Genomic DNA, 55,720 nt, shown 5'->3' with positions numbered 1-55,720 from the left:
TCGCAGTCGGGCGGCGCGTCGTACAGCCGCAGCAACGCGCGCCGTCTGCCCTCGAGCGGCTCGATCCCCTCCAGCACGGCCAGGCAGTCACGGGCGAGCCGGAACGCGAGGTCCCGGTCCGGCACCTCGATCAGCCAGTCGATCGGCGGCCGCCAGAGGTTGGTCGAGGTGTTCCACCAGGTGTTCGAGGTGGTGAGCCGGGCCGGGTCACTGAGGTGCCGGCGGAGCAGGCGGTCGGTCAACTGGCAGTGGGAGCCCCCGCGGATCGCGCTCACGCCGGGCAGGAAGCCGATGATCTGGTACAGGTCCGCGGCGACCAGTGAGGCGGGCAGTGTCAGCAGCTTGTGATCGTCGGTCGTCAGGTCCGCGCAGCGCGGATCGGCCAGCAGCGCGTCGATCCGATCGGAGATCTCCGCGAAGAGCCCGTCGGGCACCCGCCACGGGCCGTAGGCGTAGACGTCAAGGACCGGCTCGTCCGTGAGCAGCAGCTCCAGATGCTCCGGCAGCCCCACCGCGTTCCCCCCATCACCCGTACGAATCGGACATCAGCCTACGGCGAGTGGATCATCGGTGGGGTCGATGTCGGATGCCGGGTGCAGGATGGCCCCATGTGCAGAAGCATCAAGACGCTGCGGCCACCCGCCATCGAAGAGGTCACCGACGACGACATCCGGGCGGCGGCGCTGCAGTACGTCCGCAAGGTGTCGGGTTTCCGGCGCCCGGCAGCGCACAACCAGGCCGTCTTCGACCGGGCGGTCGAAGAGGTGACCCGGGCGACCGCCGCCCTGCTGGCCGACCTCGAGGTCCGGGGCAGCCGGTCGGGCAGCTGACCTGGCCCTTCGCGGTCCCCAGGGAATTCTGTCAGGACTCGTGCGGTCGGGCGATACGCAGCCGCCGCTCGGTCATGATCACGTTACCTGACCGCAAATCGCCGGAAACGGAGAACTGGCTATATTTAGGAGGGTTATGGACTGACCAGAAATCAGGTATCAAACGTGCATGTACTGCTCGTGGGTCCCGCTTCCTCCGGACAGCTGTATCCCCAGGCCGCGCGGCGGCTGGGGATGCGCGTCACCGTCATCACGACCGGTCGCGACGTCTACGCGCTGCCGGACGACGTCCGGGAGTTCATCGACGACATCCGGTTCGTCGGCACGCTGTCCCCGGCCGAGCTCCGGGCCACGTCCCGGCAGGTCCACCGGGAACGCCCGGTCCACGCCGTGGTGGCCGGGGACGAGTTCACCGTCCCGGCCACGGCCACGATCGCGGCGGATCTCGGAGTCGACGGCATCGACCCGGCCGACGCCCAGGTGGTCCGCGACAAGTCGGCCATGCGGGCGCGGCTGCACGCGGCCGGGGTGCGGGCACCGGCCTTCGTCGTCGCCTCCTCCCCGGCGGAGGCCGCCGACGCGGGCGAGACGGTCGGATTCCCCTGTGTCATCAAGCCGTCCGGGATGGTGGGCACCATCGGCGTCCGGCGGGCCGACAGCCGGGAGGATCTGATCGACGGCTATCGGCGGATCGCGGACGAGACGCTGCCGGTGGCCGGGCGGCTCCCCGACTCGACCGTCGTCGTCGAGCAGTACCTCCGCGGCCAGGAGTTCTCCGCGGAGGGATACGTCCGGCAGGGACAGGCCACCATCCTCGCCATCACCGAGAAGTGCCTCGGGCCGGAGCCGTACTTCCAGCAGCAGGGCCACATCGTCCGTCCCGCGCAGGACGTGCCGGGCCACGAGGCCGTGGCCGACCACCTGGAGCAGGTCACCAAGGCCCTCGGCCTCACGACGGGCGCGTTCCACGCCGAGTACCGGGTCACCGACGAGGGGCCGACCCTCATCGAGATCGGGGCTCGCATGGCCGGGGACCACATCGCCGAGATGGTGGAGACCGTCACCGGCCTGTCCCTCGCGCAGGCGTCGCTCGCCGCGGCGGCCGGTGTGCCGTGCCCCGCTCCGGCGACCCCCACGGCGGCTGTAGCCGGCATCCACTTCGTCACCGAACCGCGCCTCGCCGGAGGCAGCCACACCGGGCTTCGCGGCTGGGAGGAGGCGCTGCGCCTGCCGGGGGTGCACGACGCGCGGATCGCCATCCCCGCCGGGCGGCCCATCCCCGATCGCCAGGACATGCGGTCGCGGATCGGCCACCTGATGTTCACCGCCGCCACCTACGACGACGCCGTACGACTGCGGCGGACGCTCGCCGATCGGATCAGCGTTGTCGGCTGAGCCCGGCGGAACGATGACGGCCTCGGACGTGCACGTCCCGGCGCCGGCCGACGGGACCGAGGGGGCCGGGGCGTCGCCACGGGCGCTGTACGGATCCATCATCGTGCGCGCCGCGAACCGCCTCGCCACGGAGACGCTCTCCTACGCGATCCCCTTGCTGATCTTCGACGCCACCCACAGCATGGCCTGGTCCGGGCTGGTGCTGGCCCTCGAATGGACGCCGCGCCTGATCGGCATTCCGATCGCGGGCCCGCTGGTGGACCGCTTCGGATCGCGCGCCTGCCTCCTCACCGCGGAGGCCGCCCGGACCGCCCTGCTGACCTGCGCGCTCGTCGGCCTCCTCGCCGGTTCGACCGCCTGGGCCCTTCTCGTCGTCGTCGCCTTCGCCGCCGGTACCTTCGGCCAGGCCTCCTACATCGCCGTCGAAAAGCTCGGCGTGGAGATCAACGGCTCGAAGTCGCTGGCGTGGACGCAATCCGCGCAGGCCGGGATCGACCAGACGGCGCTCATCGCGGGCCCGTTCGTCGCCGGAGCCCTCGTGGGTCTCGGCGACGTCTGGGTGCTGACGGGCGTGCTGGCGCTGGTGTTGATCAGCATGGCGCTGTGCCGTGGGCTTCCCGAGCGGCCGCCGGGCGAGCGGGTCCGGCGTTCGGCGTGGGCCGAGCTGACCGCCGGCCTGCGCGGGGTGGCGCGCCACCGGGCGCTGATCCCCATCGTCGCCGCCACCGCGGCCTTCAACCTCCTCGCCGCGACGATCCTCGGGATGACACCGGCGATCGTGGAGGACCGCTTCGGCCGGCCGGCCTCGTACGCCGGCGCCGTCTGGACGCTGGGGGCCGCGGCGTCCCTGGTCGTGATCGTGATCATGACCAGGGTCGCCTCCCGGACGGGGATCCGGAAGATCGGGCTCGTCAGCGGCCTGATCGCGTGCGCGGCGGCCGCGGGCGCCGGGTCGGCGTCCGGCTACGCCGCTTACCTCACGTGGGCGTGCCTGTTCCTGGCGGCCGAAGGAGCGTTCGCCTGTTTCCTGCGGATAGCCCGGGCCCGGGTCATTCCGGTGGAGGAGTTCGGCGTCACCGTCTCGGCGGTCGTCCTCCTCATCCTGATCCCCTATCCCGTGGCCGGGGTCCTCGTCGCGGTGACCCCACTGCGGAACGCGCCCGAAGTCCTCGCTCTCTGCGCCGTCGGCTGCCTCGCGGTCACCGTCCTCAGCTTCTCCCGGCTGCGCCGCCACTCTCTGTGAGGCGGACGGCCGCTCGGCTCAGCCGTAGAGGCGCTTGGCGTAATCCGGGCCGTAGTAACGCTCGAGCTCCTCGAACGTCTCCTCGGTGTGCTGGACGTCCTTGATGAGCCGCGCGTGCGACGGGAGGACGTCCGGGTCCCAGGTCTCGGGCTTCCACAGCGCCGAGCGGAGGAGCGCCTTGGGACAGTGGAAGAAGATCTGCTCGATCTCCACGACGAGAGCCAGCTGGGGCCGGTGGCCCTTGACGACCATCTCGTCGAAGAAGGGGGCCTCGCGCACCACCCGGGCGCGGCCGTTGATGCGCAGCGTCTCGCGCCGGCCGGGGATGATGTAGACGAGGCCGGCGTGCGGGTTGGCCAGGACGTTGCGGAACCCGTCCACGCGCCGGTTCCCGGGCCGGTCCGGGATGGCGATCGTCACATCGTCGATGACGTGGGTGAAGCCGGGCGGGTCGCCCTTCGGGGAGACGTCGCAGGCTCCGGTCGCGTCGGCGGTCGCGATGAGACAGAAGGGCGAGGCCGCCAGCCACTCCCGGTCCCGCTGGTGCAGCCGGACGCGCTCCTTGGACACCGCGCGCGGCATCGGCTCGCCGAGCAGCTCCCGCAGTTCCTCCTCGGAGGTGACCTCCGTGAACGCCATCAGATCCGCCATACCGCCTCCCCTGAACGATCAAGAGGACTCTCAGCCTAGACCCGGCCACTCGCCCGGTCCATGCGCTTTTTCGCCGGTCGGAACCACTGCCGTGTCCGGCGGGCGGCGCGACAACGGCGCCGGATGCCTGCACAATGCTTCCCGAAGCTCAGTGAGAGGTCGGGTCAGAGATCGTGTCGACGACGATTCACCAGAAGATCGCCGAAGAGCTCGGCGTGCGCGAGCGGCAGGTTCAGGTCGCCGTCGAGCTGCTCGACGGCGGTGCCACCGTGCCGTTCATCGCTCGGTACCGAAAGGAGGCGACCGGCACGCTCGACGACGAACAGTTGCGCACGCTCGAAGAGCGGCTGCGCTACCTGCGGGAGCTGGACGAGCGGCGCGCGGCGATCCTGGAGTCGATCGAGTCGCAGGGCAAGCTCGACGACGCCCTCCGCGTGCAGATCATGGCCGCCGAGACCAAGGCCCGGCTCGAGGACATCTACCTCCCCTACAAGCCGAAGCGGCGGACGAAGGCGCAGATCGCCCGTGAGGCGGGGCTCGAGCCGCTCGCCGACGCGCTGCTCGCCGATCCGAGCCTCGACCCGCAGGCGGAGGCGGCGTCGTACACCAACGCGGACCTCGACGTCGCCGCGGCGCTGGACGGCGCCCGCGCGATCCTCGTCGAGCGGTTCGCCGAGGACGCCGACCTCATCGGCGACCTGCGCGAGCGCGTCTGGTCGCGCGGCCGCATGGTCGCGAAGGTACGCCAGGGCAAGGAGGAGGCCGGCGCGAAGTTCTCCGACTACTTCGACTTCGCCGAGCCGCTGTCGGAGCTGCCCTCGCACCGGGTCCTGGCGCTGCTCCGTGGAGAGAAGGAGGACGTCCTCGACCTCACGATGGAGCCCGACGCCGAGGAGCCCGACCCCGCGCGGCCGAACCCGTACGAGCTGGCCATCGCGCACCGTTTCGAGGTTCCGACGAGCGCCCGGTGGCTGATGGACACCGTCCGCTGGGCCTGGCGGACCCGCATCCTCGTCCACCTCGACCTGGATCTGCGACTGCGGCTGCGTCAGGAGGCCGAGGACGAGGCGGTCCGGGTGTTCGCCACGAACCTGCGCGACCTGCTGCTGGCCGCGCCCGCCGGCAGCCGTACGACGATGGGCCTGGACCCGGGGTTCCGTACGGGGGTGAAGGTCGCGGTCGTCGACAACACCGGCAAGGTGGTCGCGACCGACACCATCTACCCGCACAAGCCGCACGGCCGCTGGAAGGACGCCCTCGACAGCCTGGGACGCCTCGTCGCGAAGCACAACGTCGACCTGGTCGCGATCGGCAACGGCACCGCCTCCCGCGAGACCGACCAGCTCGCGGCCGACCTGATCAAGCAGCACCCCAAGGTCACCAAGATCGTGGTCTCCGAGGCGGGCGCGTCGGTCTACTCGGCCTCGCCGTACGCCTCGCGCGAGCTGCCCGACCTGGACGTCTCGCTGCGCGGCGCGGTCTCGATCGCCCGCAGGCTCCAGGACCCGCTCGCCGAGCTCGTCAAGATCGACCCCAAGTCGATCGGCGTGGGCCAGTACCAGCACGACGTCTCCGAGGTGAAGCTGTCCCGGTCGCTCGACGCGGTCGTCGAGGACTGTGTGAACGCCGTCGGCGTCGACGTCAACACCGCGTCGGTCCCGCTGCTGACCCGCGTGTCGGGCATCGGCTCCGGGCTCGCCGAGAACATCGTGACCCACCGCGACGCCAACGGCCCGTTCCGCACCCGTGACGCGCTCAAGAGCGTCCCCCGGCTCGGCCCGAAGGCGTTCGAGCAGTGCGCGGGCTTCCTGCGCATCCAGGACGGCGACGACCCGCTGGACAGCTCCGCCGTGCACCCGGAGGCGTACCCGGTCGTGCGGCGCATCCTGAGCAGGAGCGGCGGCGACCTCAAGTCGCTGATCGGCAACAGCACCGCCCTGCGATCGCTGAGGCCGCAGGACTTCGTCGACGACACGTTCGGCCTGCCGACGGTCACCGACATCCTCAAGGAGCTGGACAAACCGGGCCGCGACCCGCGCCCGGCATTCAAGACGGCGACGTTCAAGGAGGGCGTCGACAAGGTCGCCGACCTCCAGCCCGGCATGATCCTCGAGGGCGTCGTCACGAACGTCGCGGCCTTCGGGGCGTTCGTCGACATCGGCGTCCACCAGGACGGTCTCGTCCACGTGTCCGCGATGTCCCGGACGTTCGTCAAGGACCCGCGCGACGTGGTCAAGTCCGGCGACGTCGTACGCGTGAAGGTCCTCGACATCGACATCCCGCGCAACCGGATCTCGCTCACCCTCCGCCTCGAGGACGACGCCGAGCGCCGCCCGCAGGGCGGCGGTCGCCGGGAGGGCGGAAACCGCGAGGGCGGAAACCGGCAGGGCGGCCGCCGCGAGGGCGGTGACCGCACGGGCGGCCGGCAGCGCCGCGACCGCGGTGGCTCCGGCGGAGGCGGTGGAGGCGGCGGCGCGATGGCCGACGCGTTGCGCCGCGCGGGCCTCGACAAGGGCCTGAACGGCCGCTGAGCCGGCCCCCAAGCCAAGATCCCTGGCGGTCACCGCGCTCTTGCAGCGGTGACCGCCAGGGGTCACAACGCACTCACGCTCGGCGTTCGTCACCAGGCGAGAAGGCCCCAGTACACCGCCCACGGGATGAAGATCGCTCCTGCCGTCACCACCATGGCGACGCGAACCCGGCCGCCGGCCGCCGGCGTACGCCGGTTCCGCCAGGCGGAGACGGCGGTGACGACCGTGGCGACGGCGACGATGACGGCGAGGAGCTGGAGGACCAGCCAGGAGAGCGGGCGACCGGTGAGGACCGGGTCGCCCAGCCGCCCGCTGGTCGCGAAGACCGCGAGCGTGAACAGGAGGGTTCCGGCGACGGTCACCAGACCCGTCGCCGCGAGCAGGCGGGCCGGCCGGCGGGCCGGGACCGCCGCGGTGCGTCCGAGGATCCGGCGCACGATCCCGGTGACCGGGTATCCGGCGAACGCCAGCAGAAAGAACGCGATCGCGGCCCATTGAAGGCCGTTGGCCTCGTACCAGGCGCCGTTCGACGGGGCACGGCTGGTGAGCGCCTGCCGTGGGGGTGCGGCGGCGCTGGACAGCGGCGGGTGACCGGCGGCGACCTGGTGGATCCACGCCGTCATCGTGTCCGCGTAGCCGGGCGCGAGGGCGCCCAGCGGGTGACCGCCCAGCAGCGGGCCGCCGAGATTCTCGAACCCGTCGCTCGTACGGTGGCCGTTGTGGCCGGCGCCGGCGACGAACCGGATGGTCACGTGGTCGTTCCCCGCGCGGGCGAGGACGCGTTGGAAGATCTGCGCGCTCTCCCGTGGCGGCACTTGGGTGTCATGCTCGCCCCACAGCGCGAGCACCGGCTGCCGCAGGCGCTGGAGCACGGGCACCGGGTCGTACCCACCCGCCGGGAACAGGCCCGCCCCGTCGACGAGGTGCGCCGCCGGCCCCATGATCGTGTCGAGGAGTGATCCGGAGACGTGGTCATGCCGCAGATGCACGGCGAGGTACCAGGTCTGCGTGCGAAGCGGCGTATAGCCGGGGCCGCCGATCGTGATCAGGAACGCGACGTCCGAGGACCGTGACGCGGCCAGCGGCAATACCCAGCCGCCCTCACTGAACCCCCACAACCCGACCTTCGCCGGGTCGACGCCGGGACTGGCCTGGAGCGTCCGTACGCCGGCGAGCGCGTCGGCGGCCAGGAGGGAGAAGTCGCGGTGCATCTTGGAATAGCCGATGGTCCGCTTGTCGTAGACGAGCGTGGCGACCCCGCCACGGGCGAACGCCTCGGCCTCCTGCGCGTACTCCTGCCGGGGCCCTGGACCCGAGCCGCCCACCAGGACGATGCCCGGAACGCGGCTCGTGGTCCTGCTCGGCGCGATGACCGTCCCGTGCAGGACCAGGCCGTCGCCGCCGCGAAAGGAGACGTCGGTGCGGGTCAGACCGTCGCGGGCGGCGCGCGATGCGGCGGCGTACGCGGCGTGGGTCGGCGTCACCGGCGACGGCGCGAGCGCGAGCAACGACGGCACCAGCAGGCCGATCGCCCACCCGACCGCGCGGGCGCGGCGGGATTTGAATGAGAGCAGCATGACGTGCTCTCCTTTCTCTGGGATTCGTGTACGCGAAGACACGCCCACGTGGGCGTGGTGACACGGAGTCCGCACACCGGGTCGCCGAGTTGCCGCTCGGCGACCCGGGTCATTCCGCGGAGCCCGCCTCGGGTTCGGTGGCGGCCGCCTCGGGGATGCCGAGCAGCCGGAGATGCACCGCGCGTGCGCCGGGGGGCGTCTCCTCCGCCGGCCGGGAGAAGCGGTAGACCAGCGCGATGTACTCCTCGAAGAACTCCTTCACCTCATCGAGCGTGAGACGAACGGTGGCGCGGGAGAACAGGAACGCGTCCGCCCACTCGCCCAGCGCCTCATGGTCGTCCGCGAAGCGCGAGAACAACTCGACGAACTCCGCGACGTTGTGCCGCACCATCTCCGAGAGCGCCACGCGCATCTCCGGCGTCTGGCGGCTGTAGGGCGGGAACCGGCGGTCGCCGGGCACGGCACGCCACCAGCGTTCCCTTCCCTTGGACAGCTCGGGAACCTCCTCGATGAACCCGTGCTTGGCGAGCTGCCTGAGGTGGTAACTGGTCGCCCCGGTGCTCTCGCCTAGCGCCTGGGCGAGGGTCGTGGAGTTCACCGGCCCGTCACGCAGGCACTGCTCGATCTTTCGCCGCAGCGGGTGCGCGAGCAGCCGGAGCGCCGCCACGTCGCTGATCTCCTGAGCCGAAGGACGATCTGCCACCCTCAGATCATAAACAGTTGCAAAGACCCTTTGCAAAGGTTCTTTGCAACCCAAACCCAAGATCACGGACAGTCACCGCGTTCTATGAGCAGTGACTACCAGCGATCACCCATTGAGGCGCTTCCAGAGGCCGGTCAGGTGCGCGTCCAGGACGTCGGTGGCGTTCTCCGCGGTGAGGTGACCGATCAGCACGTGGGTGGTGAGGCCGTCCGCGAGGGCGAGCAGGGCACGGGCCTCGCGATGCGGGTCGACCGGCGCACTGCCGCCGTCGCCGGGCGGGTCGCTCTCGCCGGCCTCCGCGATGAGGCGGGCGAACAGATCCTGGAGGGCCGTGTAACTGATCCTCAGGGTGGTCGCGAGCGGTGCGCTCACGGCGGCCTGGGCGACGAACGCCAGCCACACCCGCGCCTCGGCGCGGTGGTCCCTGTGCAGTAGCGCGATCTCGGTCGCCGCGTGCCCCAGGGCGGTCGCGGCCGACTGCGCCGGGCTGCTGTTCAGGCGGGTCCGCACGCGTTCGGTGATCCGCTCGCCGATGTGGCCGACCGCGAACCGGAGCATCTCCTCCTTGTTGCGGAAGCAGCGCTGAACGGCGCCCATGGAGACCTGCGCCCGGTCGGCGACGTCGCGCAGGGTCACACCCTCCAGTCCGAGTTCGTCCGCGAGGCCGCAGACGGCCTCGGCGATGCGACGTCGCCGGCTCTCGTGATCCACCTGCCTGGGCATCCGGCCATCCCTTTTCCGATGCGCTCGTATCGGTTCCAGGCTACAGTTCCGATGCGAGCGCATCGGAACGTGGAGAGGAACGGAAGAGCCGTGCAGGACGCCGTATGGAAGATGACAGCCGCCGAGCAGGCGGCGGCGGTTCGCGACGGGGACGTGTCGGCGGTCGAACTGATCGACGGTCACCTGGCGCGCATCGCCGAGATCAACCCGCGCGTCAACGCGGTGACGCAGCTCCTGGCCGAGCGTGCCCGCGAGGCCGCGACGCGGGTCGACCGGCGGCGCGCCGCGGGTGAAGAGGTGGGTCCCCTGGCGGGCGTGCCGTTCACGGTGAAGGAGACCACCGCCATCGAGGGCGTGCCGACCACGTTCGGAACGCCGCGTTTCCGGGATCTGATCGCACCCGCCGACGCGCCTCCCGTGGCGCGGCTGCGCGCGGCCGGAGCCATCCCGATCGGGCACAGCAACGTACCCACCATGATCCTCGCGGGGATGCACACCCGCAGCGAACTGTTCGGCGACACTGTCAACCCGTGGGACCCCGGCCGCACCCCGGGAGGCTCGAGCGGGGGCGACGGGGTGGCCGTCGCCACCGGAATGGCCGCCCTCGGCCTCGGCAACGACTCCGGTGGATCGGTGCGTATTCCGGCCTCCTTCTGCGGCGTGGCAGCGCTGAAGCCGACCACCGGGCGATTCCCGGCCGACCACCGCGTCATCGGCCCGGACGACCCCGGACCGGCCTCCCAGATGCTGGTCACCGACGGGCCCCTGGCCCGCAGGATCATCGACCTGCGGCTGGCGTACGAGGTCCTGGCCGGGACCGATCCGCGGGACCCCCGAGCCGTGCCCGCGCCTCTTTACGGTGAGCCCCTTCGGGCGCCGATCAAGGTCGCGGTCGTCGCCGATCCCGGCGGGCACGGCGTGCACCCCACGGTCCGCGGGGCCGTCACGGCCGCCGCCGACGCGCTGCGGGACGCCGGATACGACGTACGGGAGGTGACGGACGTACCGCGCCTGGACGAGGCGCTCGAGGCGTACGGCCGGATCACCGTGACCGAGTTCGCCCCCACCTGGCCGTCGGTGCGGACCCTGCTCGGCGAAGGCGGAGACCGCTACATCGAGATGGCGATGGAGCGGACTCCGCCCGCGAGTGCCGCGGAATTGGTGAAACTGATGGGTTCCTGGCTGAACATCCGCCGGTCCTGGTTCGAATTCCTCCACGAGTACCCGCTGGTGGTCGGGCCGGTGTTCACCGAGCCGCCCGTCGAGCCGGGCCTGGAGTCACGCGACCGGGCAGGACGCGATCGGGTCGGGGCGGGTATGCGCCTGTGCACGGTGACCAGCTTCGTGGGCGTGCCCGGGGTCGCCGTACCGACCGGAGTGACCGACGGGCTCCCGTCGGGCGTGCAGATCGTCGGCCGGGCGTTCCGTGAGGACCTGTGCCTGGCCGCCGCCCAGGAGATCGAGGACCGCCTCGGAGTGCTCACGCCGATCGACCCGCGACCATGAGCCCGTGCGCGCGCCGCCAAGCCAAGATCCCTGGCGGCCACTGAGTTCTATCCGCGGCGATCGCCAGTGATCACTGCGCTCCTCATGCGGGAAGCCTCGGCACGCCGGTGAGCCCCACGACCTATCCGTGATCATGCCGACGATCCATCGCCGGTGCGCCCCCGTGGCCGCTGTGGGTCAGCGGTCGGTGAAGTCCTGGGGGACCATGACGCGCAGGGCGTTGGGGCGGACGTGGATGCGGACCGGGGTACGGCCGCGGATCTCGCCGTCCACGTCGAGCGGCAGGACGGGGTCGGTCTCCAGGTGCAGGTCGCCGGCGGTGAGGAACGGCTCGTCGTCCACGCTGAGGTACGACCCGGTGAGGGCGTGCCGGACCGCGGAGCCGACCAGGTGCAGGCGGCTGCCCGCGCCGAAGCGGTAGGCCAGCAGCAGCCGGTCGTCGATGTCGGCGTCACGGGCGATGCGGCGACCGCCGTGGAACGCGCCGTTCGCGATGTTGAGCTGGTGGGTCTCGAACTCCAGCTTCGTGTCGCCGGCGATGATGCGGGCCTGGAAGGGCCGGTGGCCGCGGAGCGCGGCCAGCGCGGTCAGCGGGTAGGCGCTGCGGCCGAGGTGCCGTTTGAGGCGGTGCGGCACCCGGCCCGCGACCTGCACGGACACGCCCAGGCTGACCATGTTCGTGAAGGCGTCCGGGCCGGCCTGGCCGAGGTCGACGTCGGCGACCTTGCCGGCTCCGAGCGTCGCGAGCGCGCCGTCGAGGTCGCCGGACCAGCCGACGCTGCGGGCGAAGTTGTTGGTGGTGCCGACGGGCAGCACGCCGAGCGCCAGGTCGAGACCTGCCACGCGCTTGCCGGCGGTGCTCAGCGTGCCGTCGCCGCCGGCGGCGATGAGCAGGTCCGGCCCCTCGGCGATCGCCTCGTCCAGGGCCCGCGCCAGGCGCTCCGGCCGCCGTACGTTGATCACCCGGGCCACCGCGATGCCCTGCTCGGCCAGCCGCCGTGGGGCGCGCTCGAGCAGGGCCGCCCCGGTGCGGGCCCGGGTGTTGATGACGAGGACGGCCGGGCCGCCGCTCCTGATGGCGGCGGTCAGGTCGGCTTTGCTGCGCATGCTCCTCGTGATACCAATCGCTGGCCGTTTTTAACGTTTCTTTACGCTGGTCAGTCCTCGGCGGCCCGCAGCCGGGCCGGGGCGCGCCGCCGGGCGTACAGGCTCGTCGCGGTCACCGTCAGCAGCGCTCCGACGATGACGGCGAGAGACAGCGGCGTGGGGACCTCCGGGACCTGCGGCCAGGGGCCGTGCGCCCAGTGCAGCACGAGCTTGACGCCGATGAACGCCAGGATGACGGCGAGCCCGTAGCCCAGGTGGACGAGCTTGCTCAGCGTGCTCTGCAGGACGAAGTACAGCGCCCGCAGCCCGAACAGGGAGAAGGCGTTCGCGGTGAAGACGAGGTACGGGTCCTGGGTGATGCCGTAGACGGCGGGGATGGAGTCGACGGCGAACACCACGTCGGCGGCGAACACGGCCACGACGACGAGGGCGAACGGGGTCAGCGCCCGCCGGCCGCCCTGCCGGGCGAACATCCGCGGCCCCTGGTAGTCGTCGGTCACCGGCATCAAGCGGCGCAGGAGGCGGACCGAGCGCAGCGAGGACACCTCGACGCCGTGGTCCGTGCCCTTGACCGCGTCCTTGAGGATCTTCCCCGCGGTGACCAGCAGCACCGCGCCGAACAGCAGGAACGCCCAGTCGACCGCCTGCAGCGCCGCCGCCCCGATCGCGATGAAGATCGCACGCAGCACGAGGGCGCCCGCGATGCCGTAGAGCAGGACGCGCTGGGTCAGCACCGTCGGCACCGCGAAGGCGGCGAGGAGCAGCATGAACACGAACAGGTTGTCCACGGACAGCGACTTCTCGACCAGGTAGCCGGTGAAGTACTCCGTCCCGGTCGGCGCTCCGAACCACTTCCAGGCGAAGACACCGAACAGGAAGGGCAGCGCGATGTAGAAGCACGACCACGCCAGCGACTCGCGTAGTGAAGGAGTATGCGGGCGGCGGGTCATGATCAGGTCGACCGCGAACAACGCGATGACCCCGGCGATGGTGATCGCCCACAGCAGCGGCGATGCGACGGATTCGGACATAGGGACTCCCGGCACGTCGGTACGGCCGAGGTCTCCTTCACCCGCCGTCGCGCGGCGGGCCGCCGCCCGGGGACCTCATGGGAGGTCCGTCCTGACCGGGTGGGCGCTGGGAAGTACTCCCCTCGAACTCCACCATAGCCAGTCAGACCACCCCAAGGCCATCACCCCGGGATGTCAGAGCGCCACTGGAGGAAGTCGGCGACCGCGGTGGCGATCGGCTGGGGCGCCTGAAGGTTCAGCAGGTGGTTCACGCCGGGGATGTCGGCGTCGGCGCACCGGGTGAAGCGCTGATGCAGGAGCTGCCGACCTTCCTCGAAGAAGGGCCCGCTCTGGGTGCCCACCACCGACAGCACCGGGCCCTGCACGGCGGCGGCGCGTGTCTCATCCAGCGTCCAGGTGGTAAGGGACGGCGCCTCGGCCCGGTAGAAGAGCTCGGTGTCGCGCACTGCCAGGTCAAGGGCGTCCGGCCCGGCGGTCGAGACCAGTTCCTCCCAGTCCGGACCCCCGAGGCCCGCGAATGTCGCCCTCGCGGCGCCGGCCATGTCACCGGCGGCGTAGAGGCTCATGATCGGTTCCATGCCCGCCCTGAACGTGGTCCACGATGGCACCTCGGTCAGGATCGGTTCGAGCAGTGCCAGGCTTCGCACGCGAGCGGGCGCCGACAGCGCGGCCTCAATCGCGATCACGCCACCGTAGGAGTAGCCCAGCAGGTGCGCGGACGGCAGGCCGAGGGCGTCGAGCAGGCCGAGGGCGTCGGCGGCCTGCTGCCCGACGCTGATGGGCCGGCCTCGTCCGCCGCTGCCCGCCATCCCACGCCGGTGGTATCGCACGAGTTGCAGGTACGGGGCCTGGGCGGCCAGCGCTGCCGCCAGCGGGGCGAGCCCCGTGGCGAGGTTTGAACCGTGGATGAGCAGCAGCGGCTCACCGTGGCCGATCAGCTCGTACTCGATCTCGATGTCGTTGACAGGTGCTGTCTGCATGATGTCTCCCCAGGGCGGGTTCGATCTCGTGCGGTCTCCTGCCGCGCGCCGGCTCAGGGCGCGGCGCGCGGCAGGCGGTCATCGGTCGCCGTGTCCGGTCACTCGCCGGGGAGCTTGGCGGTGATGACGTCGACGTGCTCGATGGAGGGCGACCCGGCGAACAGCTCCGCATTGCGCAGCGCATCGCCGTGGGCGTCCAGGTGAGCCTGGCGGTCGGCCTCGTCGACGAAGGCGTCGAAGACGGCGAACGTCGTGGGCCCGAGGCGCAGCGCGGACCAGATGACCGCCAGCCCCTCCTGCCGCACATGATCCACGGCCGACTTCAGCAGAGCCTCGACCTCCGGCACCTTGTCCGGCTTGGCCTCGACGCGGATGAGCAGTCCTGTAGTGACCATCTGTGGCTCCTCCTACTTTTGTAGCGATCGTTCGATAAGTACCGTAACGCACATCTCTAACGATCGCTATAGAATGGAGGGTATGAAAACGGGACGGCCCCGGTCGTTCGACCGCGACAAAGCCCTCGAGGGCGCCATCGCCGTGTTCTGGGAGCACGGCTACGACGCGACCTCGATCGCCATGCTCACCAAAGCGCTCGGCATCGGTGCGCCCAGCCTCTACGCGGCCTTCGGCGACAAGCGGGCCCTGTTCCTCGAGGCGCTCGACGGCTACATCCGCACCTACGGCGCCTTCACCGAACGCGCGCTGGCCGAGGAACCGGACGCCCACGATGCCGTCGAACGCCTGCTACGCGAGGCGGCGGCCGCCTACACCAGGCCCGACCGCCCGCGCGGCTGCCTCCTGATCAGCGCGGCGACCAACTGTGCACCCCAGTCCGCCGACATCGCGGCCCGGCTACGCGACCTCCGTGCCATGGGTGTCCGCGCGCTCGAAGCCAAGATCGACGCCGCCACCCGCTCGGGCAGACTTCCCGCCCACACCGACGCTCATGTGCTGGCGACCTTCTACTCGGCCGTCCTCCAGGGCATGTCCGCCCAAGCGCGTGACGGCGCCACGACGAGCGACCTGGAGCAGGTCGCCGAGGCGGCCCTCCGGGCCTGGCCGTCGGCCGCCGACCAGAGGGCCGGCGACAGTGGCCTCACGGCGCCGAAATGAAGGCCCCCGCCTTCATCCGGTACGCAGGGAAACGGCCGGAAACAGCGCCGCCCGCGCCGGCTGAAGTCTCGGCGCGGGCGGCATGGGGGTCAGTTGGAGCTGCGGATCCAGCCTGAAGCGGTGAAGAGGGCGGCGTCGGCGGGGCGCTCGCCGTTGAACACGACGCGGCCGTCGGCGTCCGAGGCCCGTACGCCGTCGACGTAGACGCCGCGGCCCTGGTACGCCGGGTCGGAGGTGTAGCGCCAGCGGACCGAGGTGGTACCGGCCGGGAGCGTCGCGGTGGCCTTGGCCCAGCGCCGCCCGGCGAAGCCGGAGAACGCCCCGTTCACCGTCCACGCGTTGCGCCCGGACCGCAGGGACAGCGGGGCGGGCGTCCAGGTCTTACCGTCCGAGGAGGTCTCCAGCACGCCGAGGTCGGTCTCCTCGGTGTCGTACCAGAGGTCGAAGGAGAGCTTGGTGGCCCCCGCCGGCATCGGCGCGGTCAGCGTCGCGGTCTTGCCGTCCGCCATCTGGGAGAACCACGCGTCCCGTCCCTCGGCGGGCCGTACGGGGACGGCGCGGCCCAGGTCGCGCGCCACGGCGCGGCGCGCCGGGTTGATGCTGGGCCCGTTGCGGGTCGGGTGGACCCGGTTGGTGAGCAGGATCACGAACGACCGGGAGATCGGGTCGATCACGATGCTGGTGCCGGTGTAGCCGGTGTGCCCGATCGTGACCGGCGAGGTCATCGCGTCCTCGTACCAGCGCAGCCCGATCTCGAAGCCGAGGCCGTGCGCGTTGCCGGGGAACGCCGTGTTGAAGTCGGTGAACAGCAGCCGGACGGAGTCCTCGTCCAGGACGCGCGCGTGACCGTACCGCCCGCCGTCCAGGATCATCTGGGCGAAGATCCCGATGTCGTGGGCGGTGGAGAACACCCCGGCGTGGCCGGCGACGCCGCCGAGGGCGTAGGAGTTCTCGTCGTGGACCTGACCCCAGACGAGTCCGCGGTCCAGGGCGGCGTACGGCTTGTGCTCGTACTCCGTCGCGGCGATCCGCGGCTTCTCCGACGCCGGCGGGTTGTAGCCGGTGTCGCGCATGCCGAGCGGCCGGGTGATGCCGTCCCGTACGAGCACGTCGAGGGTCTTGCCGGTCACCTTCTCCAGCACGAACTGCATCGTGATCATGTTCAGGTCGGAGTAGATGTACGCGGTGCCGGGCTTGGCCTGCGGGGTGTCCGCGAACAGCGCCGCCTCCTGCGCGGCACGGCCGGAATAGTTGTAGAAGGGCAGGTCCGGCCGCAGACCGCTCGTGTGGGTGAGCAGCTCCCGGATGGTGATCGTGTCCTTGCCGTTCTGCCCGAAGCCGGGCAGGTACGACGCGACGGTGGCGTTCAGGTCGACGCGGCCCCGCTCGATCTGCTGGATCGCCGCGACGGTCGTGAACAGCTTCGACATCGACGCCAGGTCGAAGATCGTGTCCTTGCGCATCGGGATCCACTGGTCCCGCGGCAGCTCGGTGGGCTTGTCGTCGGCGTACCGCAGCGCGTAGCCCATCGCGTCCTGCGCCGCGACCACGCCGTTCCGGGCGGCGAGCACGACGGCGCCCGGGTAGTACGGCGTCGGCGCGGAATTCATGTAGCTCGCGGCGTCCGTGCCGATCGCCGCGACCGCGTCGGGCGACAGGCCCGCCTGCTGCGGGGTGCCGTCCCGAAGCACGCGGCCGGGGGTGAACCGCAGGTCGGCGGCGGTGACGGTCGGTGGCCCGGCGGTGGTCGTACGCGCGGGGGCCGACAGTCCCTTCACCGGCGGGGCCGGTGGCGGGGCGGCCTGGGCGACCGCGGCCGGCGCGCACAGGCCCGCGACGGCGAGAAGGATCGGCAGGGCACGGCGCATCGTCTCTCCTGGGGGATGCGGAGGATGGGGAGGATTCAGCGGTACAGCGGAGGGTGGGGCGGACTCAGCGGTACAGCAGGTAGCGCTTCCGCTGCGCGCGAAAGCGCGCCAGGTCGGCCTGCCAGCCGGCGACGACCTGGTCGACGTTCGCGCCGCCGTCGATCGCGGTGCGGACCTGGTCGGATCCGGTGAGGAGGTCGATCCAGTACGGCGACTTGCTCTCTCGCCAGGCGAAGTCCTTCGGGTAGAGCCGGCGGGCACTGATGATCATGGCGAGCGCGGTGCGGATCGGGTCGAAGCGCCGGCGGTCGGTGACGAACAGCTGCGCGCCCCCGCAGTTCTGGTTCACCCACTTGTTGAACGTGGGCGCGAAGTACGCCTCGCGGAACCGCACTCCGGGCAGGCCCAGGCCGTTCAGGTCGTCGGCCCAGTGCCAGTCGACGTACGGCGCGCCGACCATCTCGAACGGCACGGTCGTGCCGCGCCCCTCCGAGAGGTTCACCGCCTCGAACAGCCCCATGCCCGGATAGGCCACCGCCGTGTTGATCGTCGGCATGTTCGGCGAGGGCAGCACCCAGGGCAGGCCCGTCTCCTCCCAGGTCATGCCGCGCCGCCAGCCGCGCATCTGGACGACCTGCGGCTTCGCCTTGCCCTCCAGGAACTCCCCGTCGAACAGGCGGGCGAGCTCGCCGACGGTCATACCGTGCTGCTGGGCGATCGGCTCGCGGCCCACGCCCGAGGCGTACTCCGGGTGGAGCACGGGCCCGGTCGCCTCCACGCCGCCGAGCGGGTTCGGCCGGTCGAGCACGACGAAGCGCTTGCCCGCCTGGATCGCCGCCCGCATGCAGTCGAACATCGTCCAGACGTAGGTGTAGAAGCGCGCGCCGACGTCCTGGATGTCGAAGACCACGGTGTCGATGCCGGACTTGGTGAAGTAGTCGGCGATCTGCTGCGGGGTCTTGGCGTAGGCGTCGTAGACGGCGATCCCGGTGCGCGGGTCCTTGTAGGACCCCTCCGAGCCGCCGGCCTGCGCCGAGCCCCGGAACCCGTGCTCCGGGCCGAACACCGCGGCCAGGTCCACGCCGGAGGCCGCGTGCATGACGTCCACCTCGTGGCTCAGGTCACGGATCACCGCGGTCGGGTTGGCCACCATCCCGATCTTCTGGCCGCGTAGTTCCCGGTAGCCCCCGGCGCGCAGCACCTCGAAGCCCGTACGGACCCCGCCGTTCCGGGACGCCGCCTGGTCTGCATGGGCGGCCGGCGTGCCGAGCGCGGCGATCGGGACGGCCGCGCCGCCGGCGGCGATGCCACGGAGCACTCCACGTCGTGTCGTCATCAGCGGATCCCCTTCAGGTCGGCCACGACGGGCCGGTGGTCGGAGGCGAGCGTGTCCGGCACGAACGCGCGGGTGACGCGCGGGCCCGGCGTGAAGGTGATGTAGTCGATGCGCGTCACCGGCACGTCGGCCGGGAACGTGGGCGTCGTACGCTGCCCGGCGACCGTCAGCGCGTCGCTCAGCCGCGTCCAGAGCGGCGCGAGCTCGGGCGCGTCCGGCTCGGCGTTGAAGTCCCCAAGCAGCAGCTTAGGACCGTGTCGTCGGTCCATGATGGCCGCCATGTCGGCGACCTGCGCCCGGCGTACGGAGGGGTCGGAGCGGTAGTCGAGGTGGGTGTCGTACACCCAGATCCGCGTGCCCCGCGCCTTGATCAGCACCTCGGGGAAGCCGGGGGCCGGGGCCGGTACGGGGTTCGGCACCTGCGTGGACAGCCGCGTGATCTCGTGGTTCTCCGCCTGGAGGATCGGGAACCGGGACAGCACCGCGACGCCGAACTCCCGGTCGGGCGCACCGGCCCGGTCCGGCGGAAGCGTGTAGATCGGGGCGAAGAACACCCGCATGTGCAGCCGCCGCGCCAGCCACGACGCCTCGTCGACGTAGTCGCTGCGCGTACCCCAGTTGACGTCGACCTCCTCCAGCCCGACGACGTCGGGATGCTGGGCCTCGATCGTGCGGGCCTGGCGCTCGAGGTCGAAGACGTGGTCGACGCCCGCACCGGCCTGCAGGTTGTAGGTCATCACCCGAAGTGACGCGCCTTTGGCACCGGCCGCGTGCGCCGGCGGGCCGACGACGAGCGCGGCGAGGAAGAGGGCGAGCCCGGTGACGGCCCGGGGACGCGTACGGACGGACCGGCGGACGAGCGAGGACATGGACTCTCCTGCCGCGTTTGCGAAGGTTTGTAAAGAATCAACGGGCGGATTCGGACGTATGAAAATTAGATACGGATGATCCCCAACGTCAATAGCCTCGCCGAAGCGTCTCCGGGAGCACGGCGATGCGAGGATGGAGGGGTCATGCCCAGCGATCCGGTGTTCCGCCTGCCCCGCGCGCTGATCTTCGCGGCCGTGTGCACGGCTCTTGCCGTGGCCGGACATTCGGTGAGCTCACATGAACCCGTTCCGCCCGCCGCGGTCGGCGCGGGGCTCGTCGGGCTGGCCGTCGTCGGCGCCGTCCTCGCGGGCACCGAGCGGTCCCTGGGCACGATCCTGGCCGGGCTGCTCGGCGGGCAGTTCATGCTGCACGTGCTGTTCGCCGCGGCGCAGCACGGCCCGCACCTGGCCCACCATCCCACGGCCGTGGGCGCTCACGGCCACGGTGCGATGACGCTCGCGCACGTGACCGCGGCCGTCGTCTCGGCCTGGTGGCTCCGGCGCGGCGAACGCGCCGTCTGGCGGCTCGCCAGGAGGGCCGCGGACGCCGCCGTCCGGCCGCTGCGGGCGCTCCTGTCGACGTCCGCTCCCCCGCCGGTGCCGTACCGGCGGCACGGGTTCGCCGACCCGGCCGGCCGCCCGCCGGAACGGACCCTGCGGCACGTCCTCACCCGGCGCGGGCCGCCCGCTCCGTTCCCGGCGTTCCGCTGAACGCCTCGTTCGCACACACCTTGCCGCACCGGATCCGGCGGATCCGGTCACCCGCACGCTCAGCGAGCCTCACGATCGGAGAAACCCCATGTACACCCCGCGACTCCCCCGGCCGCCCCGGGCCGTCCGGCGGCCCTTCACCCGACTCGCGGCGGCGATCGCCGCCACGGCCGTCGGCTGCCTCCTCACGGCGCCCCCCGCGTCCGCGCACACCACGCTCGTCGCCGCCCAGCCGGCCAAGGGCGCCAAGGTGTCGTCGCCCGCCCAGATCAAGCTGACCTTCGCCGAGGCGGTGCGGTTCCCCGGGGTCGTCGTGCTCGACGCCAAGGGCGGCCACCACGAGTCCGGCAAGGCGCACGCGGCGGGCGCCACGGTGACCGAGCAGGTGGCAGGCGTCCTGCCCCCCGGCGTGTACACGGTCGGCTGGCGGGTCGTCTCCGAGGACGGACACCCGGTGACGGGCGACTACAAGTTCACGGTCGTGGGCGGGTCGTCGTCGGCGCCCGCCTCGGTCGGGCCGACGCCCGCCCCCGCCGGGTCGGCGGACGGCAGCGCGGCCCCGGCGGCGGCCACGCCGTCGAGCACCCCGGCCGCGCAGAAGTCCGCGAGCACCTCCAGCGCGAGCTGGTTGTGGGTCGGTCTGGGCGCCCTCCTCGTCGTCGCGGCGGTCGGCGGCGCCGAACTCACCCGCAGGCGCCGCTCGTCGCGGACCTGACCGCCCGCGCCCCTCGTCGAGGCGGGGGGCGCGGCCGTCAGCGGCGTACGGCGGTGAACGCGGCGCGCCGGCCCGGTTCGCCCGCCGGACGCCGGACGCCGTTCACGTCCACCTGGACCGCCCCGGCGTCGCTCAGCACGACGTTGAGACGAGCGTCGCCGAACCGAAGGGTCTGCCCGCGCACGAGGGTGCGGTTGACCAGGATGTCGCCGCCGGGGACGCCGACGAAGACCTGGCACCTCGGGCCGGTGACGGTCAGCGTCAGGGTCGCGGCGGGGGCGGCCGCGGCCGGCCGCCGCGTCGGCGCCGGCTCACGGACCCGCGCCCAGATGGAGTAGCCGGCGAAGGCCAGCACGCCGGCCAGCACGACGATCCCGATGAGGGCGACGATCGTCACCCGGCGGAGCGACCGCCTGTGCTGCGGCGAGACATGACGTCCCACGGCGAAGAGTCTAGTCAGCCGTTATAACCCGCAACAGTCACCCTATTTGTTTATGTCCGGAAACGGTCGCAGTCGCGGGTTTGGCGAGCCATCGTGCGACGTCCGGGACGCCTGTGGCGTAGGGGATGCGACCTGTCGACCACACCCAGTCGGAATGTCCGGAAGTAGGCGTTATTCGCCGATGCTAACTGGATAATTTTCCCGACGGGTGACGGGAAGCCGTCAAATGAGCGGACGGACACCGCCGATGCCTTATTCTCGCCGCGCCACCGGGACGAAGGCACTGGGACACGCCCTGGGCACGCTGCTGGTCCTGCTGCCGACCCTCGCCGCGTGCGCGCTCGGCTCCGGCCCGAGCCGATGCGCCGGCCGGGCGATCACCGTCGCGGTCGCGCCGTCGATCGCCCCGGCGATCGAGCAGGCCGCGCGCCGGTACGAGTCCGCGGGCGGGTGCCGCGTCACCGTGAGCCGCCAGCGGCCCTCCGACGTCGCGGCGGCCCTGTCCGGGCAGGGTTCCAACCCGGGTGTGGCCCGCCCCGACGCGTGGATCCCCGACTCGTCCCTCTGGCTGCCGATCGCCCGCCGCACCGACACGGGCGCCGCCGCCGTACGGGCGTCCGGCGCGTCGGTCGCGATGTCACCCCTGGTCCTCGCGGTCCCGCGCGGGCACGCGCCGGGCACCGCGACGTGGCGGCTCCTGCTGTCCACCCGGCTGCCCGGGACCGGCGGCCCGTCGCCCGCCCTCCGGATCCGGTTCCTCGACCCCGCCGGCGACGCCGCCGGCCTGGGCGCGCTGCTGCTCGCCCAGCACGCCGCCGGTCCCGGCCGGAACGGGCTGTCCTCCTTCGCCGTCACGCTCTACTCCGACCTCGGCAGCGCGCTCCCCGACGAGCGGGCCGCGTACACCCGGATCGCCAAGGATGAGGCAGCCCGGCCGCCGACCGCGGTGGTCCTGTCCGAACAGTCGGTCTGGCGGCACGCGCACGCCGGCGACGTCCCGCTCGTCACCGCCCTGTACCCGAAGGGCCCCACCCTCGCGCTCGACTTCCCGTACGTGTCCACCACGACCGACCGCGGGCGCTCCGGGACGGTCGAGGACTTCCAGGCCACGCTCGCCCAGTCCCAGACCCGCGTCGCGCTGCAGGGGCTCGGGCTGCGCACTCCCGACGGCGTGGCCGGGACGGGCTTCGACGAGCGGTACGGCGTCACGGCCCGCGCCCCGGACCGGCTCCCGGCCCCCGACCCCGTGAACGTCGGCCGGGTCCTGCAGATGTGGCAGCGTACGGTGCTCGGCGCGCGCATGCTGATCCTCCTCGACGTCTCACCGTCCATGGGCGACCCGGTCCCCCGGACGCAGGACACGCGCATGCAGGCCACCGCGAAGGTCGCCGTCGGCGGGATGAAGATCCTCAGCGACAACTCGCAGGTGGCGCTCTGGGAGTTCTCCACCGCGCTGGACGGCGCCCGCGACTACCGCCAGATCGTGCCGTTCCGTACGCTCAGCGACAAGATCGGCGCGGGTACGCAGCGCGACCTGGTCGAACGGTCCTTCGCCGCGGCGGCGCCGGTGCCGGGCAGCCGCACCGGTCTGTACGACTCGGTGCTCGCCGCCTACCAGGAGGCCGTCCGGACCTACCAGCCCGACCACAACAACGTCGTGGTCGTGCTGACCGACGGGATGAACTACGACCCGGGCCGCACGATCTCCCTGCAGACCCTCCTGAAGGAGCTCGCCCGGGCCGGTGATCCGATGCGCCCCGTCGCGGTCGTGCCCATCGCGTTCGGGCCCGACATCGATCCGGGGCCGCTGCAGCGGATCGCCGCGGCGACGGGCGGGCAGGCCTTCGTGACCCTCGACCCGCGGCAGGTGCAGCAGGTGTTCCTGCAGATGTTGATCCGCCTCACATGCGGGGAGACCTGCCCCACGTCGTGAGATGTCCAGGTAAGGTCACGGTGCTGTGAGGTCACTCGAGTGGCTGGGCATGGCCAGGCATGGCGAGAGCACGGGGAACGTCGCCGCGCACGACGCGGCGGCCCGCGGGCTGGACGCGGTCGACATGACCCTGCGCGACGCCGACGTCCCCCTGTCGCAGCTCGGGCGGGAGCAGGCGATCGCGCTCGGTCGCCGGCTGGCCGAGCTTTCCCCGGACGAGCGCCCGACGGCGGTCGTGTGCTCGCCGTACCTGCGGGCGAGGGACACCGCGCGCCTCGCCCTGGAGCAGCTGGCCGATCCGCCGCCGATCGTCCTCGACGAGCGGTTCCGTGACCGCGAGCTCGGCGAGTTCTACCTCCTCACGCAGCGCGGCGTCCAGGCGCGTCACCCGGAGGAGGCCGAGCGCAAGCGCAGGCTCGGGAAGTTCTACTACCGGCCGCCCGCCGGCGAGTCCTGGGCCGACGTGGCGCTGCGGCTGCGGAGCGTCCTCGGCGACCTGGACCGGGAGCATCCCGGCGGCCGGGTCCTGGTCGTCGCGCACGACGCGATCGTCGTCCTGACGCGGTACATCGTCGAGCGCCTCTCCGAGGAGGAGCTGCTCGACGTCGAGCGCACGGTCGTCGCGAACGCCTCGCTCACCGTCTGGGCCCGTGAGGACGACGAGCTGCGGCTCGTCACGTTCAACGACACGAGCCACCTCAAGAACGCCGGCCTCCTCTGAGGGCTCAGTCCTCCTTGTCGTCGTGCACGAAGAGGTTGAGCAGCCAGCTGACCAGGCCGACGACGATCGCGCCCCAGAACGCCGCCCAGAACCCCGACACGTGGAACGGCAGATTCAGCTTGTCCGCCGCCCAGCTCGCCAGCCACAGCAGCAGCCCGTTGACGACGAGCGCGAACAGCCCCAGCGTCAGGACGTAGAACAGGCAGCCCAGGGTCTTGACGATCGGCTTGATGAACTGGTTGATGAGGCCGAAGACCACCGCTACGGCGACGAGCGTGCCGATCTTGCGCGGTGTGGTCGCGGCCGTGAGGTCGATGCCGTGGACCACCAGAGTCGCCACCCAAAGGGCGACAGCGGTGATGACCACTCGAATCAGGATCTTCACGACACGATCGTCGCACGCGGCGGGCCTCGGTTCGACGGTCAGGACGCCTTCTCCAGGGTTGCGATCTCGGGAGCGGGGGCGCGGCGGGCGGTGAGGACCCTGATCGCCGGCGGGCCCGCCAGCGCGACGAAGACGGCGAGGACGCCCGGGAGGACCAGCGCCGTCCGCAGTGAGGTCGCCTCGGCGAGGTGGCCGATGACGGCCGGGCCGGCCAGCAGCCCGCCGTAGCCGAAGCTGGTCAGCAGGGCGATCGTCCGCCCGGCCGAGGCCGAGTCCGCCCCGGCGGAGCTGAACCCCACCGGCACGATCGTCGCCAGGCCGATTCCCACGAGGACCCATCCCACCCAGGCGCACCCCAGGGCGGCGCCGCCGATGGAAGGGGCGAGCAGCACGAGCGCGTAGCCGGTGGCGGCCACGGTGCCCGCCAGCCGCAGGGTGCGGCCGCCGCCGAGGCGGCCGCGCAGCCGGTCGCCGAGGAACCGCATGGTGGTCATCGCCACCGAGTAGACCGTGTAGGACAGCGGTGCCAGGTCGGCCGAGACGTGCAGCACGCGGCGGGCGTGCATCGCCGCCCAGTCCATCGCGCCGCCCTCGCAGATCGCGCCGGCGAGCATCACCACGCCGAGCAGCACGATCACCTTCGGGATCCGGCCGCGGCCCGGGCGCGCCGCCTCTGGCGACGCCTCCGCCGTCTCCCGTGCCGTGGGGCCGGGGAGGAGGAGACGAGCCGGGAGAAGGAAGAGCACCGCCATGATGAGCGCCGTGCCGACGAGGAGGGCCTGGACGCCGAGGCCGCCCCGCATCGCGGCGGCCGTGACGAGGCCGGCGACCGCGCCGCCGAGACTCCACAGGCCGTGGAACGCCGACATGATCGGCCGGTCGTAGCGGACCTCGACCTCGACGGCGTGGGCGTTCATGCCGACCTCGAGCAGCCCGAAGCCGAGGCCGAAGACGACCGCGCCGACCAAGAGCGCGGAGTAGGACCCCGCGAACGCCGGTCCGAGCAGGAGCAGGGCGTGCAGGGGCCCGGCGACCCAGGTGAGCCGGCGGCTCGACCAGCGGTCCGCCATCCGTCCCGCGGCCTGCATCGAGACGAGCGCGGAGAGGGAGATCAGAAGCAGCGTGGTGCCGGTCCGCCCGGCGGTCAGGTCGAGCCGGTCCGCGAGGGCGGGCAGGCTCGCGGCCCAGATGCCGATGGTCATGCCGCACAGCCCGAAGTAGCCGAAGACGCCGACGCGCGCGCGCCTGGCCACGGAATCGAACACAGCCCCTCCTAATTTGCTCTTGCCGAGAACATAATCGAAGAGGGAGGGCTGACACAATCGACGGGTGCGTACGGTGACCGGAGCGACGACCAGCGGCGAGCTGCGCCCGCACAACCTCGTCCGCCTGCTACGGGCCGCGCACGACGGCGCGGGCCGGGCCACCCGCTCGGAGCTCACCCGCGATCTCGGGCTGGCCCGCGGAACGGCCGCCGTCCTGGTCGCCGACCTGACCGAGGCCCGGCTGGCCGAGGAACGGCCCGCGCCGCAGCGGGCCCGCGGCCGCCCCACCGCGATCGTCGGCCCGCACCCCGAAGGCCCCCTCGCCCTGGCCGTCGACCTGCGGGAGGACGCCTGGACGACGGCCACCGCCGAGATCGGCGGCGGCCTGACGGTGCGCGAGGAGCGGCCGCACCCCGGGAACCCGCCGGAGGCCGTCCTGGGCGACCTGGCCACGGCGATCGACCGGTGGCTCACCGAGCTCGGTCCCCGGGTCGTCAGCGTCGGTGTCGCGCTGCCCGGCCCCATCCGCGACGGCCGCGTCGTGGACATCCCGCACCTGTCCTGGCACGACGTTCCGGCGGCGGAGATCCTGCGCGCCGGCGCGACGCCGGTCGCGCTGGGCAACGACGCGACGCTCGCCGGCCTGGCGGAGGCGCGGCGCGGCGCGCTCCGCGGCGTCGGCGTCGGCCTGCACTTCCACGTCGACTTCGACCTGGGCGGCACGCTGCTCGTCGACGGCAGTCCGCTGCACGGCGCGCGGGGGACGACCGGGGAGTTCGGGCACATGCCGCTGGGCGGCTCGGACCTGCCGTGCGACTGCGGCGCCGTCGGCTGCTGGTCGCTCCAGGTCGGCGCGAACGCGCTGCTGCGCGCGAGGGGGGTCCCCGTCGAGCCGGCGCGCGGACGGGCGGACGCCCTGCGGATCTTCGCCGGCGCCGCCGAAGGCGATCCCCGCTGCGCCGCCGCGCTCGAGGAGGTCGCCCGCGCGTTCGGGACCGGCACCGCGGCCCTCGTCAACGCGCTCGACCCGCAGCGGGTCACGCTGTCCGGTCTGGGCGTCCGGCTCCACGAGCAGGCGACGGGCGCGTTCACGGCCGCCTACGAGAACGGCCTCATGGCCTTCCGCCGCGAGGAGCCGCCCCAGGTCGTCCCGGCCGCGCTGGGCGGGGACGCGACCCTCGTCGGAGCGTCGGAGCTGGCCTTCGACGCCTTCCTCACGCCGGAGGGCCTCACCGCCTGGCAGGCCGCCCGCTGAGCCCCGGCCAGCGGCGGCGTGAGGTTTCGGAGAAGACCCTCCGCGTGGGCCGCGCATCACCACGAACCGCGCGCTGGCCAGGATCTTCGCCGAGCCCTCCGTACGCCGGAACGTCAGGGAGCGGCGTTCATCGCGGCGGCGACGCGGTCCGGGGTGAGGTCCTCGAGGTCCTCGGCGACGTACGCGGCCAGGGCGAGGGCGTCCGGGGCCGGCGGGTAACGCGGGTGCGGTACGGCGATCACGCGCATCCCGGCGGCGTGCGCGGACCGCAGGCCGTTGCTGGAGTCCTCCACGGCGGCGCAGCCGACCGGATCGACCCCGAGCCTGCGGGCGGCGAGGAGGTACCCGTCGGGGGCGGGCTTGCCCCGGGCGACCTCCTCGGTCGAGACGGTCGCCCGGAACGACTCCGCGAGCCCCGTACGGTCGAGGACGACGTCGATGAGCGCGCGCGGCGAGGAACTGGCCAGTCCGAGGGGCCAGCGGGACGCCAGCCGCCGTACGGCCTCGACCGCGCCCGGCATCAGCGGGACGCCGTCCTCGTAGCGGCGGGCCATCTGCTCGACGACGCCACGGGCGACCTCGTCGGCCGGCATCCGGACGCCGAGTTCGCCGCTCAGGTAGGCGGCCCACTCGGAGGTGCTCATGCCCATCAGGCGCTGCTGGGTGTCGGGCTGCCACCGCCCGCCGTGGTCGGCGACGAACGCGCGCCGCACCTCCTCCCAGACCGGTTCGGAGTCGACGAGCACGCCATCGAGGTCGAAGACCACAGCATTCACGCCGATAACTCTGCCAGCAGGGGAAGAGTGAGCACGAAGCAGGCACCCTTGTCACTGTCGGTCAGCGTGAGCGTGCCGCCGTGCGCGTGGGCGATCTCGCGGGAGATCGCCAGGCCGAGGCCGCTGCCGCCCGGGTCGCGCTGCCGCGCGTCCGGCAGCCGGATGAACCGTTCGAAGATCCGTTCCCGGTCGGCGGGAGGTATCTGTTTGCCGTCGTTGAAGATTTCGACTACCGCCTCGCTCTCCTGCCGCCGTACGGTGACGGTGACCTCGGAGTCGGCGTGCCGCGCGGCGTTGTCGAGGAGGTTGGTGAGCACCCGGCTGATGTCCAGCCGGTTCGCCCGGACCACCGCCCCCGGCTCGGCGATCACCTTTGCGGTGATCCGCCGGGGCACGCGGCGTACCTCGCGCTCGGCCAGGTCGCCGACGTCGACGGGGCCGTTGCGGCTGGGCAGGCCCGCGTCGCGGCGCGCGAGCGCGAGCAGTTCGGTGACGATGTTCTGCAGCCGGTCGATGTTCGTCAGGGTCCGGCCCAGCGCCTCGCGCAGGTCGGTGCCCTCCGGGTCGATCAGCGCGATCTCCAGCTCGGCGCGCAGCCCGGCGATCGGGCTGCGCAGGTCGTGGGACACATCGGAGACGAGGCGGCGCTGCTGCTCTACGGCCGCCTCCAGCCGGTCGAGGGTCGCGTTCACGGCCATCGCCAGCCAGTAGAACTCGTCGCGCCGCTGCGGCATCGAGACCCTCCGGCGCAGATCCGCCGCGTTGATCGCGTCGAGTTCGTCGCGCAGCGCCTCGATCGGCCGCAGCCTTCGCCCGGCGGCCCACCATCGCCAGACGCCGGCCGCGCCGATGCTGACGGGGATGCCCAGCGCCAGCAGGACGGCCAGGCCGGGACGCGGGAACAGTCCCGGTTCCGGCGCGATCGAGTGGATCGTGAGCGCCTGTCCCGGGCCGGTGACCCGCTGGGAGACCAGCGTGAGGCAGTGGCGCGGGTCGACGCACACCCGCTGCTCGATGCGCTGCCCGTCGGCGGGCCGCCGGGCGCGCAGGGCGGGCAGCCCGGACACGCTCCGGGTGGCCGCCACGACCTGCCCTCGGTCGTTCTGCACCTGGACGAGCTGATGACCGCCGGTGATCACGGGATTGGTCAGCCGCCCCGCGCGGGCCAGCGCGGCCATCTGCCGGGTGGTGTACGTCAGCTCCGTCGAGAGCCGGCTCGTCACCTGGTACTGGATCAGGGCGAGCACCCCGATGTAGAGCAACACGGCGACGACCCCCGTCACCGTCATCGCGACGACGGTGGCGCGCTGCCGGATCGTCTGGTCCCTGTGTCGCACTGGCTGTCCCCCGCGGCCACGGCGCCCCCTGAGCCATGCCACAGCACCGGACAACTACCCAGCGGGGGACTCCCTATGCATTCCGTCACCCCACGGCGTACACCGGCCGCGAAGCGATCGGCCGCTGTCGGCCACCGCGCGGCCCCTGCCGGTGGGCGTGATCGAGGATCGGTGCGGGCCCCCGCGCGGCGAGAGAATCGTCTACCGCCGCCGGTAGATCCGGACGGGTTCCTTTTCGGACGCGTGCGGTGACGACGCGGCTGCATACGGACATGACCGATGGCATGCCCGGTACGTCCGATTCCTTCAATGGAACGTGGCAAAGGTCGCCGACTTGAGGTCGTCCTGACACACGCACTTGTGTCAGAGTTGACACGCGACAGAACACAGGGAAGCGGTGATACTCAACTGGAGGAGACGTACGGTCGCGAGGGCGGTCGCCTGCGGAGGCGGCCCGGCCGTGGAACATCAGGACAACGAATGACTGCCGTCCGCGCCACAGATGGGCGACAATAGCGGCGTTCGATGGGAGGCGGGAGCGCCAATGAAGAAGTACCTGACCTGGGCACTTATAGCCTTTGTCATCTTCTACCTGCTGACATCCCCCAGTGGCGCGGCCCACATCGTGCACAACGCACTCGGTGGGCTGACGTCGGCGGGCAACTCTCTGAAGGCTTTCGTCAACGCACTGTGACCCCCTGTCGGCGCGACGCCGTCTCGCGCCAAGCCCTACGTCCCCGTTGGTCTCGACGTCGCGACCCGGGCGTCTTACCCTGCTCGGCTCCGCAGGTCGCCGCGCGGCACTCTAGAACCAAGTTCTAGAGTGTGCCGCAAGGCCGACCTGAGGGGTGAGCATGGGACCACTGCACGGTGTTCGCGTCATCGAGATCGCGAGCCTCGCACCTGCGCCGTTCGGCTGCATGGTGCTCTCCGATCTGGGTGCCGACGTACTCCGCGTCGACCGTCCGTCCACGGTGGCGGGCGCGGCGACCCTCGTCGGCGGCGCGGCGACCGCGGATCCGTTGAGCCGCGGTCGCCGGTCCATCGGGCTGAACCTGAAGGACCCGGCCGGCGTCGACGTGCTCCTGCGGCTCATCGAGTCGGCCGACGTGCTCGTCGAGGGCTTCCGCCCGGGCGTCACCGAACGCCTCGGCTTCGGCCCCGACGTCTGCCTCGAACGCAACCCGCGCCTGGTGTACGGCCGGATGACGGGGTGGGGCCAGGAGGGCCCCATGGCGACCATGGCCGGCCATGACATCAACTACATCGCGATCGCGGGCGCGCTCGACCCGATCGGCCACGCCGGGGAGCGGCCCGTCCCGCCGCTCAACCTCATCGGCGACTTCGGCGGCGGCGGCATGCTCCTCGCGCTCGGCATCCTCGCCGCGCTGTACGAGCGTTCACGGTCCGGACGGGGCCAGGTCGTCGACGCCGCCATGGTCGACGGCGCCGCCCTGCTGACCTCGTTCATCCACGGCATGCGCGGCCAGGGGCTCTGGCGCGACGAGCGCGGCACCAACCTCCTCGACGGGGGCGCGCCGTTCTACGACACCTACGAGACCGCCGACGGCCGGTACGTCAGCGTCGGCGCCCTGGAGCCGCAGTTCTACGCCGCCCTGCTGCGCGGCCTCGGCCTGGCGGACGAGGACCTGCCCGCCCAGCTCGACCAGGAGCGCTGGCCCGAGCTGCGGGCGCGCTTCACCGAGGTCTTCAAGCAGCGCACCCGCGACGAGTGGACCGCGATCTTCGACGGCACCGACGCGTGCGTGGCGCCGGTGCTCGGCCTCGGCGAGGCCCCCGCCCACCCGCACAACCGGGCGCGCGACGGCTTCGTGGAGATCGGCGGAATGGCCCAGCCCGCCCCCGCGCCGCGCTTCGGCCGTACCGGGGCCGAGACGCCCCGCCCGCCGGCTCGGCCAGGCGAGCACACGGACGCCGCCCTCGCCGAGATCGGCCTCACCGAGGACGAGATCGCCGCCCTCCGCACGAGCGGCGCCATCGCCTGATCACTCACCCGGCCGTACCGGACGACGCCGCCGGGGACGGCGTCGTCCGGTACGGCCTTCGCGGGCGCGGCCCGCGGTGAGGCGTCCGTCAGGCGGACTTCCAGACGTAGCCCACCGGGCCGTCCGAGTGCCAGCCCTTCTTCACGAGCGCCTTCGATTCGCTACGGGTGACGGGGCCGACGTGGTGGGGCGGTCTTCGGTGAAATGGGCAGATTACACCGGGCCGTCTCCGTCAAATGCAGGATCTGCGCGGGCGTCGCGTCCGTCATGCTCACCTCATGAGGTCCATCCGCGTCCTCATCGTCGATGATCACGCGCTCTTCGCCGAGGCGCTCGCGGCCCGGCTGGCCGCGGAACCCGACCTTGAGGTGCTCCCCGTCGCGGGCGACGTCCGCCGCGCCGCGGCGCTCGTGGCCACCGAGTCGCCCGACGTCGTGGTGCTCGACTTCGTCCTCGGTGAGGAGAGCGGGCTCGAGGCGCTCGATCTCCTGCGGCGACGGCGCCCGGAGGTGCGCGTCGTGATCCTCAGCGCGATCATCGACGTCGCCCCGATGGTGACCGCCCTGCGGCACGGCGCGGTCGCCTGGGTGCCCAAGACGGAGAGCGCCGACCTGGTCGCGCGGGTGATCCGCGGCGCGGCGGGCCGGGGCGGGTGGGTACCGCCCGACGTCCTCGGCGACGTGCTGCGCCGCCTGGTGGCCTCGGGCGAGCAGGGCGGAGGTGCGCTCGCCGAGCTCACGCCCCGCGAAGGCGAGGTGCTGCAGGGCATGGTGGACGGGCTGAGCCGCACGAGGATCGCCGAGCGCCTCGGCCTGTCCGCGAACACGGTCCGCACTCACACCCAGAACCTCCTGGCGAAGCTCGGCGCGCATTCGGCGGTGGAGGCCATCACCATCGCCATGCGCGCCGGGGTGACGCCGACCGATCCGGGCGAGGACCCCCCTCTCTGACACGCGTTTCCATTAAGACGCCCGAATTTCAAGCACGGTTCACTCACAGTGACGGAGTGACCACCTGTGGCCAGGTCCGGTCTGGTTGCGGCCACTCGCCTGGACACCCGCGTCGTACAGGGTGACCGTCGATACGGTCGGTCACTTCAAAGACGGGGGTCTTCGATGATCAGTGCAACGGCACGGTCCTCGCCACCACAGGCGTCCGCACGCGCAGGCCGCGTCGCGGATCCCACCGGCACGCCGCAGGCGTCGCTGCTCGACACCGACGACGCCCGGTTGTGGCGCCGGCGGGTCCGGCACGACATCCGCCACGAACTCGGCACGATCATCATGCTCGCGTCCGCCGTCGCGGTCTCCGACGACATCGGCCCGGTCAGCCGGGAGCGCGTCGAGGCGCTGATCGGCGAGACGCGCTGGCTCGACCACCTGCTCCGGCAGCTCGAGGCGGAGGAGGAGGGTCCCGTGCCGGCCGGCCCGGAGCGGGTGCCCGTGGATCGGCTCGTCGGTGAGATCGTGGCCGGGCTGCGGCTGTCCTCGCCCCGCCGCATCTCCTACGCGGCCGACCCGGCCTGGGCGCACATCGATCCGCTCGCGCTCTGGCGCGCGGTTCGCAACGTCCTGGACAACGCCCACCGCATCGCCCGTGACCACGTCGAGGTGCGCGTCGGTGTGGAGGCGGACTGGACGGTCGTCCAGATCGACGACGACGGCCCCGGGTTCGGGGCGGGGCCGAGCGGCCTGGCCTCCCTGGGCCTGGGGATCGTCAGCGACCTGGTCGCCGAGTACGACGGTCTGATCGAGATACGGGGGTGCGAGCTCGGCGGGGCGCGGGTGCGGATCCTGCTGCCCTCCTCGGAGGGCCCATGAGGGTGCTCGTCTGCGACGACCACGCCGTGTTCGCCGACTCGCTCGCCGTCGTGCTGCGCGAGAAGGGACACGACGTGGTCGGCGTCGTCTACTCCCCCGAGGCCGCGCTGCGGCTGCTGCCGGGCGTACGCGCCGACGTGTGCCTCATCGATCTGCGGTTCCCGACCGGCTCGGTGCTGGGCAGCCTGCCGGAGCTCGTCGCGGCGGCTCCCGACACCCGGTTCGTCGTGCTGACGGGCTCGGCGGATCCCGGGACGGTCGAGACGGGGCTGGCCGCCGGGGTGCGGGGCTTCGCCCACAAGGGTCAGCAGGCCGGCGAGATCGTCGACCTGCTGGCCCGGGTCCACGCCGGCGAGGTCGTCGTCGACCCGGAGGCGGCCGGCCGGCTTCCGGCGCGTCCCCGCACCGAGGCCCAGCGGCTCGCGAACTACCTCACTCCCCGCGAGCGCGAGGTCCTCACCCGCCTGGTCCGGGGCGAGAACACCGCGGCGCTCGCCCGCAGCATGCGGATCACCCACAGCACCGCCCGCAGTCACGTGCAGAGCGTGCTCACCAAGCTCGGCGTGCACTCCCAGCGGGAGGCCGTCATCGTCGCCGCGCGGCACGGGCTGGTCAGCGTCAGCACCGGTGAGTGGCTGCTGCCCTGATCACCCGGCGTGTCCCGTTCCGGCGGTCCATTGCCGGAGTCACTGCGGTCACTCCCGCCCCATGCCCATTCGTGCGCGGTCCGGGCGATGTACGATCAGCAAAGCTCAGACGTGGCAAGTGGTCTAATCGTTGACCTGCGCCCTGCCCCCCGCTCTGAGCAACCGGTGGAGGAGGCGCGGGTGAGCAGGTACGAACGCTGGAACGACCTGCTGTCGCTACTGGCGGGTCGGGGACGGCTCAGCGTCGAGGAGGCCGCCGCCGAGCTGGCCGTCTCGACGGCGACCATCCGCCGTGACTTCGACCAGCTCGCGCAGCAGCAGATGCTCACGCGCACCCGCGGCGGCGCGGTCGCCCACACGGTCACCTACGACCTGCCGCTGCGCTACAAGAGCGCCCGGCAGGCCTCGGAGAAGCAGCGGATCGCGGCGGCCGCCGCCGAGCTCGTGCAGCCGGGCGCGGTCATCGGCGTCAACGGCGGCACCACCACCACCGAGATCGCGCGGGCCCTGGCGACCCGCGCCGACCTGCACGCGGAGAACGGCGCACCCGCCATCACGATCGTGACGAACGCCCTGAACATCGCCAACGAGCTGGTCGTACGACCGCATGTGAAGATCGTGCTGACCGGCGGGGTGGCGCTGCCGCAGTCGTACGAGCTGGTCGGGCCGCTCGCCAACGGGGTGTTCGACCAGGTGACCCTCGACATGGCGTTCCTGGGCGTCAGCGGCATCGACGTCGAGCGCGGCGCCACCTGCCACAATGAGGACGAGGCGAACATCAACCGGCAGATGGCGCTCCGCGCCGAGCGGGTCGTCGTCGCGGCGGACAGTTCCAAGCTGGGCGAGCGCGCCTTCGCCAAGATCTGCGGACTCGGCGAGATCGACATCCTCGTCACCGACGCGAGCGCCGACACCCGCGCCTACGAGGAGGCCGGCGTCAAGGTCGTCCCCGCCTGAGGCCGGGACCGGCGGGCCGCCCGCCGCCGGCCGGGGCCGGAACGGGCACGACGCGGGGCGTCCGGCCGAGGGTCAGGACCAGCGGGAGGCCGGGCGTTGCCGGGGCTCGCCGTCGATCTCCAGGTCGACCCGCTCGTTGAAGAAGCACACCAGGTCGCGCACCCGCTCGGCGTCGTGCAGCGGCTCCTCGTACGTCCACGCGACGTCCTCGCCGCCGTACGCCCAGTAGCGCGCCCGTCCCTTGTACGCGCACCAGGTGGCGGTGTCGGACGGCTGGAGCAGGTCGAGACGCACGTCCTCGCGCGGCAGGTAGTAGCGGACCGGCAGGCCGGTCTCGAACAGCACCATGGGCCGCTCGGACTCGGCGAGCACGGTGCCGCCCACGCTCACCCGTACGCGCCGGGAGCCGCGCAGCACGTCGATCCGGCTGTACGGGTCGTGCGGGTGACCGAAGACCTGTTCGTCCTCTTCGTACCAGGCGTCCATGGCGTCCCAATAGAAGGCGACGAAGCCCTTCAGCCAGGGGGCGATCGGGTCGGGGTACCCCCACACGGCGTTCTCGGCGGTACGGCCGCCGGCGGACACCGTCCAGTACGAGGCCTGGCCCTTCACCGGGCAGTGGGTCGCGTGGTCGGTCGGCCGCAGCAGGTCCATGCGCACGTCGGCGACCGGGAGGTAGTAGACCGGCAGCAGCCCGGTCTCGAACAGCAGGTGCGCGCCGGTGCTGTCGGCGATCGTCTCGCCGCCGAACTCCACGCGGATCCGCTTCGGGGTCGGTTCGAAGTAGAGCAGGTGGGGCGGGGCCGTGACGTCCCCGTTGAACACTCCGGCGGGCCTTCCGGACAGCGGGGCTCCAGGCAGCGTGAGGCTCATGTCCGGGAGAACCTCGGCCTCCGAGGAGGAATTCCGCGACCGCGTCAACGGGCCTCGGTCCCGACGGGGATTCCGGTGGCGGCCGAAACCGGCCCTTGGTCTGGAAGCGGCGTGCGGGATACGGTCCTTAGACGCGGGAGGGGAACTCATGACTCAACGACGAGTCGCCACGCCGGTCTCCGATACCGAGATGATCTACAGCGCCGACACCTACGTGCGGGGGGTGCCCTACGACGCGCTGGCACGGTTGCGCGGCTCCACGCCGGTCGTCTGGATCGAGGAGCGCCCGGTCGACCACGGATCCGCCGGCCCCGGCTTCTGGGCGGTGCTCCGGCACGCCGACGCGTGCCACGTCCTGCAGAACCCGAAGCTCTTCGCCGCGCGCGGGACCGCGGACAAGGGCCTCGGCCACGGTCGCGGCAGCGCGCCCCCCGCGGACCCGCCCGTACGCTCCCGGCTCCGCAGGCGGCTGCCCCGGGCGTTCGGCGCGCGCACCATCGACGGCCTGGCCGACCGCATCGAGCGCCGGGCGTGCGCCCTCGTGGACGCGGTGGCCGAGAAGGGCGAGGCGGACTTCGCCACGGAGATCGCGGCGGAACTGCCGCTGCTCAGCTTCGCCGACCTGCTCGGAATCCCGGAGACCGACCGGTGGCTGCTGTCCGACTGGTCCGACCGGGTAACCGGCCGCCCCGTCGCCGGCTACCCGGTCGGATACTCCCCCGAGGTCGCGGCCGACACCGCCACCTGCACCGAGATGGCCCGCCGGGCGGTCACCGCGCGGCCCCAGGGGCCGCTCGATCCCGCGACGGCCGATTCCGCGGAGCCCGGCGCCGCCGCCCCACAGGAGCGCAGAGAGCTGCCCGACCTGCGCCTCTACGCCGGCGAACTCGCCGAGTACAAGCGCCGGCATCCCGCCGAGGACCTCATGAGCGTCCTCGTGCACCAGTCCGGCGGCAAGAACGGCCCGGTTCCGGTGGAGGAGTTCGAGAACCTCTTCCGGCTGTTCGCGGCGGCGGCGACCGACACCGTCCGCGGCGGGCTGTCCGGCGGAATGCTCGCCCTGCTGAAGAATCCGGCCGAGGTCGAGCGCCTGCGCGCCGACCCGGGCCTGCTCGACGCCGCGGTCGAGGAGATGCTGCGGTGGTGGTCCCCGCTCATCTGCGTCGATCGTACGGCCGCGACCGACACCGTCGTGGGCAACGTGCCGGTCCGCAAGGGCGAGCGGCTCGTCGTCTGGCTCGCCTCGGCCAACCGCGATGAGCCGGTCTTCCCTGATCCCGCGCGGTTCGACGTCGGACGCGCCCCGAACGAGCACGTCGCGCTCGGCCACGGGCCGCGCGCGTGTCTGGGGACGCACCTGGTCCGGATGCAGATGCGCGCCATGTTCGCGGCCGTCCTCGGCCGCTTCGACGCGATCGAGCCGGCCGGCGAGGCACGGCGGCTGCGGTCGAACGTCCACAACGGCATCACGCACCTGCCGATCCGCTGGAACCCTCGCAGCCGCCCGTCTGAGGCGTGCGGAGCACGCACGCCCTAGATCAGGGGCCCTCGTGGGCCAGGTGCGCGCTCATCCACTGCAGGGCGCTCGGCGTGACCCGCTTCCACGTGTGCGGGTTGTGACCGCCGCCCGGAACCAGGATCTTGTCCGTGGCCATGGGCGCCGCGGCCAGCTGAAGGAACTTCCGCGCCTCGCCGAAGTCCTTCTCGCCGTCCGGGCTGGTGGTGACGAGCACGGAGATGGGGGGCGGCGGCAGGTGCTGCAGCCGCCAGATCAGGCTGTTGTCCGACTTCACCTGCTTGCTGCCGGCGTAGAGGTCGGCGGTCTGCCAGTCCTGCCGCGGGTAGAAGTAGCCGGCCATCGAGACCGCCGCGGTGAACCGGTCGGAGTGCGTCATCGCCAGCTTGACCGCGCAGTACCCGCCGGTCGAGTCGCCCATCACGCCCCAGCTCCGGGAGCCGGTCGCCAACCGGTAGGTGGACGCCAGGCTCTCGGGCACGTCCTGGGTGTAGAAGCTCAGCACCTGCGGGCCGCCGGGCACGTCCGTGCACTCGGTGTCCCTCGGCATCACCGACGTCGGTGTCGGGCGCATCATCACGATGACCATCGGCTGGACCCGCCCCGCGGTCATCTCCTTGGTGGCGGTCTCCGGCACGCCCAAGCGGGTGATGAGCTGCTCGGGGACGCCGGGGAAGCCCGTGAAGTCGTACATCACCGGGAAGTGGCGCTTGCCGAACTTCTTCTGGAAGTACTGCGGAGGCAGGTAGACGTACGCCTGCGTGGTCAGCCCGGTGCGCTCGCCCCGGACCTCCACCTGCTCGATCTGGCCGTCCTTGGCGGGGTTCGCCTTCTTCTTCTGGCCGATGGTCGTCATCTGGCGGGCCAGCGGCCGTCCGGTGCCCTGGGGCTTGCTCGGGCCGCTGCTGTTGTTGTTCAGCTGCACGTTGACGCCCTGGTTGTTCGTGCCGAACAGGTCCGACCAGGAGGCGTAGAACAGGAAGTAGTTGTTCACCCCGGCGAGCAGCACGAAGATCAGGGTGACCTGGGCGGTCAGGAACAGCCCGATCCGGGCAAGGAACGCGCCGATGCCGGAGCCGGCGAACTTCGGCCACCACCAGATGGTCGCGGCCGTGGCGGCAACGGCCACCACGATGAGAAAAGCGAAGAATCCCCCGCTCGTCAGTCCCACTGGTGCCCTCTCAGATCCGGCTCGCCCCCCGAGGGCACGCGCCTGAAACTCATCGAACTCTCAGCGTGGCTCAACGCCGCGCTCAGCCGACTACGGTATCCGCGATCACACGCTCTCCATCACAAGATGCCTGAGGCACGAGAAAAGTTGCCCAGAAGCCGCAAATCGGCCGAGATCAACCAGTATCCGCACTGGAGGGCTATCGGCCGGTAAATCATAGGGGGCGGCGCGACTACTCCCCGGGGCGTACGCGGGATGCCGACTTCGACCGGATGCCCGCCCGCGCAGCCGCATCCTAGAGTGCAGGCGTGAGTACGCGATGGCGGCCCGGCGCGCTGGCGGTCTGGGTGATCCCGCTGGTCGTCGGCTTCATCCAGGTGATGGGCTCCACGGGCGCCGACGCGAACATGCGTTACCAGGCCCGGCACCTGGACGCGCTCGCGTACGCGCTGCTCGTCGCCGGGCCGGTCGCCCTGCTCGCCCGGCGGCGGCTCCCGGTCGCCGCGCTCGCGGTCGTGTTCGCCGTGACCGACTGCTACATCCTTCGCGGTCACGTCCTCGGACCGGTCTTCCTGAGCATGGTGGTCGCCATCGTGGCGGCGGTCGGTGCCGGGCGTCGCGTCGCCGCCTGGATCGTCACGGGCGCGGGGTTCGCCGTGCTCAACGGCGTAGGCGCGCTCACGCCGTTCGGGCCGTTCCGGCTGCGCGCCTGGCCGGCCACGCACGCCCTGGTCATGCTGATCTGGCTGCTGCTGGTACTGACCGGCGCCGAGCTCGTGCGCATCCGCAGCGAACGGGCGGCCGAGGCGCGTCGTACCCGCGCGGAGGAGGAACGCCGGCGGGCCAGCGAGGAACGCCTCCGCATCGCGCGGGAGCTGCACGACGTCCTCGCGCACAACATCTCGATGATCAACGTTCAGGCCGGGGTGGCCCTGCACCTCATGGACGAACGGCCCGAGCAGGCGCGAACGGCCCTGGCCGCGATCAAGGAGGCCAGCAAGGAGGCACTGACCGAGGTCCGCTCCGTCCTCGGCGTCCTGCGCCAGGTGGACGAGGACGCGCCCCGGGCGCCGACCGCGGGCCTGGGCCGCCTCGACGATCTGGTCTCCCGCGCGCGGGCGGCGGGCATCACCGTACGGACCCGCGTGACCGGGCGGCCGTACCCGCTGCCCGCCGGGATCGACCTGGCGGCGTTCCGCATCCTCCAGGAGGGGCTGACGAACGTGACGCGGCACGCCGGGCCGGGCGTGACCGCGACGGTGCGCGTCGCGTACGGCGCGGGCGAGCTTCTCCTGGAGGTCGAGGACGACGGGCGCGGCGCCCCCGGGGACCTGCCCGGCGGCGGTGACGGCATCCCCGGGATGCGCGAACGCGTCACCGCCCTCGGCGGGGAGATGACGGCGGGGCCGCGGCCGGGCGCCGACGGGTTCCGCGTCCGCGCGACCCTCCCGGTGCCCGTGGACGGCACGCCGGCGGGGACGTCCGCCCGGGATGACACGAGGACGCCCCATGACCAGCATGTGGGGACGCCCGGCCGGGACGACGCGAGGACATCCGACGATCAGCACGCGGGGGCACCCGCCCGGGACAAGGAGCACGATTGATCCGCGTACTGCTCGCCGACGACCAGGCCCTCGTCCGTGCGGGGTTCCGGGCGCTGCTCGACGCGCAGCCCGACGTCGAGGTCGTCGGCGAGGCCGGGGACGGCGCCGAGGCCGTACGCCTGGCCTGCCGCGAGCGCCCCGACGTCGTGCTGATGGACATCCGGATGCCGGTGCTCGACGGTCTGGCCGCGACGCGCGAGATCGTCGGCGACGCGCGGCTGACGGACACCCGGGTCGTCATCCTCACGACCTTCGAGCTGGACGAGTACGTCTTCGAGGCGATCCGCGGCGGGGCGAGCGGCTTCCTGGTCAAGGACACCGAGCCGACCGACCTGATCCGGGGCGTACGGGAGGTCGCCTCCGGCGACGCGCTGCTGTCGCCGAGCGTGACCCGGCGCCTCATCGCGGAGTTCGCCGCGAAGGCGAGGAAGCCCCGCTCCGCGGCGGAGCTGCGCGGCCTGACCGACCGGGAGCGCGAGGTCATGGCGCTGGTGGCGGAGGGGCTGTCGAACGAGGAGATCGCCGGACGCCTGGTCGTCAGCCCCGCGACCGCCAAGACCCACGTGAGCCGCACGATGGTGAAGCTGCACGCCCGCGACCGCGCCCAGCTCGTCGTGATGGCGTACGAGACGGGCCTGGTCAAGCCGGGCTGGCTGCAGTAGGACGCGACGGCCGGCGTGCGGCCGTACGAGCGCGTGGGCCCGCCCGGTCGCCGCACCGGCGTGCCGCGACCGCGGGACGCGGCGCGGCGGGGACGGGCGTACGGTCACCGCACCGGCGTGACGCATTCGCACGGCGCCGGCGCCCAGGCCGACGCCGACCGGGTGGCCAGGCGGAACCAGACCGTCTTGGACCCGGCCGCGTACGACACGCCCCAGGCGGCGGCGAGCAGCATCGGCATCAGCAGCCCGCGGCCGCTGACGCTGAGGTCGTCGGCCTCGCGGGGGGCCGGGAGCAGCCGCGCGGGGTCACGGTCCACCACCTCCACCTGCACGGAGGAGTCGTCCACGCGGCAGACCACCTCGAACGGGGTGCCTGCGTGCGTGATGGCGTTGGTGGCCAGTTCGCTCGTCAGCAGCACCGCGTCGTCGAGCGCGTCCTCGGCGCCCCACGCGATGAGCGTGTCCCGGACGAACCGGCGCGCCTGCGCCACGGCGGTGCGGTCCGCCGGATAGGCCGCCCGCACAGTCGTATGCACGGGAGCTCCCTTCACGAAGTGTCTCGCCTCACCTGCGCCTTACATCGTGACAGAGAGTGTTGATCGATTACTCAATGTAAGAAAATTGGCGACGGACTCGACCGTCACCGCGCCGCGTCACGGGGCGGGCGTCACCGGCCGCCGGGGTGGAATGACGCGAGCGCCTTGTCGAACCGGACCGCGGCGGCACCCGGATTCCCGCCGGCGGACATGAGGGAGTATTGCTGGGTGCCCACGGCGAACCCGGAGTCGAAGGCGTAGACCTTCCCGTACTTGCCGTAGTTCCAGGAGTACTCCGCGTTGGCCCCCTCCGCACCGTGCACCGTCTCGGGATGCGGCTGGACGACCCACTGGAACCCGGAGAGGTTCTGCGGCGCGTCCTTCCCGAACATCTGCCAGTGCTTCACCGGGTCGTCCGTCCCCCAGGGGATGGTGTCCAGCTGGATGTGGTTCCCCGTCCGGTGGTCCTGCCACTTCTCGGACCGGGGACCGTTGATCGTGTGCTGCCACCCCTTCGGCACCATGAGCGTCGATCCGTCCTGGGCGGTGACCTGGTGGTAGCCCGCCGGGATCGTGTTGCGGGGCGAGGGCGTGCCCTTGGCCGACGACTGGCTCGGCTTCGTGGACTGTGAGGCGGTGGGCGGGTGCGTATTCTTCGCGGACGGGTGCCCGTCGCGGGAGAAGTAGAGCAGCAGCGCCACGGCGAGCGCGGCCACGACGAGGACGGCCCCCACGGCGACGACGACCGTCCGCGCGCCGCGCCCGGCCGCGGCCGGCGCCTGTCCGGGCCGGTCGTAGGACCGCATCCACGTCTCGTCCTGCGCGGCGCCGGCGGAGTTCATCGGACCGGTCACGCCGGGCGGCGGCCCGCTCGAATCCGGGCGGGCGGCGCCGGACGGAGCTGGGTCCTTCACCGTGGCCGGGCCGTGGGCTCGCCCGCCGGCTCCGGGGTCCGCCATGGCGGCGGAGGGATGGCTCGGCGGCGGCGGAGCCTCGGCGGCGAGACGCCAGGGGGCCGGCGGCCGCTCGTGTCCGGGATCCGCGCCGTTGCCGCCCGTCGCCGGGCCGGGGGCGGGCAGCGGCCGGGTGCCCTGCGCGGCACGGGTCAGGCCCGCCGCCGCCTCGTCCGCCGTCAGGCGGCGGGCGGGGTCCTTGTCGAGCAGGCCCATGAGCACCGGCGCGAGCGCCCCGGCGTTCCGGGGCGGCGGCGCCTCCTCCGAGATCACCGAGGTGAGCGCCGCCATCGCCTCGGGCCGGTGGTGCGGCGACTGCCCCTCGACCGCGGCGTAGAGCGTCGCGCCGAGCGCCCACAGGTCGGAGGCCGGTGAGGCCTTGTCGCCGCGCGCCCGCTCGGGGGCGATGTAGGCGGGCGAGCCCATGATCAGGCCGGTCTGGGTCAGCGTCGAGTCGCCCTCCATCGTCGCGATGCCGAAGTCGGTGATGACGACGCGCGTCGAGCGGGAGACCGGCTCGTCCGCCGCCCCGGCGAGCAGCACGTTGGCCGGCTTGACGTCCCGGTGGGTGATGCCCGCGGCGTGCGCGGTGCGCAGGGCGGCCAGCACCTGCGCGCCGATCTCGGCCACCTGGGCGGGCGGGAGTGGGCCGTCCTCGTCGATGACCTCCTGCAGGGAGCGCGCCCGGACGAACTCCATGACGATGCAGGGCCGGCCGTCCTCCTCGACGACGTCGTGCACCGTGACGATCCCCGGATGGTTGAGCCGGGCCGCCGAGCGCGCCTCACGGAGCGTGCGCTCGTACATCACCTTGTGCTCGTCCTCGCTCAGCCCGGGTGGGAAGAGGACCTCCTTGACGGCGACGTCGCGCGCGAGGAGGTCGTCATGGGCATGCCAGACGGTGCCCATGCCGCCTCGCCCGATGTGCGAGAGCAGCCGGTAGCGATGGCCGAGTACGAAACCCTCCCCCAGTGGCATAGCTGAGGACGATACCGATCAGTGATGACGGATCAGCATCGTTTGCGGCGAGTCACCGCACCAAGGTAAGGATGATCAGACCGATGACGATCAGTGCGAGAACGGTCGCGATCGCCAGGTTGCCGTGCCGGCCCGAGAGCCAGACCGGCCGGATGTCCTCGATCGCCGACCCGTGCCCGCGCCTGGGCTCGTCGATCGGCGTGTCCTCCGCCGCCGGGTCATCGGTCAGCGTCTCGCCGGGGTCCGACGGGGTCAGGACCTGGCCGGTGACCGGCATGTCCGAGGCCTCGTCGGTGTCCATCCGCGTCGTCGCCGCGGCCTGGGCGCCGGCCGTCTCCAGCACCCGGGTCGAGCCCGACCGGTCGTCCATGATGATCCGGTCGAGCATGACGGCGGCCTCGGTGGCGGTCAGCCGCGTCTCCTGCTCCTTCCGGAGCAGACCGGCGATCACGGGGGCCAGCGGCCCGGCGTGCGGGGCGGACGGCGGCTCCTCGGTGAGCACGGCCACCAGGCTCGCCATCGCCTCGGTCCGCTCGAACGGGGACTTGCCCTCCACGGCGGCGTAGAGCGTGGCGCCGAGCGACCACAGGTCGGAGGCGGGCACCGCCTGGCGGCCCTTGGCCCGCTCGGGGGCGATGTAGGCCGGCGAGCCGATCAGCATGCCGGTCTGGGTCAGCGTCGCGTCGCTCTGCGCCCGCGCGATGCCGAAGTCGGTCAGCACGGCGCGAATCGACCGCCCGTCGATGACCAGCACGTTGCTCGGCTTGACGTCGCGGTGCAGGATGCCCGCCTCGTGGGCGGTCATCAGGGCGCTCAGCATCTGCCGCCCGATCTCGGCGGCGCGTCTGGGCGAGAGCGGCCCGTCCTGCTTGATCATCTGCTCGAGGGAGCGCGCCCGGATCAACTCCATCACGATCCAGGGGCGCCCGTCCTCTTCGACGACGTCGTAGACGGCCACGACGCCGGGATGGCTGAGCCGGGCGGCGGTGCGCGCCTCGCGGAAGGTCCGCTTGTGCTGGATCTCCCGCTCCTCGTCGGAGAACCCGTGCGGGAGGATCACCTCTTTGACGGCGACGTCGCGGCCGAGCGCTTCATCTCGGGCGTGCCAGACCGTCCCCATGCCACCACGGCCTACTTCAGTGAGCAGGCGGTAACGCTGGGCAAGAAGGGGTTTTTCCGGCATAGTCCATGCACGATACCGACAGGAGGAGCGTTCATTTGGCCTGACGCTCACCTAATCCCCGGTACAAAGAAAGAATGTACGGCATGACGACGGGGGCGCGATGAGGACGACGGTGACCCAGACATGGCAGCGGGTCGTCGAGGCCGTACCCACCGCCTTGTTCTGGTACCTCCGAGTTTCAGGCGTTTTGTCCGTTCTGGCGTGGTTGTCGTCCGGGCTCATCCAGTGGTTGTCCGGCATCTGGGTGCTGCGCTCGATCAACTACTTCGGCTGGTACTCCAGCCTCCCGTACGGGCTGCTGCTCATCCTGCTGTCGGTCGGCGTCCGCCGGCGCAAGAAGGCCGCCTGGCGCATCAGCGTCGTCTTCTTCCTGCTGTTCTTCGGAGTCTGGGCCCTCGCCGGCCTCGCCGGGGGCGGGGGCGAGCTGGCCACGGCCATCGCCTTCGGCTTCGTCGTCGTGCTGCTCGTCGCCGCGCGCGGCCAGTTCTCCGCCCTGCCGGACCGCGCCAACCGGCGGCTCGCCCTCCTGGTGTTCACCGGGCTGCTCATCGTCGGCGGCGTCATCGGCACCAGCCTGGTCTTCCTGACCGACCGCGACGCGCGCGGCGCCGAGTGGACGCACCTGGTCTACGCCGGGCTGCAGACGCTCCTCGGCGCGGGCGTCAGCGGCGAGGAGCTGCACGTCAACGTGCCCGGCTGGGTCGACGGCATCCTCGGCGTGCTCGGCAGCGGCCTGCTCGTGACCACGGTGTGGGCGCTGTTCCGGCCCGGTCAGCGGCTCGCCGTCCTCGCGCCCGACGAGGAGCTGCCGGCGCGCGCCCTGCTCGCCGAGTGGGGCGAGCAGGACTCCCTGGGCTACTTCGCGCTCCGCCGCGACAAGGACATCATCTTCTCCCCCAACGGCCGGGCCGGCATCTCCTACCGGGTCGAGGGCTCGGTCTCCCTGGCCGCCGGCGACCCGCTCGGCGACCCGGAGGCCTGGGACGCCGCCATCAAGGAGTGGCTCGCCGAGTGCCGCGCGCACGCCTGGATCCCCGGCGTGATCGGCGCCAGCGAGCGCGCCGCCGCCGCGTACGGCCGGTGCGGGCTCGACGCCCTGGAGCTCGGCGACGAGGCGATCCTCGACCTGCGCGAGTTCAACCTCGAGGGCCGCGACATGCGCCAGGTACGGCAGGCCGTCCGCCGCGTGGAGCGGGCCGGCTACACCGTCCGGGTCCGCCGGCACGGCGCGATCGACGCCGAGGAGATGGCCGAGCTGATCGCCGACGCCGACCGGTGGCGCGACGGCCACACCGAGCGCGGCTTCTCCATGGCGCTGGGCCGCCTGGGCGACCCGACCGACGAGCGCTGCGTGATGGTCGAGGCGTTCGACGGCGTCGGGCGGCGGCGCGGGCTGCTCAGCTTCGTCCCCTGGGGCCGGCCCGGCCTGTCCCTGGACCTGATGCGCCGCGACCGCGACGCCGAGAACGGCCTCAACGAGTTCATGGTCGCCAAGCTGGCCGAGAACGCCGCCGTGGTCGGCGTCACCCGGGTCTCGCTGAACTTCGCCATGCTGCGCTCGGTGTTCGAGCGCGGCTCGGCGATCGGCGCCGGGCCCGTCAGCCGGCTCGCCTACCGGCTGCTGTCCTTCGCCTCGAAGTTCTGGCAGCTCGAGTCGCTCTTCCTGGCCAACGCCAAGTACAACCCGGTGTGGACGCCGCGCTTCGTGTGCTTCGAGCAGAACCGCGAGCTGATCCGGATCGGCCTGGCCATGGCCCGGGCCGAGGGCTTCCTGCCGACGCCGTTCGGTCCCCGCCTCCACACGCCCACGCCCTCCCCGGCGCTCGTCGAGCGGATCAGGGAGATCGAGGAGTCCGCGGACGCCGCCCGGATTCCGACGCGACGCCTGTCGGAGCAGGAGCGGGTGCGCCACGCCAAGCTCGACCGGCTGCGCGAGGCCGGCATCGAGCCCTACCCGCTCGGCTTCGAGCGCACCGCGACCGCGGCCGAGGTCCGCGAGCGGTTCGGGGATCTGGCCCCCGACACGCACACGGGCGAGCAGGTGGCGATCGCCGGGCGGGTCATGCTCGCCCGCGAGCACGGGAAGCTGATCTTCGCGCAGTTGCGCGACGAGACCGGCGACCTGCAGGTGATGCTCGCCGCGGACGTCGTCGACGCCGAGGCCCTGCGGGCCTGGAAGCAGCTGATCGACCTGGGCGACCAGGTCGGGGTGCGCGGCGAGGTCGTCACCTCCCGTACCGGCGAGCTGTCGGTTCTGGCCTCCTCCTGGACCCTCACCGCCAAGTGCCTGCGCCCCCTCCCGGGCGGCTTCAGCGCGCCCGGCAAGGCCCTGTCCGACGAGACCCGGGTCCGGCAGCGGTACGTCGACCTGATCGTCGGCGACGAGAGCCGGCGCATGCTGCGGATGCGCGGCGACGTCATCACGGCCCTGCGCGACCGCCTGCGCCGGGAGGACTTCCTCGAGGTCGAGACGCCCATGCTGCAGCCGGTGCACGGCGGCGCGGCGGCCAGGCCGTTCACCACCAGGATGAACGCCTACAACATGGACCTCTTCCTGCGGATCGCGCCCGAGCTGTACCTCAAGCGGCTGCTCGTCGGCGGCGCGGGCAAGGTGTTCGAGCTGAACCGCAACTTCCGCAACGAGGGCGTGTCCCCGCGGCACAACCCCGAGTTCACGATGCTGGAGGCGTACGAACCGTACGGCGACTACGACACGATGGCCGCGCTGACCCGCGAGCTCGTCACCGACGCGGCCCGCGCGGCGACCGGCACGACCGTGGTCGTCCGCGACGGCGTGGAGTACGACTTCGGCGAGCCGTGGCGCGAGATCACGGTGTACGGCTCGGTGTCCGACGCGCTCGGCGAGCAGGTCACGCCGGGCACCTCGCTGCGCACGGTGCAGAAGCACGCCGACCGGGTCGGCCTCGCGTACGACCCGGCATGGGAGCAGGGGAAGCTCGTCCAGGAGCTGTTCGAGTCGCTGGTGGAGCACACCCTGCAGGCGCCGACCTTCGTCCGCGACTACCCGGCCGCCACCTCGCCGCTCACCCGTCCGCACCGCGACGACCCGCGGCTCGCCGAGAAGTGGGACCTCATCGTCTTCGGTCTCGAGCTCGGCACGGCGTACTCCGAGCTCATCGACCCGATCATCCAGCGCCGCAACCTCACCGAGCAGTCGCTGCTGGCCGCCGGTGGCGACCCGGAGGCGATGGACCTGGACGAGGACTTCCTGCGCGCCCTCGAGTACGGCATGCCGCCCTCCGGCGGTCTCGGCATGGGCGTCGACCGGCTCCTCATCACGCTCACCGGCCGCAACATCCGCGAAACGATCACCTTCCCACTGCTGCGCCCGGGCTCGTAGGACACCGGACGGGTTCCGCAACCTGCGATCAGCGCTCGCGAACGCCTATACAGTCGTGTCGTGAGCGACAAGGACGACAACGTCACACGGCTCCCGACGAGCGAGGTGGAGGGGTACGACGACCTCCTCGAATTCGACGCGGACGAGTTCCTGCGCGAGTGGCAGGAGGCCGACCGTGCGGCGGTGGAGATCCTCCGGGACGCACTGCCCGAGGTGGTGGCCACCGCAGTTCCCGCCGAACACCTGCGCCCGGCTGCCGAAAGCATCCGTGGCGGGCTCAAGGAGTGGCCCTACCGCCATCTGGCCGCGGCCGCCGGCTGGCGCGGGCAGCCGCCCGCCGACGACGAGATCCTGTGGACGCAGGCCGCCGGGGCGCTGATCGCCATGAACGGCGAGTCCGGGCTCGGCACCCACGAGGAGAGCGCGCTGATGACCCTGCAGCACGCCGACTGGGCGGGGGCGGTGATCGGCCTGGCAAGAGCCGGCGTCGGCGCCCGGGCCTGGCCGGAGGACCTGTTCTCGTACGCGGACCGCTGCCCGGAGATCGAGGGCTCCTACGACCCGGACGACCGCGAACCGGTCGAGCAGGGCTTCGAGCTGATCGTGCCCGTCTGGGAGGCCGTCGGCGCGCTGGACGAGCACCGACGCCTCACCCCGCTCGGGCACTGGGGTCTCCCCCGTGCCCTGGCGTGGGCCTGGGAGGGCTCCCTCGACGAGGGCTGAGGCATGAGAAGAGGGCCGCGTCGCCGGACCGACGCGGCCCTCTGTCTTCGAACGTGGCCGAAGACCCTGTACCAAGAATGGGTTTTTCGGGCCGTCCCGACTAGAGTCTGCGGTCCCCATCCGAACCGGGACTCCGGACCTAGAGGGCGCCCGGCTCGAGGTCTTCGAGGAGCACGGAGACGAGGCGGTCCTCGCGGACCGCGTATCCCGCCCTGGCCATCCCCACCGAGAGACGTTCGTCCCAGGGGGTGGCGGCACGGGCGCCGCGCAGCGGATCGCGGGCGGTCCGCACGGCCTCCAGGTAGTCCTCGGCGCCCATGCGCCACGGCAGGGCGGCGTACCGGTGAACGGCCGCGGCCGTCATGCGCAGGGCCGCCCAGTCGAAGTCGCTGTGCCACCGGATCCGCGCCCCGGCGACCGCCGCCGCGGTGAGGAGACGGCGGCAGGCCACGGACGCCCGGCCCTCCGTGCACACGAGCGCGGCGCACCGCGCGCCCATCCGGGCGGCCGCCGCGCGGACCACCGCCGGGCTCTGGCACACGAAGATCTCCCGCGCCTGCGGCGTCAGCGGACCGCTCATCAGCTGCTGCAGCGTGGCCCGGAACGGCATCCCCGCGGCCGCCGCCTCATCCAGCCACCGGGCGACCGTGTGCTCTTCGGCCACGTGCAGGTTGAGGACCAGGACCTGACTGGTCAGGTCGTCGACGAGGACACCCGCGTCGTTCCAGATCCTGCGCTCGGCCGCGCGGTCGGACGGCGGCGACGCCCCCTGCCAGAGCCGCAGCGCCCACAGCACCAGGTCGGCCAGCGGAGTGGCGTACAGCGCCGTCGCGTCGCCGGTCGCCCATTCCGCGAGCACGGGGAGCGGCACGTCCCTGGCGGGCAGCCGGTCCAGTACGGCCGCGGCCCGCGCGAGGAGGTCGCCCTGCCCCTGCCGTACGAGCCGGGCGGCGGTCCCGTCCCGAGAGACCTGGCCGAGCCACGCCGAATACCACCCCTCGCCCGCGTGCCGGCCCCGCAACGCGGCCTGTAGCGCAGCGACCATCCCCGCCGCTTGTTCCGGCGCGTCGATCCGGGCCAGCGCGGCCAGCAGGCCGGTACCGTACGCCCGGCGCAGCATGCGGTCGAGTTCGCCCAGGGAGACGGTGACACGGCGGGCCCTGGACCCGTCGTGGTACCGGTCGGTGATCAGGTCGACGATCCGGCGCTCGGCGTCGGACGGGTCGGTCAACCCGATGGAGCCGACCGGCTCCCCGCCGGTCCGTTCCAGCCTGCGCCGCGCCGCGGCGAGCAACCGCTGCCACTCCGCGACGCGCAGCTCGGCGAGCTCCTTCATGAGAACGAGTCTGCCCTGTGTCCCGCCCTCCGGACCGGCGCCGGGCCCTCCGAGCCGCTCAGCCGCTGGACACGGCGCTCGCGCTGCTCGCGGCGACCGCGGCGGACGTCGCGGCCATCACCGCCGCGTGGATCGACGCGATGACCTTCGCGACGGCCCGCCCCGCCCACTGCGCCTCGGTGATCTCCTTGACGCGCCGGCGCAGGACCTTCCCGTCGACGTCCGGGAACGTTTTCCGGTCGAGACGGCAGGCATGGACGATCGCGAGGAGGGCACCGGACCGTTCGTCGGCCGGAGCGCCGTCCAGCACCGCGCGGAGCCGGGCGCGGAGCTCCTGCTCGGGCCGGGGATCGCGCTCCGGGAAGGTGGTGTGCTTGAAGAAGAGGAACTTGTGCTCCCGTTCCTCCAGGATGCCGATCGCCACGAGGCGGCCCAGGCGCCGCTTCCGGGTCTGATCCCGGCGCGTCCTGCTCACCCACTGCTCGGCCTTGCGGAGTTTGCCGTCCGCCGCGATGCGCGCCAAGAGGCCGTCGAGGTCCGGGTCGCCGAGCGGAGCCTGGTCGGCCGCGACGACGCGCCCGTCGACGAGCTGCACGCGCTCGGCGAGCGCCAGCTCCGCCAGCAACGCGCCGGCCACACCGCAGTCCAGCTCGGTGGATCCGATCAGGGCGCTGCCGTCCTCCTCCCGCAGCGCCAGCAGCAGAAGCTCATCGGCCAGTGTCAGTCGCACGTCGTCCACCTCACCGTCTCGAGGGCGATCCGGCCGGTCCCCTACCCGCCCCGCGGAAGATCACCGCCATACGGTAGGACGAGACAGGACCGGATCGAGTTCCGTGCCGTACGCCTCCCGGCGAAGCCGGGCGGTCGCGGATCTCGTACGGTGGGCCGGTGACGACGGCACTGGAAGAGCTGGCGGATCGGCTGCGGGACTTCGCCGCCGCACGCGACTGGGAGCAGTTCCACACTCCGAAGAACCTCGCCATGGCACTGGCCGGTGAGGTCGGCGAGCTGCTGGCCGAGCTGCAGTGGCTGACCCCCGAGGAGTCGGCTCGGGTGATGCGGGATCCGGAGGCGGCGGGGCGAATGCGCTCGGAGCTGGCCGACGTGACGGTCTACCTGGTCCGGCTGGCCGACCTGCTCGGCGTCGACCTGATCGAGGCCGCGCACGCCAAACTCGACGAGGGCGAACGCCGCTACGACGCCGGCACCTACCGCGGCTCCGCCCGCAAGGCCCCACCCCTCCCCTGAGACCGAAGATCGCGTCGGCCGCGCGCCCCGTCTCCTGATCGCTGAGGAACGTCGGAGCCCGCCGCTAACTTCGGGGCATGCGCCGTGAATCGCCGCTCGCTGACCTCCCCGACGGGCTGCCCGCCGGCCGCCTGATCACGCCACAGCAGACCTTCGGACCGCGGAGCAGCCCGACCGGTCCCGTCCTCTGGGTGTCGGACGAGCCGCTGGCCGACGCCGGGGCGCACTGGGCCAGGCTGTTCGCGCTGCACGAGCGGACCGGCCTCTACCCGCTGCTCCTCGCCACCTTCGGGCATGGCCCCAGCCGGCCGTGGCACGACGGGGAGCTCGATCCGCCGCTGACCGTCGGCGCCATCGACATGCTGGCCGCGGAGGGCGTGCTCCGCCGATTCTGGGACTCGGTGGTCGCGGAGCCCGCCGAGGACACCGAGGATCCGGAGCCGTCGGGCCCCTGGCCCGGGCTGGCGCCTCCGGGCGCGGATCCGGACCCGGACGCGGCGACCGAGTTCGCGGAGTCCCTGGGCGCGTCCCTGCCCTGGCTGCTCGGCCTGGTCCCCGCGGCTCGTGGCGCGGACACGATCACCCTGTGCGGCTGGCAGGGTCCGATGAACCATACGAATCACACCCAGGAGATCTCGGCCGTCCTTCGCTCCTGGGAGGAGCGGTTCGGTGTCCAGGTCGTGTCCGTCGGCTTCGCCACGCTCCATGTGTCCGTGGCGGCGCCCCCGAAGACGCCGGAGCACGCCCGCCAGGTGGCCGCCGAGCACCTCGCCTTCTGCCCCGACAACATCCGGCAGGGCTGCGGTGACCTCGATGCGTACGCCGAGGATCTCATCGACGAGACCTCCTGGTCCTTCTGGTGGGACTGAACGGCGCCTCGTCCGGCCGCTGATCGCTGGCGTCCGCTGCTCTCTTGGCTCAGCGACCGCCAGGGATCTGTGAGTGTTTGGGGCCCCTCGTCCGAGAGCGGCGCCGACTCGGCAAGACCGCAGCCGAATTAGGGAACAGCCGCACCACTAACGACTGCCCGGACATCTGGGAACTGGACAACGGTGACATCGCGATCGTCGGGCGGGACATGACAACAGCGTTCGCCGACCGGCTGCCCGCAGACGTTCACATCGGTGCCGACGAACGCCTCGTCGTCATCCCCGGGAACATGTTGAGTGCCGCGAAGCCGGATATTCGGGATGCTTGACCGTATCCGCAGCATTCCGGGACAGACGCTAGACGTCGCGTCCTATCACGCTCTACGACAAGATGTGGAGATGCAATGGTTCAAGATTCTGGCCGAGGAAGGAACCTCAATTGGCGTCCTTGACGCCGGGCAGATCGAATCCACCGAACGCGACGCCGTCCTCCCTGAGGTCGTCGTCGACGAACACGCGCTCTACCACGTCAGCATGACGCGGCATAGAGCGGTATCCTGCATAACCCTGAGCATGCGATAGCTGTTCGTGATCGTGCAACTGCTTTGGGTCGATAGCCCCAAGAAGGAGCGCGAGCATGCGAGCGACATCCCCCACCGCCCGTCGTCGTCGGCTTGGCGCGGAGCTGCGCCGCTTCCGCGAGGCCGCCGGCCTCACCAGCTACGAAGCCGCCGAACGCCTCGGCTGGGCATCCAACTCCAAGATCTCCCGCATCGAGAACGGCCGCATCTCGGTCACCTGGAGCGACGTCGCCGCCATGCTCGACCTGTACGGCGCAGGCCCCGGCGAGACCCGCGATCGCCTCATCACCCTCGCCCGCCGGTCCAAGGAGAAGAGCTGGTGGCAGCCCTACAGCGACCTGCTGGACAAGGAGTACGCCACCGTCATCGACCTGGAGACCGCCGCCTCAGGTCTCCGCATCTTCCAGGCCCTGGCCATCCCCGGCCTGCTCCAGACCCCCGACTACGCCCGAACCATCATCACCCGCAGCGGACCACTCGACCTCGACGAATCGGAAGTCGAACGCCGCGTCGAGCTACGCGTGCAGCGCCAGACCATCTTGGCGCAGGAGGGTGGTTTCGATCTCTGGGCCATACTCGACGAAGCGGCTCTCCGGCGGATGATCGGCGACCCTACGGTTATGCGCGAGCAGCTCCTACACCTGAACCATGAAGCTCGACGTCCCCACGTCACCGTGCAAGTCGTACCGTACGCCGTCGGTCCGCATGCATCTCTCGCAGGCTCCATCGGAATCTACTCATTCTCCGAGCCAAGCGACCGCGACGTCGCCTTCGTGGAGACACTCGCCGGTCACCTCATCCTTTAGCGCGACGCCGACCTCAAAACGGCTAGTATCGGATTCGATCACCTTCGCGCGAAGGCGCTCAGCGCCGCCGACTCCGTCGACCTGATCGCCACGATCGCGGAGTCGTACTGATGAGCGAGAGGGAGCACATATGGCGACTGCCGGGCTCCAGACTGCCGTCCGATGGCGAAGGAGTGTCAACAGCCAGACTCAAGGTGATCAGTGTGTCGAAGTAGCGCTCGTTATAAGCAGCGAAAGTATAGATCTACCTCACACAACTTAGGCTCCCTGAGATGACCGGCGGTCAGGACAACTCGGCGAGTAGTGCGTCGAAGGCGTCCTCGGCGACGACGGGGATCCCGTACGCGGAGGCCTTGCGCGCCTTACCGGACAACGACTCCGGGTCGGCGGCCACGACGAGCGCCGTCTTCTTCGTCACGCCAGAGCCGACCGCCAGGCCCGCCACTCTCCAGGAGGGCGAGGTAGGAGTCGACGACGGCGTCGGAGGACCGCGGCAGCCGCTCGGCCAGGCGAGCGAGGAAGTCGTTCGGGGTCGCGGAGGCGCAGCCTCGGCGGACCGGAGCGACGGAGGAAGGGGGGCAGCGCCGGCCAGGTCAGGGCGGCCACGCGCCACAGCAGGTCCTCCCACGGTGGCGGGGTGCCCACTTTGCCCAGGTAACAGGAGAGCAACCCGGCCGCCGCGCGGGCGTCGTTCAAGGCATCGTGCTGATTGTCGAGGGCGACACCGGCGGCCTGGCAGCAGGCGGCCAACGCTCGTTTCGAACCCGGCAGGAACTCGGCCGCCATCCGCATGGTGCAGAGGCCGTGTCGGTGATCCAGCGGGGTCGTCACACCGAGTCGCGCATACTCGGCGGCCAGGAATCTCGCGTCGAACGGGAGATTGTGCGCGACCGTCACACGACTCGCCAGAAGCTGCGCCAAGGTGGGAGCGATCGCCGCGAAAGACGGTGCCTGCCGGACGTCGTTCGCGCGGATGCCGTGGATGCCGGTCGGGCCGAGATCACGCTGCGGATTGATGAGGGTGGCCCACTCGCCGGTCGCCCTGCCGAGGGGATCCAATTGGACGACGGCGACCTCGATGATCCGGTCGGTGCCCCCGGCGTACAGGCCAGTGGTCTCCACATCGACGATGGCATACCCCTGCATCGCGCCTCCCTGAATCCGCCCGTGCTCCGAAGAGCCCTTGCGGGAGACGCGGCGACAGCGGCATTGGAGTATGCAGCGGCCGGACGCGGTCACTCGTTGCGAGATCACCATGGCAGCGGTAGTGCTGATCCCTGGCGGTCGCCCTGTGTCTCCGCTCGGCGAGCGCCAGGGACCAGCCGTCCTCGGGGCCTCCGGTCAGGAGACCGTGCAGGCGGATCCGTTGAGGGTGAAGGCCGACGGCTTGGCGGTGTCGCCGGTGTGGGTGGCCTGGAAGCCGAAGCTCGTCGACGCGCCCGGTGCCAGGGAGCCGTTGTAGGAGACGTTCGTCGTGGTCACCTGGCCGCTCGAACCGGTGAAGGCGGCGTTCCAGCCGGACGTGATCGTCTGGCCGCCGGGCAGGGTGAAGGCCAGGGACCAGCCGTTGATCGCCGAGCTGCCGGTGTTGGTGATGGTGATGTTCTCGGTCAGGCCGGTGTTCCAGGCGCTCACCGTGTCACTGACCGCGCAGGGACCCGGCCCGCCCGGCGGAGTCGGGGTCGGGGTCGGGGTCGGCGTGGGCGTAGGGGTCGAGCCGTCGCCGATGAGGCCCATGAAGCGCAGGGCCAGCTCGCCCATCCCGGTCTGGTAGACGCCGTGGCCGGCACCCTGAACGCTGACGCCCTCGACCGGTGCGGTGATGCCCGTCCCCCCGTAACGCGTGCGGGTCCACGACGACTGCGGGTGGTCGGTGTAACTCGGTGTCTGGCTGACGCCGAGCACGTTGGTCCACTCCTTGATCTCCTCGCCGAAGTTGTTGTAGTTCAGCGTGCCGTCGGCCGTGCCGTGCCAGACCTCCATGCGCGGGCGTGCCCCCGTGTAACCCGGATAGGCGGCACGGACGAGGTCGCCCCACTGCTGCGGCGTCTTGCTGATCTGCCCATTCGCGCAGGCGCTGTTCCACATCGACCCGTCAGTGGTGGCGAAGCAGCCGAACGGAACCCCGGCGAACGCCGCGCCGGCCTTGAAGACGTCGGGGTAGTCGCCGAGCAGCACGTTGGTCATCATCGCGCCGGAGGACTCGCCGGTGGCGTACACCCGGCTCGCGTCGGCGTTACGGTGCTGTTCCTCCCACTGGACCATCGACATGATGCCCGCCGGGTCGCTGTTCCCATTGTGTTTGAGCGCGCCGGCCGTCGACACGTCGAAGCAGGAGCCGCTGCGGGTCGCCGAGGGGTAGACGATGATGAAGCCGTACCTGTCCGCGAGCTGGGGGAACTCCGGACGGCCCGAGTACATCGCCGGCCCTGACCCGGTGCAGTAGTGCGAGACCACGAGGATCGCCGGGTGCGCCGCGACCGAGTTCGGCACGTACTCATACATTCGCAGGTTCGTCGGGTTGTCGCCGAAGTTCGTCACCTCGACCAGCGACGCCGCCGACGCGCTGTGCATGGACGCCAGCCCGCCGCCCGCGGCCAGCAGCGTGGCGAGCAGTGTCGCCACGCCCTTCCTCTTCAGCTTCATGACCGCGTCGGTCCTCCTCACGATGCGGCGGGCTGGGTGGGACGGCCCACGCGGTATAACGGGAATCCCTCCGGTGTTCCGGACAGGCGAACGCTAAGAACGGCGTGTCCAGGCGGTCAACGCCCCAGGCTGAGAGACCGCCGCGACCTGGGGTGACGCGCGAAAGTTTCATGCCCGGCCCACGCCGGCCGGCTGGGCCGAGGCGGGGAACCGCCGACGGCCGTCCGCTCCCGTACCAGGC

At 71.8% G+C, this 55,720-nt stretch carries 54 protein-coding genes (1 of these 54 cut by a window edge); 26 read left to right on the top strand and 28 right to left on the bottom strand.

Going from position 1 to position 55,720, the window contains the following annotated elements; all coding sequences use genetic code 11:
• Window positions 1-512, bottom strand: the 5' portion of a protein-coding gene (locus AB0L00_RS04620) for an AAA family ATPase (RefSeq protein ID WP_364428275.1). Its footprint begins 2,152 nt before the window's first position; the window shows 512 of its 2,664 coding nt (coding positions 1-512); its start codon is at window positions 510-512; the stop codon falls past the left edge of the window.
• A 96-nt stretch (window positions 513-608) separates the two neighbouring features.
• Between AB0L00_RS04620 and AB0L00_RS04615 the strand changes: the two genes are divergently transcribed.
• The 3 genes from AB0L00_RS04615 (at window position 609) to AB0L00_RS04605 (ending at window position 3,468) form a co-directional block, all read left to right on the top strand.
• Window positions 609-830 (top strand): DUF2277 domain-containing protein, encoded by a 222-nt coding sequence (locus AB0L00_RS04615; protein WP_364428272.1) that lies wholly within the window; start codon window positions 609-611, stop codon window positions 828-830.
• Window positions 831-995: 165 nt separating this feature from the next.
• Window positions 996-2,225, top strand: a complete 1,230-nt coding sequence (locus tag AB0L00_RS04610) for an ATP-grasp domain-containing protein (protein WP_364428270.1) — start codon at window positions 996-998, stop codon at window positions 2,223-2,225.
• A 13-nt stretch (window positions 2,226-2,238) separates the two neighbouring features.
• Window positions 2,239-3,468 (top strand): MFS transporter, encoded by a 1,230-nt coding sequence (locus AB0L00_RS04605; protein ID WP_364428267.1) that lies wholly within the window; start codon window positions 2,239-2,241, stop codon window positions 3,466-3,468.
• An 18-nt stretch (window positions 3,469-3,486) separates the two neighbouring features.
• Here AB0L00_RS04605 and AB0L00_RS04600 read toward each other — a convergent pair whose 3' ends face one another.
• Complete coding sequence (locus AB0L00_RS04600; RefSeq protein ID WP_364428264.1) at window positions 3,487-4,119, bottom strand: pyridoxamine 5'-phosphate oxidase family protein; 633 nt, start codon at window positions 4,117-4,119, stop codon at window positions 3,487-3,489.
• 173 nt (window positions 4,120-4,292) lie between these two features.
• On the opposite strand from AB0L00_RS04600, the gene AB0L00_RS04595 reads away from it, so the two are divergent.
• Window positions 4,293-6,650, top strand: coding sequence for a Tex family protein (locus tag AB0L00_RS04595; protein ID WP_364428261.1), 2,358 nt, complete (start codon window positions 4,293-4,295; stop codon window positions 6,648-6,650).
• Window positions 6,651-6,739: 89 nt separating this feature from the next.
• Here the strand turns inward: AB0L00_RS04595 and AB0L00_RS04590 are convergent, their stop codons facing one another.
• The 3 genes from AB0L00_RS04590 to AB0L00_RS04580 all read right to left on the bottom strand — a co-directional run bounded on the left by AB0L00_RS04590 (window position 6,740) and on the right by AB0L00_RS04580 (window position 9,653).
• On the bottom strand, window positions 6,740-8,227 hold the full coding sequence (locus tag AB0L00_RS04590; protein ID WP_364428259.1) for a prolyl oligopeptidase family serine peptidase: 1,488 nt from the start codon (window positions 8,225-8,227) through the stop codon (window positions 6,740-6,742).
• 109 nt (window positions 8,228-8,336) lie between these two features.
• Entirely contained in the window at window positions 8,337-8,930 is a 594-nt protein-coding gene (locus tag AB0L00_RS04585; RefSeq protein ID WP_364428256.1) for a helix-turn-helix domain-containing protein, read from the bottom strand.
• Window positions 8,931-9,035: 105 nt separating this feature from the next.
• A complete protein-coding gene (locus tag AB0L00_RS04580) occupies window positions 9,036-9,653 on the bottom strand; it encodes a TetR/AcrR family transcriptional regulator (RefSeq protein WP_364428253.1) in 618 nt (205 codons plus the stop codon).
• A 90-nt stretch (window positions 9,654-9,743) separates the two neighbouring features.
• On the opposite strand from AB0L00_RS04580, the gene AB0L00_RS04575 reads away from it, so the two are divergent.
• Window positions 9,744-11,159, top strand: coding sequence for an amidase (locus tag AB0L00_RS04575; protein ID WP_364428251.1), 1,416 nt, complete (start codon window positions 9,744-9,746; stop codon window positions 11,157-11,159).
• Window positions 11,160-11,336: 177 nt separating this feature from the next.
• Here AB0L00_RS04575 and AB0L00_RS04570 read toward each other — a convergent pair whose 3' ends face one another.
• The 4 genes from AB0L00_RS04570 to AB0L00_RS04555 form a co-directional block, all read right to left on the bottom strand.
• Window positions 11,337-12,266, bottom strand: a complete 930-nt coding sequence (locus tag AB0L00_RS04570; protein ID WP_364428248.1) for a YegS/Rv2252/BmrU family lipid kinase — start codon at window positions 12,264-12,266, stop codon at window positions 11,337-11,339.
• Between the two features lie 50 nt (window positions 12,267-12,316).
• Window positions 12,317-13,297: a TerC/Alx family metal homeostasis membrane protein gene (locus AB0L00_RS04565; protein WP_364428245.1), complete on the bottom strand. Its 981-nt coding sequence runs from the start codon at window positions 13,295-13,297 to the stop codon at window positions 12,317-12,319.
• Between the two features lie 161 nt (window positions 13,298-13,458).
• Entirely contained in the window at window positions 13,459-14,277 is an 819-nt protein-coding gene (locus tag AB0L00_RS04560) for an alpha/beta hydrolase (protein ID WP_364428242.1), read from the bottom strand.
• Between the two features lie 98 nt (window positions 14,278-14,375).
• A complete protein-coding gene (locus AB0L00_RS04555) occupies window positions 14,376-14,672 on the bottom strand; it encodes an antibiotic biosynthesis monooxygenase (protein ID WP_364428239.1) in 297 nt (98 codons plus the stop codon).
• An 82-nt stretch (window positions 14,673-14,754) separates the two neighbouring features.
• Between AB0L00_RS04555 and AB0L00_RS04550 the strand changes: the two genes are divergently transcribed.
• Entirely contained in the window at window positions 14,755-15,390 is a 636-nt protein-coding gene (locus AB0L00_RS04550; RefSeq protein WP_364428237.1) for a TetR/AcrR family transcriptional regulator, read from the top strand.
• Window positions 15,391-15,479: 89 nt separating this feature from the next.
• On the opposite strand, the gene AB0L00_RS04545 is transcribed toward AB0L00_RS04550, so the two are convergent.
• From AB0L00_RS04545 to AB0L00_RS04535, 3 genes are all read right to left on the bottom strand, one after another.
• Entirely contained in the window at window positions 15,480-17,258 is a 1,779-nt protein-coding gene (locus AB0L00_RS04545) for a serine hydrolase (protein WP_364428234.1), read from the bottom strand.
• Window positions 17,259-17,322: 64 nt separating this feature from the next.
• A complete protein-coding gene (locus tag AB0L00_RS04540) occupies window positions 17,323-18,594 on the bottom strand; it encodes a DUF1343 domain-containing protein (RefSeq protein WP_364428231.1) in 1,272 nt (423 codons plus the stop codon).
• The gene (locus tag AB0L00_RS04535) at window positions 18,594-19,463 is read right to left on the bottom strand and encodes an endonuclease/exonuclease/phosphatase family protein (protein ID WP_345360295.1); all 870 of its coding nucleotides are present in this window, start codon (window positions 19,461-19,463) and stop codon (window positions 18,594-18,596) included. The genes AB0L00_RS04540 and AB0L00_RS04535 overlap by 1 nt, the downstream gene beginning before the upstream one ends.
• A gap of 144 nt (window positions 19,464-19,607) precedes the next feature.
• On the opposite strand from AB0L00_RS04535, the gene AB0L00_RS04530 reads away from it, so the two are divergent.
• Both AB0L00_RS04530 and AB0L00_RS04525 read left to right on the top strand, forming a co-directional pair.
• On the top strand, window positions 19,608-20,174 hold the full coding sequence (locus tag AB0L00_RS04530) for a hypothetical protein (protein ID WP_364428228.1): 567 nt from the start codon (window positions 19,608-19,610) through the stop codon (window positions 20,172-20,174).
• Window positions 20,175-20,262: 88 nt separating this feature from the next.
• Window positions 20,263-20,889 carry a copper resistance protein CopC gene (locus tag AB0L00_RS04525; RefSeq protein ID WP_364428225.1) on the top strand — a complete coding sequence of 209 codons (627 nt, stop codon included), beginning with the start codon at window positions 20,263-20,265 and terminating at the stop codon, window positions 20,887-20,889.
• Window positions 20,890-20,926: 37 nt separating this feature from the next.
• Here AB0L00_RS04525 and AB0L00_RS04520 read toward each other — a convergent pair whose 3' ends face one another.
• The gene (locus AB0L00_RS04520; RefSeq protein WP_364428222.1) at window positions 20,927-21,331 is read right to left on the bottom strand and encodes a hypothetical protein; all 405 of its coding nucleotides are present in this window, start codon (window positions 21,329-21,331) and stop codon (window positions 20,927-20,929) included.
• A 247-nt stretch (window positions 21,332-21,578) separates the two neighbouring features.
• Here AB0L00_RS04520 and AB0L00_RS04515 point away from each other — a divergent pair, with 247 nt between their 5' ends.
• Both AB0L00_RS04515 and AB0L00_RS04510 read left to right on the top strand, forming a co-directional pair.
• The gene (locus AB0L00_RS04515; protein WP_364428219.1) at window positions 21,579-23,264 is read left to right on the top strand and encodes a substrate-binding domain-containing protein; all 1,686 of its coding nucleotides are present in this window, start codon (window positions 21,579-21,581) and stop codon (window positions 23,262-23,264) included.
• 25 nt (window positions 23,265-23,289) lie between these two features.
• Window positions 23,290-23,985 carry a histidine phosphatase family protein gene (locus tag AB0L00_RS04510; RefSeq protein WP_364428216.1) on the top strand — a complete coding sequence of 232 codons (696 nt, stop codon included), beginning with the start codon at window positions 23,290-23,292 and terminating at the stop codon, window positions 23,983-23,985.
• A 4-nt stretch (window positions 23,986-23,989) separates the two neighbouring features.
• Here the strand turns inward: AB0L00_RS04510 and AB0L00_RS04505 are convergent, their stop codons facing one another.
• Together AB0L00_RS04505 and AB0L00_RS04500 are read right to left on the bottom strand one after the other, a co-directional pair.
• Window positions 23,990-24,370: a phage holin family protein gene (locus AB0L00_RS04505; RefSeq protein WP_345360313.1), complete on the bottom strand. Its 381-nt coding sequence runs from the start codon at window positions 24,368-24,370 to the stop codon at window positions 23,990-23,992.
• A gap of 38 nt (window positions 24,371-24,408) precedes the next feature.
• Complete coding sequence (locus AB0L00_RS04500; protein WP_364428214.1) at window positions 24,409-25,635, bottom strand: MFS transporter; 1,227 nt, start codon at window positions 25,633-25,635, stop codon at window positions 24,409-24,411.
• A 64-nt stretch (window positions 25,636-25,699) separates the two neighbouring features.
• Between AB0L00_RS04500 and AB0L00_RS04495 the strand changes: the two genes are divergently transcribed.
• Entirely contained in the window at window positions 25,700-26,890 is a 1,191-nt protein-coding gene (locus tag AB0L00_RS04495; protein WP_364428211.1) for an ROK family protein, read from the top strand.
• Between the two features lie 113 nt (window positions 26,891-27,003).
• Here the strand turns inward: AB0L00_RS04495 and AB0L00_RS04490 are convergent, their stop codons facing one another.
• Both AB0L00_RS04490 and AB0L00_RS04485 read right to left on the bottom strand, forming a co-directional pair.
• Window positions 27,004-27,666, bottom strand: coding sequence for an HAD family phosphatase (locus AB0L00_RS04490; RefSeq protein ID WP_364428208.1), 663 nt, complete (start codon window positions 27,664-27,666; stop codon window positions 27,004-27,006).
• Entirely contained in the window at window positions 27,663-29,003 is a 1,341-nt protein-coding gene (locus AB0L00_RS04485) for a HAMP domain-containing sensor histidine kinase (RefSeq protein ID WP_364428205.1), read from the bottom strand. The genes AB0L00_RS04490 and AB0L00_RS04485 overlap by 4 nt, the downstream gene beginning before the upstream one ends.
• A gap of 544 nt (window positions 29,004-29,547) precedes the next feature.
• On the opposite strand from AB0L00_RS04485, the gene AB0L00_RS04480 reads away from it, so the two are divergent.
• From AB0L00_RS04480 to AB0L00_RS04455, 6 genes are all read left to right on the top strand, one after another.
• On the top strand, window positions 29,548-29,697 hold the full coding sequence (locus AB0L00_RS04480) for a hypothetical protein (RefSeq protein ID WP_345360328.1): 150 nt from the start codon (window positions 29,548-29,550) through the stop codon (window positions 29,695-29,697).
• Between the two features lie 160 nt (window positions 29,698-29,857).
• On the top strand, window positions 29,858-31,009 hold the full coding sequence (locus tag AB0L00_RS04475; protein WP_364428203.1) for a CaiB/BaiF CoA-transferase family protein: 1,152 nt from the start codon (window positions 29,858-29,860) through the stop codon (window positions 31,007-31,009).
• A 278-nt stretch (window positions 31,010-31,287) separates the two neighbouring features.
• Window positions 31,288-31,959 carry a response regulator transcription factor gene (locus AB0L00_RS04470; protein WP_364428200.1) on the top strand — a complete coding sequence of 224 codons (672 nt, stop codon included), beginning with the start codon at window positions 31,288-31,290 and terminating at the stop codon, window positions 31,957-31,959.
• Window positions 31,960-32,124: 165 nt separating this feature from the next.
• Window positions 32,125-32,829, top strand: a complete 705-nt coding sequence (locus tag AB0L00_RS04465) for an ATP-binding protein (RefSeq protein WP_364428197.1) — start codon at window positions 32,125-32,127, stop codon at window positions 32,827-32,829.
• Window positions 32,826-33,476, top strand: coding sequence for a response regulator transcription factor (locus tag AB0L00_RS04460; RefSeq protein WP_364428195.1), 651 nt, complete (start codon window positions 32,826-32,828; stop codon window positions 33,474-33,476). The genes AB0L00_RS04465 and AB0L00_RS04460 overlap by 4 nt, the downstream gene beginning before the upstream one ends.
• Window positions 33,477-33,656: 180 nt before the next feature.
• Window positions 33,657-34,433: a DeoR/GlpR family DNA-binding transcription regulator gene (locus tag AB0L00_RS04455; protein WP_364428192.1), complete on the top strand. Its 777-nt coding sequence runs from the start codon at window positions 33,657-33,659 to the stop codon at window positions 34,431-34,433.
• A 72-nt stretch (window positions 34,434-34,505) separates the two neighbouring features.
• Here AB0L00_RS04455 and AB0L00_RS04450 read toward each other — a convergent pair whose 3' ends face one another.
• Window positions 34,506-35,306: a DUF427 domain-containing protein gene (locus AB0L00_RS04450; RefSeq protein ID WP_364428190.1), complete on the bottom strand. Its 801-nt coding sequence runs from the start codon at window positions 35,304-35,306 to the stop codon at window positions 34,506-34,508.
• A gap of 148 nt (window positions 35,307-35,454) precedes the next feature.
• On the opposite strand from AB0L00_RS04450, the gene AB0L00_RS04445 reads away from it, so the two are divergent.
• Window positions 35,455-36,843 carry a cytochrome P450 gene (locus AB0L00_RS04445; RefSeq protein ID WP_364428187.1) on the top strand — a complete coding sequence of 463 codons (1,389 nt, stop codon included), beginning with the start codon at window positions 35,455-35,457 and terminating at the stop codon, window positions 36,841-36,843.
• A 1-nt stretch (window position 36,844) separates the two neighbouring features.
• Here AB0L00_RS04445 and AB0L00_RS04440 read toward each other — a convergent pair whose 3' ends face one another.
• A complete protein-coding gene (locus tag AB0L00_RS04440; protein WP_364428184.1) occupies window positions 36,845-37,951 on the bottom strand; it encodes an alpha/beta hydrolase-fold protein in 1,107 nt (368 codons plus the stop codon).
• A 350-nt stretch (window positions 37,952-38,301) separates the two neighbouring features.
• On the opposite strand from AB0L00_RS04440, the gene AB0L00_RS04435 reads away from it, so the two are divergent.
• Window positions 38,302-39,597 carry a histidine kinase gene (locus AB0L00_RS04435; protein WP_364428181.1) on the top strand — a complete coding sequence of 432 codons (1,296 nt, stop codon included), beginning with the start codon at window positions 38,302-38,304 and terminating at the stop codon, window positions 39,595-39,597.
• A complete protein-coding gene (locus tag AB0L00_RS04430) occupies window positions 39,594-40,259 on the top strand; it encodes a response regulator transcription factor (protein ID WP_364428178.1) in 666 nt (221 codons plus the stop codon). The genes AB0L00_RS04435 and AB0L00_RS04430 overlap by 4 nt, the downstream gene beginning before the upstream one ends.
• 104 nt (window positions 40,260-40,363) lie before the next feature.
• Here AB0L00_RS04430 and AB0L00_RS04425 read toward each other — a convergent pair whose 3' ends face one another.
• The 3 genes from AB0L00_RS04425 to AB0L00_RS04415 all read right to left on the bottom strand — a co-directional run bounded on the left by AB0L00_RS04425 (window position 40,364) and on the right by AB0L00_RS04415 (window position 43,909).
• Window positions 40,364-40,795, bottom strand: a complete 432-nt coding sequence (locus AB0L00_RS04425) for an ATP-binding protein (RefSeq protein WP_364428175.1) — start codon at window positions 40,793-40,795, stop codon at window positions 40,364-40,366.
• 131 nt (window positions 40,796-40,926) lie between these two features.
• Entirely contained in the window at window positions 40,927-42,726 is a 1,800-nt protein-coding gene (locus AB0L00_RS04420) for a protein kinase (protein WP_364428172.1), read from the bottom strand.
• A gap of 52 nt (window positions 42,727-42,778) precedes the next feature.
• Window positions 42,779-43,909, bottom strand: a complete 1,131-nt coding sequence (locus AB0L00_RS04415; RefSeq protein ID WP_364428170.1) for a serine/threonine-protein kinase — start codon at window positions 43,907-43,909, stop codon at window positions 42,779-42,781.
• Window positions 43,910-44,021: 112 nt separating this feature from the next.
• On the opposite strand from AB0L00_RS04415, the gene lysX reads away from it, so the two are divergent.
• Both lysX and AB0L00_RS04405 read left to right on the top strand, forming a co-directional pair.
• The gene (gene lysX, locus AB0L00_RS04410) at window positions 44,022-47,270 is read left to right on the top strand and encodes a bifunctional lysylphosphatidylglycerol synthetase/lysine--tRNA ligase LysX (RefSeq protein WP_364428167.1); all 3,249 of its coding nucleotides are present in this window, start codon (window positions 44,022-44,024) and stop codon (window positions 47,268-47,270) included.
• Between the two features lie 60 nt (window positions 47,271-47,330).
• Window positions 47,331-47,993, top strand: coding sequence for a hypothetical protein (locus AB0L00_RS04405; protein WP_364428164.1), 663 nt, complete (start codon window positions 47,331-47,333; stop codon window positions 47,991-47,993).
• A 139-nt stretch (window positions 47,994-48,132) separates the two neighbouring features.
• On the opposite strand, the gene AB0L00_RS04400 is transcribed toward AB0L00_RS04405, so the two are convergent.
• Both AB0L00_RS04400 and AB0L00_RS04395 read right to left on the bottom strand, forming a co-directional pair.
• Window positions 48,133-49,329 (bottom strand): TIGR02679 family protein, encoded by a 1,197-nt coding sequence (locus AB0L00_RS04400; protein WP_364428161.1) that lies wholly within the window; start codon window positions 49,327-49,329, stop codon window positions 48,133-48,135.
• Window positions 49,330-49,387: 58 nt separating this feature from the next.
• Complete coding sequence (locus AB0L00_RS04395; protein WP_364428159.1) at window positions 49,388-50,059, bottom strand: GPP34 family phosphoprotein; 672 nt, start codon at window positions 50,057-50,059, stop codon at window positions 49,388-49,390.
• A gap of 158 nt (window positions 50,060-50,217) precedes the next feature.
• On the opposite strand from AB0L00_RS04395, the gene AB0L00_RS04390 reads away from it, so the two are divergent.
• From AB0L00_RS04390 to AB0L00_RS04380, 3 genes are all read left to right on the top strand, one after another.
• On the top strand, window positions 50,218-50,577 hold the full coding sequence (locus AB0L00_RS04390; RefSeq protein WP_364428157.1) for a nucleotide pyrophosphohydrolase: 360 nt from the start codon (window positions 50,218-50,220) through the stop codon (window positions 50,575-50,577).
• 77 nt (window positions 50,578-50,654) lie between these two features.
• Window positions 50,655-51,446, top strand: a complete 792-nt coding sequence (locus AB0L00_RS04385; protein ID WP_364428154.1) for a DUF4253 domain-containing protein — start codon at window positions 50,655-50,657, stop codon at window positions 51,444-51,446.
• Window positions 51,447-51,523: 77 nt separating this feature from the next.
• Complete coding sequence (locus tag AB0L00_RS04380; RefSeq protein ID WP_364428151.1) at window positions 51,524-51,775, top strand: hypothetical protein; 252 nt, start codon at window positions 51,524-51,526, stop codon at window positions 51,773-51,775.
• A gap of 106 nt (window positions 51,776-51,881) precedes the next feature.
• Here AB0L00_RS04380 and AB0L00_RS04375 read toward each other — a convergent pair whose 3' ends face one another.
• Entirely contained in the window at window positions 51,882-52,085 is a 204-nt protein-coding gene (locus AB0L00_RS04375; RefSeq protein ID WP_364428149.1) for a hypothetical protein, read from the bottom strand.
• On the opposite strand from AB0L00_RS04375, the gene AB0L00_RS04370 reads away from it, so the two are divergent.
• Complete coding sequence (locus AB0L00_RS04370; RefSeq protein WP_364428146.1) at window positions 52,084-52,833, top strand: helix-turn-helix transcriptional regulator; 750 nt, start codon at window positions 52,084-52,086, stop codon at window positions 52,831-52,833. The genes AB0L00_RS04375 and AB0L00_RS04370 overlap by 2 nt on opposite strands.
• A gap of 283 nt (window positions 52,834-53,116) precedes the next feature.
• On the opposite strand, the gene AB0L00_RS04365 is transcribed toward AB0L00_RS04370, so the two are convergent.
• The 3 genes from AB0L00_RS04365 to AB0L00_RS04355 all read right to left on the bottom strand — a co-directional run bounded on the left by AB0L00_RS04365 (window position 53,117) and on the right by AB0L00_RS04355 (window position 55,479).
• Window positions 53,117-53,251 (bottom strand): hypothetical protein, encoded by a 135-nt coding sequence (locus tag AB0L00_RS04365; RefSeq protein ID WP_364428143.1) that lies wholly within the window; start codon window positions 53,249-53,251, stop codon window positions 53,117-53,119.
• Window positions 53,248-53,979 carry a 3'-5' exonuclease gene (locus tag AB0L00_RS04360; RefSeq protein WP_364428140.1) on the bottom strand — a complete coding sequence of 244 codons (732 nt, stop codon included), beginning with the start codon at window positions 53,977-53,979 and terminating at the stop codon, window positions 53,248-53,250. The genes AB0L00_RS04365 and AB0L00_RS04360 overlap by 4 nt, the downstream gene beginning before the upstream one ends.
• A 195-nt stretch (window positions 53,980-54,174) precedes the next feature.
• Complete coding sequence (locus AB0L00_RS04355) at window positions 54,175-55,479, bottom strand: PHB depolymerase family esterase (protein WP_364428137.1); 1,305 nt, start codon at window positions 55,477-55,479, stop codon at window positions 54,175-54,177.
• Window positions 55,480-55,720 lie beyond the last annotated feature (241 nt).

Source organism: Actinoallomurus sp. NPDC052308, assembly GCF_040679195.1.
Classification (GTDB): Bacteria; Actinomycetota; Actinomycetes; order Streptosporangiales; family Streptosporangiaceae; genus Actinoallomurus; species Actinoallomurus liliacearum.
This window is presented reverse-complemented; position numbering and strand designations above follow the sequence as displayed.

What these genes read in the sequence shown, in the direction of transcription:
- AB0L00_RS04615 (WP_364428272.1), top strand. Translation starts at nt 609, where the DNA reads ATGTGCAGAAGCATCAAGACGCTGCGGCCACCCGCCATCGAAGAGGTC.
- AB0L00_RS04605 (WP_364428267.1), top strand. Translation starts at nt 2,239, where the DNA reads ATGACGGCCTCGGACGTGCACGTCCCGGCGCCGGCCGACGGGACCGAG.
- AB0L00_RS04600 (WP_364428264.1), bottom strand. Translation starts at nt 4,119, where the DNA reads ATGGCGGATCTGATGGCGTTCACGGAGGTCACCTCCGAGGAGGAACTG.
- AB0L00_RS04590 (WP_364428259.1), bottom strand. Translation starts at nt 8,227, where the DNA reads ATGCTGCTCTCATTCAAATCCCGCCGCGCCCGCGCGGTCGGGTGGGCG.
- AB0L00_RS04580 (WP_364428253.1), bottom strand. Translation starts at nt 9,653, where the DNA reads ATGCCCAGGCAGGTGGATCACGAGAGCCGGCGACGTCGCATCGCCGAG.
- AB0L00_RS04570 (WP_364428248.1), bottom strand. Translation starts at nt 12,266, where the DNA reads ATGCGCAGCAAAGCCGACCTGACCGCCGCCATCAGGAGCGGCGGCCCG.
- AB0L00_RS04565 (WP_364428245.1), bottom strand. Translation starts at nt 13,297, where the DNA reads ATGTCCGAATCCGTCGCATCGCCGCTGCTGTGGGCGATCACCATCGCC.
- AB0L00_RS04560 (WP_364428242.1), bottom strand. Translation starts at nt 14,277, where the DNA reads ATGCAGACAGCACCTGTCAACGACATCGAGATCGAGTACGAGCTGATC.
- AB0L00_RS04555 (WP_364428239.1), bottom strand. Translation starts at nt 14,672, where the DNA reads ATGGTCACTACAGGACTGCTCATCCGCGTCGAGGCCAAGCCGGACAAG.
- AB0L00_RS04550 (WP_364428237.1), top strand. Translation starts at nt 14,755, where the DNA reads ATGAAAACGGGACGGCCCCGGTCGTTCGACCGCGACAAAGCCCTCGAG.
- AB0L00_RS04545 (WP_364428234.1), bottom strand. Translation starts at nt 17,258, where the DNA reads ATGCGCCGTGCCCTGCCGATCCTTCTCGCCGTCGCGGGCCTGTGCGCG.
- AB0L00_RS04540 (WP_364428231.1), bottom strand. Translation starts at nt 18,594, where the DNA reads ATGACGACACGACGTGGAGTGCTCCGTGGCATCGCCGCCGGCGGCGCG.
- AB0L00_RS04535 (WP_345360295.1), bottom strand. Translation starts at nt 19,463, where the DNA reads ATGTCCTCGCTCGTCCGCCGGTCCGTCCGTACGCGTCCCCGGGCCGTC.
- AB0L00_RS04530 (WP_364428228.1), top strand. Translation starts at nt 19,608, where the DNA reads ATGCCCAGCGATCCGGTGTTCCGCCTGCCCCGCGCGCTGATCTTCGCG.
- AB0L00_RS04525 (WP_364428225.1), top strand. Translation starts at nt 20,263, where the DNA reads ATGTACACCCCGCGACTCCCCCGGCCGCCCCGGGCCGTCCGGCGGCCC.
- AB0L00_RS04515 (WP_364428219.1), top strand. Translation starts at nt 21,579, where the DNA reads ATGCCTTATTCTCGCCGCGCCACCGGGACGAAGGCACTGGGACACGCC.
- AB0L00_RS04480 (WP_345360328.1), top strand. Translation starts at nt 29,548, where the DNA reads ATGAAGAAGTACCTGACCTGGGCACTTATAGCCTTTGTCATCTTCTAC.
- AB0L00_RS04475 (WP_364428203.1), top strand. Translation starts at nt 29,858, where the DNA reads ATGGGACCACTGCACGGTGTTCGCGTCATCGAGATCGCGAGCCTCGCA.
- AB0L00_RS04470 (WP_364428200.1), top strand. Translation starts at nt 31,288, where the DNA reads ATGAGGTCCATCCGCGTCCTCATCGTCGATGATCACGCGCTCTTCGCC.
- AB0L00_RS04465 (WP_364428197.1), top strand. Translation starts at nt 32,125, where the DNA reads ATGATCAGTGCAACGGCACGGTCCTCGCCACCACAGGCGTCCGCACGC.
- AB0L00_RS04460 (WP_364428195.1), top strand. Translation starts at nt 32,826, where the DNA reads ATGAGGGTGCTCGTCTGCGACGACCACGCCGTGTTCGCCGACTCGCTC.
- AB0L00_RS04450 (WP_364428190.1), bottom strand. Translation starts at nt 35,306, where the DNA reads ATGAGCCTCACGCTGCCTGGAGCCCCGCTGTCCGGAAGGCCCGCCGGA.
- AB0L00_RS04445 (WP_364428187.1), top strand. Translation starts at nt 35,455, where the DNA reads ATGACTCAACGACGAGTCGCCACGCCGGTCTCCGATACCGAGATGATC.
- AB0L00_RS04420 (WP_364428172.1), bottom strand. Translation starts at nt 42,726, where the DNA reads ATGCCACTGGGGGAGGGTTTCGTACTCGGCCATCGCTACCGGCTGCTC.
- AB0L00_RS04415 (WP_364428170.1), bottom strand. Translation starts at nt 43,909, where the DNA reads ATGCCGGAAAAACCCCTTCTTGCCCAGCGTTACCGCCTGCTCACTGAA.
- AB0L00_RS04400 (WP_364428161.1), bottom strand. Translation starts at nt 49,329, where the DNA reads ATGAAGGAGCTCGCCGAGCTGCGCGTCGCGGAGTGGCAGCGGTTGCTC.
- AB0L00_RS04385 (WP_364428154.1), top strand. Translation starts at nt 50,655, where the DNA reads ATGCGCCGTGAATCGCCGCTCGCTGACCTCCCCGACGGGCTGCCCGCC.
- AB0L00_RS04370 (WP_364428146.1), top strand. Translation starts at nt 52,084, where the DNA reads ATGCGAGCGACATCCCCCACCGCCCGTCGTCGTCGGCTTGGCGCGGAG.
- AB0L00_RS04375 (WP_364428149.1), bottom strand. Translation starts at nt 52,085, where the DNA reads ATGCTCGCGCTCCTTCTTGGGGCTATCGACCCAAAGCAGTTGCACGAT.
- AB0L00_RS04360 (WP_364428140.1), bottom strand. Translation starts at nt 53,979, where the DNA reads ATGCAGGGGTATGCCATCGTCGATGTGGAGACCACTGGCCTGTACGCC.
- AB0L00_RS04355 (WP_364428137.1), bottom strand. Translation starts at nt 55,479, where the DNA reads ATGAAGCTGAAGAGGAAGGGCGTGGCGACACTGCTCGCCACGCTGCTG.